Below are 57251 nucleotides of genomic sequence, written 5' to 3'. Positions count from 1 at the left end.
GAAACACTGAACCGGTGCCGTTAAGTTGTAATACATCACCATTAAGCAGCTGGTTAAACAACCCTGCACTGATCCGTGCCGATACTTGTTGATTAAACACAAAAGATCGTGCAGCCGAAAGTGCTAAACCACGCAGTTTACGGTCGCTAATGCCCTGCCCGCTAAACAACTGTCTGGCAAGCACCAGATTGCCGCCATTAATACCAAAACGCTGTTCACCATAATAATTCGGCACACCGCGCATAACCTGTTCAGCTCGGGCAATAACAGCATCACAATCTGACACTTGGCGCAGGCGGATCTGAAATACATTCGCTTTTAATGCCCCGAGGCGTAGCTTGCGATAATGTCGCTGCACATTCAAAATCTTGCAGCCTTCAAGCTGCCAGCTTTGCCAATCTAGCGCTTGTTTAATTGGCCACTTAAAACAAAACCATTGTCGGGTCACCGCGTGACGGTCTTTTAAGCCGGCATAGCTAATATCCCGTGCACGCAAGCCGGTTAGTTCAGCCAACTGCTTCGCGACATACTGAGTGTTCTGACCGCACTTTTCGATATGCAGTAAGATGTGCTCGCCGGCACCACTGGGCTGAAAGTTAAGCAGCTCGTCGACAATAAAATCATCATCTTGCTGGCGCAACAATGCCGTTGCCGTCGGACTGCCATAAAGATAATGTAGTGGACTAGCAACACTCATGCGCTGACCAACAGCACCACGGCTTCAACCGCAATACCCTCTTTGCGACCAACAAAGCCGAGCTTTTCTGTTGTGGTGGCTTTGACATTAACCTGGGTCAGTTCGCAAGCTAAATCGTCAGCAATGCACCTGCGCATCGCGCTAATATGGGGTGCCATTTTGGGTGCTTGCGCCATAATAGTAATATCCAGGTTACCCACTTTAAACCCGGCAGCACTCACGTCAGCAAACACTTTGCGCAACAATATACGGCTATCTATGCCTTTGAAACTGGCATCGGTATCGGGGAAATGATGGCCAATATCACCCGCAGCTATAGCGCCTAATAACGCATCTGCCAACGCATGCAGAACCACATCACCGTCCGAATGTGCCAGCAACCCTTGCTCGTATGCTATTTTCACCCCGCCCAATATCAGCGGATCATCGCCACCAAAGGCATGTACATCAAAACCATGACCAATACGCATGTTCATTACGTTAACTGCTCCAGATAAAATGCCGCCAGCGCCAGGTCAGCCGGCTGCGTAATTTTAATATTGTCGCTGTGCCCCTCTACCAGTAGCACTTTATGCCCCGCCCACTCCATTGCTGAAGCTTCATCGGTAACATGCACCTCTGCTTGTACGGCATCTCGCAGTGCTGCTTTTAATAACGCAGTGGGAAAGAGCTGGGGGGTAAGAGCATGCCACAAATGTTCACGACTAACGGTTTCTGCCACAAAGCTTTCACCGCGCTTCATGGTGTCGCGAACCCGGCATGCAAGAATGCCACCCTCTCCCTCTGTTATACAACGCGTTATCAAATGTTCAATATCGCTTTTACGTACCAGAGGTCTGGCAGCATCGTGCACTAATACCCAGGGGAAATGATGTTCATCAATAAAATGCAGCGCATTTAGCACCGAATGCATGCGTTCAGCACCGCCTTTGACGCGAGTGATATCGCTATGCGCCAGTGGGGTGGTATCGTAATAGGGATCATCAGAAGCCAGAGCTAACCACAATGGCCCTATGGCTAGTACAGACTTTAATTTGGCCACACTGTGTTCCAAAATAGTCTTACCATGTAACTGCAAATATTGCTTAGGTAACGACGCTTGCATACGACTGCCAATGCCGGCGGCAGGCATTATTGCTGCAATAGCAGGAACTAAGGTTTGCCGTTTAACTGCATCAGTCATTGCGGCTGCCATCGGGATTATTTTGGCTAAAAATGCGGAAAAAAACTTCGTCCTCGCGAATAAGGCCCAGCTCATTGCGCGCGCGCTCTTCGATAGCCTCTAACCCTTGTTGTAAATCTTTAACATCGGCGCGCAGCATTCGGTTGCGTTTTTCCAGTTCCATAATACTGGCTTGCTGGCTATGCAGGTCATCCTGCAGGCGAAAGTAATCGGCAATACTGTGCTGCCCGAACCACAGTCGATATTGCAGTAGGCCAAACACAGCAATTAGCAGTAAGGTGAGTATTCGCATATTACAACTTCGTTAACCAAACTTTGACTATTATGAAGCCTTGCCCGTTGAATGCAAAGCATGAAAATGCGCATCACACCGTCAAAGCAGGTAACGGTTTAGCAAAGTTTTGCCAATTCAACCGGCTAGCTAGCAATAATTCACGTAAGCTCAGTAATCTTGGCGGCTTTTTATCGCCATTTAACCACTGGTGGCCACAACAGGCGGCGGCCATAATGGTCTTAATCGGTTTTAGCAAAAATTTATCGCTGTTGTGTTGCTCCAGTGGAGTACCGGAAAAACTAAACCAGCCATGTTCATTACAGTGTAAACGCAACCCTGTGAAGTCAACTTCGTCAATGTTATCCAGCACTATCTGTTCCCGGGTCAACTGAGTAATATACAGTGGTACTATTAAGCCTGGTTTCGCATATTTATGGTAAAAAGCATCAATTGGATCGGCCTGTTGCCGACGCGCAGGGCAACTTGCTGCTTGTTTGTAATACCAGGATGCATTCAGGCTATCCAGCGCTAACGCGCTCTGCTGCTGCAAAATATTACTGGCCGCACGGCGAATATAAAATGGCAAACTGGCCAGCCTGTTGGGCAGCCTAAGTAACTGTTCGGTCGTTAATTGTGACAGGCGTAACAACTCTCTCTCATACAAAGCATTGCAAAGCTCGGTATAAGTTTGGTTGTCTCTGGATACTTGCCAGAAGTGGGGTTGGTTACTGCTTGTATCAATCATGGCAAGATGTTAGCCAATTGGCTGACGTTTGCAAAGCGAAAACCCCTTTGTCAGTGCAGTTTTATTGCTCAGTAACAACAAATTACCCCCTCCTAGTGCGGGTGAGGTATCGCATTTAATGCCAGTATCCTGCTAGAGTATCAGCCACTACATGAAGTCAATGAACACCTTAAACTATGAACCGACGTAAATTCTTAATCTGGACTTTGGCAGCCCCCTTAACCCTAACCTTTGGTGTAAAAACCGTTGCCATGGCACGGCATTATCCGTTAGATGAGTTACTGATGCAGTTAAAACGTCTGCCCGCGGATAAGCTCACCAGCCACGGGGCTTGGAATGTTAGCAGCATTTTGCAGCATTTAGCACAGAGTATCCGTTACTCGCGCCTGGGCTATCCACAGGCAAAGTCGGCACTGTTTCAGCACACGGCAGGCAATGTCGCGCTGAATCTATTCTCTGCTGCAGGCAGCATGACACACCCACTGGATGAACCTATTCCGGGCGCACCGCTGTTAGTAAATCACTTACCAGCCGATGTCGCCATGGCAGAGGTTGTCAGCGAAATTGAACAATTTATTGCCTGGCAAGGCGATTTAGCACCGCACTTCGCCTATGGCAATCTGACAAAAGCGCAATATTACAGTGCGCATTACCTGCATATTCAAAACCATTTAACCGATATTAAGCTGAAGTGATCGCCCTTCTGCCAGAGTTTCAGGTACCCGCCTTTTATTGATAAACACACTGTTACCGGTCTGTTTCTTGGCTTGCTGCTTTGCCGCAGATGCCAAATCAGAAACGTCATGATGGCTGCGACATAATGCGGTATCAGGCATGGCTAAACCAATGGACAGCGTAATTAGGGGATAAAACGACGCGGCGCCCAACCTATCCATGGCGCTGAAACCGCCCTGAGCCGAATGTTCAGGCAAATAATAATATTTAATTCGCTGTTCAAAATGCTGACTAATGCGTTCAGCTGCGGCTTCAGCGTTGTCGCCGCTAAACAGGACAATAAAATCATCACCGCCAATATGACCAACAAAATCACCGCTGCTATTGGTCTCCGCTTGTATAATTTGCGCCAGCAGCTCTATCACCAAATCACCTTTACTGTAACCATACTGGTCGTTGTAAGGTTTAAAGTTATCGATATCAATATAAGCAATGGTAAATGGCTCATTTTGTGCCAACAGTTTATCAATCTGAGTATTTATGGGTACGTTGCCGGGTAATAAGGTTAGCGGGTTAGCATAGCGCGCCAGCTGAATTTTATGCTCACTGATCTGGCGCAGTACTTTACGAACTGAACCCAAGCCATAATACTTGCCGTTATCCGTCACAATAAAGTACAGGCTAGCGTCTTGATTTTCGCCGGTGGTTAAAATCGTACTAACGCTGTCCATCGATAACTTGCGTTCAACCACAACCGGTGATTGCTCCATACAATGCTTAATGGCTTTCTTTTCGTATAGCGCCCGGCCAAATTGATGAGAAAAGCGCTCGTTTATCATGCCTTTGCTAACAAGACCAACCGGCCGCTGCTGTTCATCTACCACAGCGACACAGGCTAAGTTTTTATCTTTGTTAAACATTGCTGCAACCTGCAACGCTGGGGTATGTGCAATAACCGCCGCGACAAGGCTAATAACAGGTTCAAGTGATTCGTTTAACGACAGACCTTTTTCAATTCGGAGCAATTGCGCCGCGTTTGCTGAAACATCACGACACTCCACTTCCGGCCGCCCCAGCAAATATCCCTGGCCGGAATCGGCGCCTAATTCTTTACAGGTTATCAGCTCCTCACTGGTTTCAATGCCTTCGGCAACGATGCTTGAACCAGTATTTTTAGCTATTTCGATAATATTTTTTACGAAGGCTTTTTTGATAGGATCACGATGCAGCTGGTCAATAAAGTAGCGGTCTATTTTAACAATATCTGGTTGCAATTCAGACCAGAGTTTAAGGCCGGAGAAGCCGCTGCCCAAATCGTCTATCGCAATTTTAAAGCCAAACTCCCGGTAATGCTTAACCGCACTGATAAACAGGTCAGTATCCTCTACCTGAAACTGCTCAGATAACTCAATGACAATACGTTCCGGCTGTAAACCCGCTTGTTGAATAAAACGTTTCGTTAGCCCAGACGGATGGTCAGATGTAAGTAACAGTAAGGGGTTAACATTCAAAAAAAGCAACCCATCTACTGCAGCTGCGGCAAACGCATTAATACTAAGTTGTCGGCACAGTAACTCTAGCGGCTCAAGCAGGCCATAGACCTGAGCCGTTTTAAATAGCAATATAGGTGAGTGCAATGCGCTGTCCGACGGTCCTCGTATCAGGGCTTCATAGCCCCAAATTTTGCCATCTGATAGCGTCACCAACGGCTGAAACAGCGGGGTCAGTAGCTTATGCTGGATAATGCGCAGCAATTCATTACGGTGAAAATCACTTAGTCCCACAAGATTAGCCTGATAAATACCATGGATGCCAGCACCGTCCGTGGCATTCGTGTTGTCATCCTAACAACTGGCAATGATAAGGCGTTACCATGACTAAATTATGACAGGATGCAGTAGTAATTCGCCTTAGCGCCGGCTATTAGCTACCCGGGCCTGAGCTTGCTCTAAATTGACCACATTAAAACTACGCGTCGCTGCGTTTACATCTTCCTCCGCCAAATCAATGGCTCCATTTAATGCCGTTAAGCGCTGTTTTACTTGCGCGACTTTATCCGCCTCTGCTGCTGGCGCTAACGCACCTGCCAGACGCTGACGTATAGCTGATATTTTATCCTGGCCCGCGCTCTGGCCTAAACCCAACTTATCTAATGTTAAGCCTTGTTCCGCCATGCGTTGCAATAGCTGTTCAGAAGGTAAGCGCAGCGAACTGCTGGCAAACTCAAGCTGATCTCGAACAGTAACCCGTTGTGTCAGGCTAAGCCCCTGTAAAGCGGTCTCAAGCTTCTGCTGGGACAAAAACAGTGTGCGTAAATGACTACGCAACACTGTCTCAGAGCAATCCAGTGGTGCTGAGCAAATAGTAGCTGGCACGGTATCAAACTCTGTAATATCCAGGCCCTCAGCACGCATCTGCCGCAGGAGTTCCGCACCAGGAATACGCAGAGTTGCCGTTACAGCGCGAATATTATGCTGTACTTTAAGCGCTTCCGCAGCACTGTAATTTGCAAACACCAGCTGTAAGTTGGTTACATCGTTCAGAATACGAAACATAGCATTTCTCTCTTAACGTTTAAGGTTAAATTACCCAGACTTCAACCCGCCGATTACGCTCGCGACCGCTATCGGTGTCATTGTTGGCAACGGGTAGCATCTCGCCGTAGGATTCTACCGCCATCACCGGAATACCTCTGGCGGTTAACTCACGTTCTACTGCCTTGGCTCGCTTTAACGCCAGCTCAGCATTTTTAGCTACTGCCCCCACGGCGTCAGAGAAGCCCATCAGCACCAAGCGCCGACCGGCATTACTTTCCATAAAATGCACTAAACGCTGTAAGTCACGCTTGCCTTTGTTATCCAGCTCATTGTCGCCATAACTAAAGCGAAAATTCAGCGACAAGCGCTGGCCTTTTTGGGCGTATTGGTTGTAGCTAGCAGGGGCGTCGTTAATAGGATAAACCTGTTCTACCCGAATATTTTGTGAAATTAGCCCGGCTTGATCTACCAACTGCTGGCCTTCATCAGAGATGGCAAAACGGGCAAAATCTTTAACCGTTTGTGATGCTGCCGTTGGCGTATACAGATATAACCGCCGCGACAGCGCATAGTCTTCAGTGCTAATAGTAAAGCGGGTTGGATATATCGGTGTGCTATCAGCACCTGCCGATATCGCCAGCGCTTTATTAAACGAAATGTAATTTAAGCCAATAAAGCCGATACCATTTTCATCCTCTGATACTCTTGCAGACAACGCCGAACTGGATTCAAACCGCTGAGCTTGGGGGCTTAGCGTTTTGCCATGCTTTGCCAATACCAATGCCTTAAAGGTGTCAAACGTACCGGATTGATCATCCCGGGCATATAACGTAATAGGCTGCTCTGCGCCGCCTAACTGCGACCAACGGCTTACTTCGCCAGAGAAGATTTTGGCAAGCATTTCAGTAGATATCGCTTTTAAGGTATTGTTCTGATTAACAATCACTGCAAGCCCATCCAGCGCGACAATGTGTTCATTGCCAATTTTGCTTAAATCACCATGCTGTGGTTTTAACTTTTCCACCTCTGCAGGGGTAATGCGTCTGGATGACATACCTATGTCAGCCTTACCTACCGCTAAATCTTTAAATGCCGTACTGGAACCATGAGCATGTAATTGCACAGCCCCCGGACGATTAGCTAAGGTGAAATCTAAGCGACGCTCTACCGCAGCCTGCCCCTGTTGCCAATTAAGTGCCTGTGCATCTTGCTGTTGCAAAAATGCCTGCAACAGCGCCGGTGCCAGTTTTTCCCCGACGGTATTCGAGCCATGAAGTCGAAACAGCGGTTCCGCTTCAGTTTGCTTCGGTTCATCTGCCTCGACACTCGCTGTGGCAGGCATCGCCGTATTTTGCACAGCCGCTTGTGGCATAGGTGCAGCAGAGGGTTGGGTGCTGTTAAACCACCAAACGCCGCCCATTATCGTCAGTATTGCCAGAGCAACAACACCCGCCAGCAGCGGCTGACGCCAGTTAGCCTGTCGGCTGATAGGTTCATCTATTGGTGTCGAACGTTGAAATTCTTGCTGTAACTGCTGTAGTACAGCATCCAGATCAGGTTGCTGCAGCTGTGATAATTCTTGCAACACCAAGTTGCGATAAGCAACATCTGCCTGCATCTTGCTGGCAGAAATAGTGATATCAAACTGCGTTTTACACAATTGGGCTAATTGCTGTAGCAGCGCCTTGGTTGGATCCTGCAAATCGTTAGTCACGGTTACTATCTGCTAAAAGTTCAGGTGGGTAGAGTGTAAAAACGAAAGATTTCAGCAGCATGACAAATTGGCTAAAAGATGAGGCTTTGTATAACGCAAAGTAAGCACAAAAGTATCGCAAAAACCTGTAGCGATATGACGGCTTCGATGTGCTTAAAACAACAACGCCACCTGAAGGTGGCGTTGTTTGAGCAAACGTCAGTGATTACTGACCTTTAATCTCACTACGGCCATTGTATGGCACCTTACCGGCCAATTCCTGCTCGATGCGCAGCAACTGGTTGTACTTAGATACACGGTCAGAGCGGCACAGAGAACCAGTTTTAATCTGGCCAGCTGCTGTACCTACTGCCAAATCGGCAATAAAGGCATCTTCGGTTTCACCACTGCGGTGTGAGATAACCGCAGTAAAGCCAGCGTCTTTTGCCATTTTAATCGCCGCCAGCGTTTCGGTCAGAGAACCAATTTGGTTAAACTTGATCAGGATAGAGTTACCAATGCCCTGTTCAATGCCGCGGGTTAAAATCTTGGTGTTAGTCACAAATAAATCATCACCAACCAGCTGCACTTTGTCGCCAATTTTATTGGTTAAGTCTTTCCAACCGTCCCAATCACTTTCGTCCAGGCCATCTTCAATCGACACAATAGGGTAACGCTGGGTTAAACCGGCTAAATAGTCATTAAAGCCGAAAGAATCAAAGCTCTTGTTTTCACCGCTTAATACGTATTTACCGTCTTTGTAAAATTCAGACGCCGCACAGTCAAGGGCTAAGGTAATGTCTTTGTTCATCTCGTAACCAGCAGCTTTTACTGCTTCAACAATCACCGACAGTGCTTCTTCGTTTGATTTTAAGTCTGGTGCAAAACCGCCCTCATCGCCAACAGCCGTATTTAAGCCACGCTTTTGCAGCTCTTTTTTCAAGCTATGGAAAATTTCAGCGCCCATGCGCAGCGCTTCAGCAAAGTTTTTTGCGCCGACTGGCTGCACCATAAACTCTTGAATATCAACGTTGTTGTCAGCGTGCTCGCCACCGTTAATGATATTCATCATCGGCACTGGCATGCTATACACACCTGGCGTGCCGTTTAAATCGGCAATATGTTGATACAATGGAATTTTTTTATCTACAGCTGCCGCGCGAGCAACAGCAAGTGACACGGCCAGTATGGCATTGGCACCCAGTTTACTTTTCGTTTCAGTGCCATCTAAGTCGATCATCACCTGATCAACGTTCGCTTGGTTATATGCGTTTTTGCCCAACAACGCGGCCTGAATAGGGCCTGCGATGTTTGCAACAGCATTTAATACGCCCTTTCCTAAATAACGGCTTTTGTCGCCGTCGCGCAGCTCTAACGCTTCGCGAGAACCGGTTGACGCACCAGATGGCGCACAACCACGACCCATAGCACCACTGGCTAAGTACACATCAGCTTCTACTGTTGGATTGCCACGGGAATCCATGATTTCACGGGCGATAATTTTTACAATTTCAGACATGCTTAAATTTCCCTGTTAAAACGAAAAAAGCCGTGCAAGGTAGCACGGCTTAGCAAAGTTAAACGCGTTGCTGTTTCTGCGCTTTGTACGCTGCAGCGACAAAGCCCTGAAACAGCGGGTGACCATCACGTGGGGTAGAGTTAAATTCCGGATGAAATTGCCCTGCGACATAAAACGGGTGAGACGGTATTTCTATCATCTCAACCAATTGATTGTCGGCCGACAAACCGGATACTACGAGTCCAGCCTCTTCTAATTGTGGCCGCAAGTTGTTATTCACTTCATAGCGATGACGATGCCGCTCCTGAATAACTGCTTTGCCATAAATTTCGCGGGCTTTAGTATTATCAACAAGGTTACAGTTTTGGCTACCTAAGCGCATCGTCCCGCCAAGGTCTGATTTATCAGTACGGGTTTCGACTGAACCATCAGCATCACGCCATTCGGTAATTAAACCCACTACCGGGTAAGGTGTATCTTTATTAAACTCTGTTGAGTGCGCATGTGTCATACCCACTACGTTGCGGGCAAACTCGATTAATGCGACTTGCATGCCTAAGCAAATGCCTAAATAAGGCACGTTATTCTCACGAGCATACTGGGCCGCTAAAATCTTACCTTCAATACCACGCTCGCCAAAGCCACCGGGCACTAAAATACCATCTACCCCAGCCAACACTCCCACGCCTTTGCTTTCAACGTCTTGTGAGTCAATGTATTTAATGTTTACCGTTACGCGGTTTTTAAGGCCAGCATGACCTAATGCTTCGTTTACTGATTTATAGGCATCAGGTAACTCGACGTATTTTCCTACCATGCCAATGGTAATTTCACCGGTGGGGTTCGACTCTTGGTACAGTACCTGTTCCCATTCAACTAAATCGGCTTCTGGCGCCTCAATATAAAACCGGCGACAGACTAAATCATCCAGCCCCTGAGATTTAAGCAGGGCAGGAATTTGGTATATGCTGGAGACATCTTTTAACGAGATCACCGCTTTTTCTTCAACATTAGTAAACAGTGCAATTTTCGCGCGCTCATTCGATGGAATAGCACGGTCTGACCGGCACACTAAAATATCTGGCTGAATGCCAATAGAGCGCAATTCTTTTACCGAGTGCTGTGTTGGTTTGGTTTTAATTTCACCCGCAGTGCCCAGGTATGGCACTAACGTTAAGTGCATGTACAAGGTACGCTCACGACCAACTTCGGTGCCCAGTTGGCGTATCGCTTCTAAAAATGGCAATGACTCGATATCGCCAACCGTGCCGCCAATTTCAACAATGGCAATATCGTAGCCTTCAGCGCCAGCAACAACACGGGTTTTAATTTCATTAGTAATGTGCGGAATAACCTGAATGGTCGCGCCTAAATAATCACCGCGACGTTCACGGCGCAGCACATCAGCGTATATACGGCCTTGCGTAAAGTTATTCAGCTTGCTCATCTTGGTACGAATAAAACGCTCATAGTGGCCAAGATCAAGATCGGTTTCCGCGCCGTCTTCGGTAACGAATACTTCACCATGCTGAATAGGGCTCATGGTGCCCGGATCAACGTTAATGTAGGGGTCAAGTTTGAGGATGGTTACTTTCAGGCCCCGCGCTTCTAAAATAGCAGCCAGTGAAGCAGCAGCAATGCCTTTACCGAGCGATGAAACCACGCCACCCGTCACAAAGATATATCTTGTAGTCATGAGACCCCTGAGACAATGTTAATCAATAGATGAATACCAAACACTAAAAACAGCAATCACCCAGTGCAGTACACAGGGAAGAAAAGACTGTTGTAGAATTGGTATCAGGACGGGAGAAAATTATAGCAAAGCCTGCGCAGCCACTCAATGTAAAGCTGAGCAGCAATGAAATTTAATCCAAGAAAGCTGTTTTACCGCGTTCTATAACTACCCGATCATCGACTAACAGATATATGTCAGCCAATGTTCAAAGATAGGTAAGAGATTGTTAGCAGCCAGGTTGCTTCAGTTCTTACGCCGTTTAACCTGCTGCCACAGTGCTTCCATTTCATCCAGGTTGCTTTGCTCTGGGCTTTTCCCTTGCGCTGCCAGCGCTTGCTCTACACCACGAAAACGCATTTCAAACTTGGTATTTGCCGCGCGCAGTACGGCTTCTGGATCAAGTTTGTGCTTTCGTAACACGTTAACCAAGGCAAACATCAAATCCCCCAACTCCTCGGTCAGCTCAGGACTGCCTGGTTGGGTTTGTTCTACTTCGATGATTTCTTCTTTTACTTTGTCCCAACAGCCTTCCACATTGGGCCAATCAAAGCCTACGTTGGCGCAGCGCTTTTGTAACTTATACGCCCGACTTAATGCGGGCATAGCCTGGGGGATATTATCCAGCACACTGTGCTGCCCCACATCTTTACGCTCGACACTTTTAAGCGCTTCCCAATTCATTAAAACGGTCTCAGCGTCATCGGCGCTAACATCACCAAACACATGGGGATGACGCCGCTCTAATTTATCGCAAATCGCCGCAGCGCAATCATCAAACTCAAACCGCCCTTCTTCTTTTGCAATTTGCGCATAAAACACCACCTGAAACAGCAAGTCACCCAACTCGTCTTTTAACTCGTCAAAGTTCTCACGTGCAATAGCGTCCGCAACTTCATACGCTTCTTCCAGCGTGTACGGTACTATGCTGGCGTAGCTTTGTTTTAAATCCCACGGACAGCCGGTTTGCGGGTCGCGCAGGCGGCTCATAATGCCTAACAGTCGGGTAATATTATCTGGCACCTTAATCTCTTTTATGCTTAATGATGAAAGCGTTTCGCTTCAGCAACATCATCTATCTGGCTAATTTTACTCAATAATTTATTTAATGAGTCCAGGTTATATAGCTCCAAGGTCATATTAATGACTGCGGTTTGCGCTTTGATATCTGAACTACTGCTCATTTTCGTTACATTGGCCTTTTCATTGGCCAAAATGCTGGTGATGTCTCGCAGTAAGCCGTTTCGGTCATGCGCAACAATACGAATATCTACCTCGTAACCCGACGCATACTTATCACCCCAGGTGGCATCAACCACACGTTCCGGATGGCTATCCTGCAGCGTTTTAAATTGATCACAATCATCGCGATGAATAGCAATACCACGGCCTTGCGTAATATAACCAATAATGGCATCGCCCGGCAGCGGGTGGCAACAACCGGCCATATGCGTTAATAAGTTACCAACGCCCTGTACCACAACATCGCTTTTAGCCCGCGTTGGCGCCAGCGGTTTGGTAATTAAGCGCGGGTCAATTTCTGGCTCTTCGGCTTTAACAAACTGGCTTTGAATAAAATGCACTACCTGAGTCACTTTAATCTCGCCACCACCAATGCCAACTAACAGTTCATCCATGCTGTTGACATTAAATCGTGCCAGCACTTTAGCCGGATATTCCATCAGTAAGTTAAGCCGGCTTAGTTCGGTATCAAGCAACTCTTTGCCTGCTGCCAGGTTTTTATCGCGGTCTTGTAAGCGGAACCAGTACTGTACCTTGGAGCGGGCGCGACTGGATTTTAAATACCCCAGATGGGGGTTTAACCAATCACGGCTGGGATTGGGTTCGCGACCAGTGAGGATTTCAACCTGATCCCCGGTTTTCATTTGGTAAGTAAATGGCACAATTCGGCCTGATACTTTGGCACCAATACAGCGATGCCCTACGTTACTATGTACATAGTAAGCAAAATCCAGCGGCGTTGAGCCCATAGGTAAATCAACAATATCGCCTTTGGGCGTAAACACATACACCCGATCTTCAATTACCTGATTACGCAGCTCTTCAGCCAAATCGGTACTGTCAACCACGTCTTCCTGCCACTGTAGTAACTTACGCAGCCAACCAATTTTTTCATCGTTAGCGCCATCTTTACTGGCTACCGCACCTTCTTTGTAGCGCCAGTGCGCCGCAACGCCGAGCTCTGAGTCTTCATGCATTTGCCGGGTTCTAATTTGGATTTCTACCGCCCTACCTAGTGGCCCAAGCACCACGGTATGAATGGACTGATAACCGTTTTGTTTAGGCGTGGCAATATAGTCATCAAACTCTTTAGGCAAATGTCGCCAACTGGTGTGCACTAAACCCAGGGCGGCATAACAGTCTTGTACCCGGTCGGTAACAATGCGCACGGCACGCAAATCAAACAACTGATCAAACGCCAGTTGTTTCTTCTGCATTTTTTTCCAGATACTAAAAATATGTTTGGGTCGGCCATACACGTCAGCAATCACGTTGGCTTCCGCCATTTTTTGCCGCACCGAGGCGACAAAATCTTGCATGTACTGCTCACGGTCTAAGCGTTTCTCTTCCAGCAGACTGGCAATTTGTTTATACAGTTGCGGATGCAGATAACGAAAGGCTAAATCTTCCAGCTCCCATTTTAGTTGCCCTATGCCTAACCGGTTTGCCAGCGGGGCAAAAATGGCATTGGTTTCTTTGGCAGCCAGTACACGGGTTTCTTCATCTGCATTTTTCACTTCACGCAGATAACAAATTTGGGCGGCGAGTTTTATCACTACAGCGCGCACATCTTCTACCATCGCCAGCAACATGCGCCGCAAATTATCGGCCTGCTGCGGATTAACACTTTGATTAGGCCCGGTAGGAATAGTACGAATAGCTTCCATCTGCTTCACCGCACGCAGCATGCCGATAACATTGGCAGGAAATTCAGGCTCCAATTGCTCTATATTAACCTGCTGAGCTTCCAGCAAAGGAAACAGCAACGCTGCAAGCAATGAGTCACTGTCCATCCGCAGTTCTGCCAGTATTTCGACCATCTCCCAACCGGTTCGTACCGCAGGATCAGGTTCTACTAACTGATGCTGCTTCAACCACTCGGCGGCACTCATCAGACTGCTGATTTTCTTTTCATTCAATCCCAGCGAGCACAACCATTCCAGTGTTTCACCACTGTTGTAATCTGTGCTGTGTGACTGACGCACCCTTACCATGTGCTGTTCCCTCTATATTACGACCGGCTGAACAACGCCATTAATTCCAGATGACTGGTGTGCGTAAACATATCTACGCCACAGACTTTCGCTAACGTATAGCCATTTTGTAGCAACATTTTCGCATCGCGGGCAAATGTCGCGGCGTTGCACGACACGTACAATATCTGTGCCGGTTTTAACCGAACAATTTGTTCGATGGCACCCGCGGCACCTGCGCGCGCCGGATCAAGTAACACCTTGTTATAATCAGGCTTGTTCCAACTGGTTTTTGGCCATGCCAAATGCAAATCAGCTTGATATGCTTCTACATTGCTAAGACCGTTTACCTTAGCATTGGTTTCCAGTTGTTGCACCATTTCAGCAACACCTTCCAAAGCACGCACCGTTTTAGCGCGTTGTGCCAGTGCCAATGTAAAGTTACCTATACCCGCATACAAGTCCAGAATAACATCGTTGCTGTTAACGTCCAGCCAACTAAGCGCTTGGCTTACCATCTGTTGGTTAAGAACAGCATTAACCTGAATAAAGTCATTTGGTGAAAACTGTAGTGTCAACGCCTGCTCGCTTAACTGGTACTGCGGTGTCACCGTGTTATGCCAGTAACAAAATTTTCCAGGTTCGGCTTCACCTAACCAAACCGCTTCTGGCCACGCATCTACAAATAACGTCTGATCGTGCGCACTTATCGGTTTAATATGACGCAAAATAACATAAGCGGTATCGCCTGCCTGCAATACTTCGGCATGGGTTACTGCCATTGGATCCTGTAGCTGTGGCAACACGGCATTTAACACGTTAAACACCGGCGCTAACTGGGGTGACAACACCATACAATGGTTGACGGCAACGATGTGTTTATCCGCGTGTTGACGGAAGCCAACGCTAAATTGGCGCTGTTTTTTGTCGTACCAAATACTTATACGTGCACGCCGCCGGTAACCGCTGTCGTCAGCTATCAACATGGGTTGCCACGGCAAAACCGTTAAGCCCGTTTGATGGCAAATTAACTTATCTATGCCTTGCTGTTTTAGCTCTCGTTGCGACGTCACACCAAGGTGTTGCAACTGACAACCACCACAGGCCCGGGCATACTCGCAGGGCGGCGTAATACGCAATGGCGACGCTTGTAGCACTTTCACCGTTGACGCTTTTATGAAAGCAGCTTTGTCTTCTGTTACCTTTGCCTGTACACGCTCACCCGGTAACGCAGCACTGACAAAGACAATTTTTTTTTCGTGCTGACTTATGCCATGTACTTCGTAATCGTTACTGTCAATACTAAAGGTTATTGTCTTGCCCAACAGGCTGGCTTTAGGTTTGGCTTTGTATATGTTTAACATGGCTTCTCTATCGGGTTATAGGCAAGTGCAGTGTCTTATGTCATTATCAATACACTAGTTATTTTTTAATAGCCTGCAACAATGACTAAAATAGGATTGCGTTCGTGGTTACTGCTTTGCACTGTGCTACCAGCTTTGCTGGTTAGTGTATTCTGTGCCAGCTATTTTAGCTATGTTCGCTATCAGGAGATAACACTTTCTTTTACCCAGCAAGCTCGTCAGATTGCCTTACCATTAGCAATCAGTAGCCAGGATTTACTCAGCAGGCAGAATCTAGTTACCTTGCAACAATTGTTTGATAGCACGCACCGTTTAAATTCACCACTGTTAAGCAACATTAGCCTTTTTGATGCTAATCGTCAGCCGTTACTGCACACTAATCCGCAACAGGCCGATGCTGAGCTGCAGCTTAGTCAGATACAGCAGTTACCGGCTAACGGTTTTACTCTGGAGACAGATAAATATCTGGCTGTTTACCAACCGCTGCCGGCGAAAACGGTCGATGACAACAGTAACAACGGCTATATCTTATTACAGTTACCCAAAGCGCAACTGCAGTTAGCATTACAAAATATGCTGTTACACATTAGCATGCTGACATTAAGCTTTTTGCTCGCAGTAACCATACCGACACTGTTTTTACTCCGGCGGTTATATCAGCCGGTAAGACGACTACAGCAACAACTACAGCAGCTAATTAACGGCCAAACACCAAACGTCGTGGCCGATGGCATGGTCCGTGAGTTATCTGCACTGCAAAATAGCCTGATCCAGCTTAGTGACCGTTTAAGTGCACAAGAGCAAGAAACGCAGCAGCAAATAGAGCAAGTTACCAGCGATTTGCAGCAGAGTATGGAACAGTTGGAAGTACAAAACATTGAGCTAGATTTCTCCCGGCGCAAAGCGCAGGAAGAAAACCGGCAAAAATCAGATTTTCTGGCAAAAATGAGTCACGAACTGCGTACCCCGCTAAACGGGGTTATTGGCTTTACCCGTCAATTGCTCAAAACGCAATTGTCCAGCAATCAGTATGATTACCTAACCACCATCCAAAAGTCCGCTAACAGTTTGCTGCGTTTGGTTAATGATGTGCTTGATTTTTCTAAATTGGAGGAAGGCCGTTTATCAATTAACCCTGAGCCATTTTCACTGCGCGATTTGCTAAATGATGCTACCGAGCTGCTTGCCGCAAATGCCTTTGAAAAACATCTGGAACTGGTGTTAATGGTTGAGCCTTCCTGCCCGGATGATCTGGTCGCCGACCCTACCCGCTTTGTGCAAGTTTTGATGAATATCGCTGGCAATGCAATTAAATTTACAGATCATGGCAGCATTGTTATTCGGGTATCAGCAACTTTACTAAATGAAGACCAACTGTTTCTTCATTGCTCCGTACAAGACACCGGCCGAGGCATTAATGAAGTGCAACAAGCACAACTATTTCAAGGCTTTACACAAAGTGAATCGCGCAGTCATCAATCAGGTTCTGGGCTTGGTCTAATGATTTCACAGCGACTGACAAAGGCCATGGGCGGCAATATTGGTTTTGAAAGTAAAACGGCTGAGGGGTCTACTTTTTGGTTTACTCTTAAATGCCTGAGACACCAATTATCTGTTGCAGACAGCCTGCCGCTGGACGTGTTAGAAAATAAATCGCTATTGTATTTTGAACCCCAGCAACATTCACGCGAAGCGACGCTTAGTGTGTTGCACAGTTGGGGATTGCAGGTAACAGCATGTGCGACGAAAGGCCAGCTACAACAAGCATTGGCTCAGCGTAAGCGATACGATATAAGTCTAATTGGCCGAACCATTGCACTGAATCAAGTTAATCAGGTACTTGCCCTTATTCAGCAAGTAAAACCTCAAAGCGGTCATACCTGTTTGTTAGTCAATACCCTGTCACCGCATTTAAGAGAATCCATCCTTAGCGTGGGAGCCGATGCTTGTTTATCAAAACCGCCTCACTTACGCAAGTTGGCAGCGGCGTTAGCGCAACCGTACCTAAGTGAAAAAACCATCATTGATGAGCAGTCTGACCAAAGCCTAAGTAACTTAAAAGTGCTTACTGTGGATGACAACGATGCCAATTTAAAACTTATCAATACGCTTTTGGCAGAGCAAGTAGAACATATTGATTCAGCTCAAGACGGCGCAGAAGCGTGGCACAAGGCTACGCAGCATGTCTATGATATTATATTTATGGATATCAATATGCCGGTAATGGATGGCATTACCGCGTGTCAGCGCATTCGTCAAAGCTCCTTAAACGAACACACTCCCATCGTTGCGGTCACGGCTCACGCTGTTGATGGTGAACGTGCGCGCTTGCTTACGCTGGGTTTTAATGAGTTTTTAAGCAAGCCGCTGGATGAAAATATGTTGCACTGTACGCTGCGCGAGTTTTGTCCTGTAGGCCGTACTCAGCCCCCTGCACCAAACTGGCCCGTTAGCAAATTAATTGACTGGCCGTTGGCGCTGGAACGCGCTAGTGGCAAGTGCAGCTTAGTAAAAGAAATGCTACAAATGCTCGTAAGCAGTATTCCAGCAAGCCGCGCTGCCATGCAACATGCTCAGGCTACACATAATACTGCTGAATTACTCCAACAAGTACATAAACTGCATGGTGCCTGTTGTTACACCGGCGTACCCCGGTTGAAGCAACTGGCAGAATTGCTTGAGACTCAGCTAAAACAAGATGAAAAACTTGCACAGCTGGAGCCTGAACTGCTTGAACTGGATGATATTATGCAAGCGTTGTGGCAAGAGAGCCAGCAATGGAGCGACTGGTAAAGCTTGTTTATTGTCGCTCCAGAATGACCGTTGCAGCTGCATACGCTTGCTCATCGGTGATCGATAACCAGATATGGCTAACCGCCATGGTCGCAGCAAGTTCAGCCGCATAGTCACTTAAGCTTAACAACGGTGCACCGTCAGCATTATTACTAATATGGATATGCTGAAATGAAACACCGCGGCCAATACCTGTGCCCAGCGCTTTTGCTGCCGCCTCTTTTGCCGCAAAGCGTTTGGCGAAATAGCGTGCCGCATTAGCAGGATGCTTATCAGCCATCGTAGCGAAGATAACTTGCTCACTTTCTGTTAATACTCGCTTCAGTAAAGCTGGGCTGCGCGTTAAGCTTTGCTCAATGCGTGCTATCTCGACAATATCGGTTCCCAACCCCACTATCGCCATGTTATCGACGCGCCTCAACCATCAGTCGCTTCATCTCACGTACAGCCGCGTCTAAACCGCTAAACACGGCGCGTGCTATAATGGCATGCCCAATGTTTAACTCGTACATTTGCGGAATGGCAGCGATAGGCTGCACATTATGATAATGCAAACCGTGGCCAGCATTAACAATAAGCCCCAAACTGGATGCAAACTCTGCCGCCTTGGCTATACGCGCTAACTCAGCTGCCTGCGCCACGGCATCGGTGCATTCTGCGTATTTACCAGTATGAATTTCAATGTAAGGTGCACCCGCTTTCGCCGCAGCCTCGATTTGTGCATGGTCGGCATCGATAAATAACGACACCAGAATATTCTGCTCACGCATCTGAGTTACCGCATCGGTGATGCGGTCTAACTGACCGGCCACCTCTAAACCGCCTTCTGTCGTCAACTCCTGACGTTTCTCGGGCACAAAGCAAGCAAAATGAGGGGCAAGTTTGCCAGCAATCGCAAGCATTTCGTCCGTTACCGCCATTTCAAAATTAAGTCGGGTTGCAATGGTTTGACGCAGTACAAACACATCACGGTCAATAATATGCCGCCTGTCTTCACGCAAATGTACGGTGATCCCATCTGCACCTGCTTGTTCAGCCATCAACGCAGCGTGAACCGGCTCTGGGTAATAAGTACCACGTGCTTGGCGCAACGTGGCAACGTGATCGATGTTTACACCAAGAAAAATAGGATTCAGCATGTCTTACTCCGGACATTGTCGAAAAAAATATTATTGCCCCGCAAATAACGCCCGGCTGGCAAGGGGTTTAGCCCCAAGCAGTGGGGTGAGTATTTGCCGGCTAAGCTGTTTAGCACAGCGACGTGTTTCTGCATCTTGCCACTGACCCGTGCCAATATTTAGCAAGTGATCACCCCGAAAGCCGCTGACAGCAGCAACAAACCCTAACTCGCTGTGCCATTGATAACTGGCGCTGGCTTGCAATGCTTCACCACAATTATCGTACTGCCAGTCAATAGGCAACCCTAGCTCTGCTAACAGCGCAAACTCAAACTCTCGCAGGCAAGGCTCCAACTCCAACCCCTGCTGCTGTACCATCCATAGCTGGTGTAAGCTTTGCTGGTAAACATTAAACAGCTGCTCTGCTGCTAAATTATCCGGCCATAACCGACACACCAGTTCATTGAGATAGATTGCGCTATAAAGTACCTTACCGCTGAACAAAAATGCAGGTTGAGCTTCGTCTATCGTTTTTACCGTTTTTAGCTCACTGCGCCCGATTAACTGCAACATAAACAATTGATAAGGTTGCAAGGCTAATCGTTGCTTACCTTGTTTCTTTCGCACCACTGCCGATAATCTGCCTTGTTCTGGCAGCAACAATTGCAAAATCAGCTTATCTTCGCCAAACGGGCGGCTATGTAAGATGTAAGCAGGCCAAAGTTCAGCGTGCATGCAATGCTAGTCTTCGCCGTAGCCCAAGCTGCGAAGTGCCCTTTCATCGTCTGCCCAGCCCGACTTCACCTTAACCCATACTTGAAGGAACACCGGTTGTTCCAGCATGGCGGCCATATCAATACGTGCTTCAGTGGCAATGGTTTTAATACGCTCACCTTTATTACCAATAACCATACGTTTTTGGCTTTCACGCTCAACTAATACCAGAGCGGCGATATGGTAGTGTTTCTCTTCCCACTTAAAACGTTCAATCTCTACGGTCACCGAATACGGTAGTTCGTCGCCTAAAAAGCGCATTAACTTTTCCCGTACGATTTCTGCAGCCATAAAGCGCATTGACCGGTCTGTTACATAGTCATCCGGAAAGAAAAACTCGCATGGCGGCAAGTGTTTTTGCACTACCGCCCGCAGGGCATTGATATTGTCGCCTGTTTCAGCAGACAACGGCACTACATCGACAAAACTTAGCTGACTACCCAACCATTGCAAATGCGGTAGCAGGGTGTCTTTATCGCGATAAAGATCAACTTTGTTTACCACCAACACCACCGGTTTTTTCGACGCGATTAGTCGGTTTAGCACCATTTGGTCATCATCAGTCCAGCGCGTACCCTCAACCACAAACAGCACAAATTCAACATCCAAAATAGAGCTGGCAGCGGCTTTATTCATTAAGCGGTTAATGGCGCGTTTTTCTTCAATGTGTAAGCCCGGCGTATCAACATAAACGGTTTGATAATTTTCCCGAGTATCTATACCAACAATACGGTGACGCGTGGTTTGCGGTTTTTTTGACGTAATACTCACCTTCTGCCCAACCAACTGGTTTAGCAGTGTCGACTTACCCACGTTAGGCCGGCCAACTATAGCCACTAGCGCAGCATAAGTTGGAGTTGCAGTGCTATCTGTCATGCTTAATTTTTTCCAGCGCCATATGAGCGGCGTCCTGCTCTGCCTTGCGGCGTGAACTGCCGGTAGCGATAAAAGGATCCATACCTGCAACCGAGCAGCGTACAGTAAAGGTTTGCTGATGCGCCTCACCAACAGTGGCAATAACATCATACAACGGCAATGCTAAGCGTAGCCCTTGCAGGTATTCCTGCAACAGGGTTTTCGAGTCTTTCTGCTCACCGGGAGTAATGGTTTCCAGCCTGGAACCGAACCAAAACAGGATGCGCTCTTTACAAGCTTCCATTCCGGTATCAAGGTAAATAGCGCCTAAAATGGCTTCAACGGCATCAGCTAAAATAGACTCACGACGAAAGCCACCACTTTTAAGTTCGCCTGGGCCTAAACGTAAATATTCAGATAGTCGCAGCTCTTGAGCTATTTCCGCTAACGTGACCCCTTTTACCAAGGTTGCACGCATACGGGTTAAATCACCCTCGCGGGCTTTAGGGAAATTAGCGTAAAGGGTTTCAGCAATCACCAGGCTTAATACCGCATCACCAAGATACTCCAGTCGCTCATTATGCTGACCTTTGCAACTGCGGTGTGTCAGGGCCTGCTCCAGTAATGCAGGTTGTTGAAACTGATAGCCCAGCCGGGCTATCAGGGGATTTAACGATTTTTGCATGTTTGTCTCTTAACGGCGTGGTACCAAACCTCAGCCAATAGGGCCAAGACGCTCAAAACGCACACCTGTTGGTACCCAACCCGGTATCCAGCTATTCGGGTCAGTATTAAATTCAAAACTCATCCAAATAAACACTGCTTTGCCAACCATGTTATCTTCTGGCACAAAACCCCAGAACCGGCCATCCCGGCTATTGTCCCGGTTGTCACCCAATACAAAATAATGGCCATCGGGCACAATAAATTCATCAATGGCTGTGCCGCGCTGTTTAAAGAAAAACTCGGTATGCTCTCGCCGTGCCGGGGTTTGCAATATATCGTGTGACACGTCGCCAAGCTGCTCGGTATAACGGCGTTGTGGGTACTGCTCTTGATAAAACTCGCCTTCGTTTTGTAATGCCAACTCAACCATTTCCAGCTTTTTGCACGCTGCGCTTAGTTCTGAAGCACAGGCCTTTTCAATAAACAATTGTTTATTACGGTAGATCACCCTGTCGCCAGGTAAGCCGATAACACGTTTAATATAATCTACCGTCGGCTGCTCAGGGTACTTAAATACAGCAACGTCACCGCGCTGTGGTTTGGCATTGCTGTAAAGCGTACTGCGCCAGACCGGATCTTTTACATCGTAGGAGAATTTTTCCACCAAAATAAAATCACCGACTAACAGCGTTGGCATCATAGAACCAGATGGAATTTGAAATGGCTCATAAATAAAAGAGCGGAATATGGTAATCAGCGCAATGACCGGGAAAATCGACTTTGCCGTTTCAACAATCTGCGGCTCTTTTACCAGTTCTGTACCGGCAGCTTCTGGCAAACTACCACCAGCAGCCGCTTGCGCTGTGGCAAGTTTTTGCTGGCGTTTTGGCGCCAGCACGAATGCATCAAGTAACCAGATAAGTCCGCTGGCGAGCGTTAGCAACACCAGAAAAATTGCAAAGTAACCTGCCATGTAAAACCCTTAATTATTTACCAACTTTTAAAATGGCTAAGAAGGCTTCTTGTGGAACTTCCACATTACCCACCTGCTTCATACGTTTTTTACCGTCTTTTTGCTTTTGTAATAATTTTTTCTTCCGACTGATGTCGCCACCGTAACATTTAGCCAATACGTTTTTACGCATTTGCTTAACGGTGGTACGTGCAATTACGTGATTACCAATCGCCGCCTGTATGGCGATATCAAACATCTGCCGTGGGATCAGCTCTTTTAATTTTTCAGCTAATTCACGGCCACGACTTTGGGCAAAATCGACATGGCTGATAATGGCCAGCGCATCAACCCGCTCACCGTTGATCAAAATATCTACCCGCTGCATATTTGACGTTTGGAAGCGTTTAAACGCGTAATCTAACGATGCATATCCACGACTGGTTGATTTTAACCGGTCAAAGAAATCCATCACCACTTCAGCCATTGGCAGCTCATACGTTACGGCAACCTGGCGGCCGTGATACAACATATTGGTTTGCACGCCACGTTTTTCGATACATAGCGTAATAACATTGCCTAAATATTCTTGCGGCACCAGTATATGGGCTTCAACGATAGGCTCACGAATTTCGTCAATGTCGTTTACCGCGGGCAAACTACTGGGGTTATCTACCAGTAAAACTGTACCGTCTTTCTTGACCACTTCATAAACTACCGTAGGAGCGGTTGTAATCAGGTCCAGATCGTATTCACGCTCCAAACGTTCCTGAATGATTTCCATATGCAGCATGCCAAGGAAACCAATACGGAAACCAAAACCCAGTGATGCAGAGTTTTCTGGTTCATAAAACAGCGATGAATCGTTCAGGCTTAACTTAGCCAATGCATCACGGAAGTCTTCATAATCGTCTGACGATACAGGAAACACACCAGCATAAACCTGAGGTTTTATGCGTTTAAACCCTGGCAGTGGCTTCTCGGCACTGTTCTTTGACAATGTGAGCGTATCACCAACGGGTGCACCTTTAATTTCTTTAATACCGGCAATAATAAAACCGACTTCACCGGTATTCAGCGCACCAGTATTGGTGGCTTTAGGGCTAAAAATACCTACCTTATCAACTTCGTACACTTGACCGGTTGACATGATTTTAATCTTATCTTTAGCTTTAATACTGCCGTGTTTAATTCTTACCAGCGACACAACGCCCTGATAGGCATCAAACCAGGAGTCAATGATCAGTGCTTGCGTTGGCTGCTCTGGCTCGCCTTCCGGTGGCGGGATTTTTTTAACGATTGTTTCGAGAACATCTTTAATACCAAGGCCGGTTTTTGCTGAACATTGCACCGCACCCATCGCTTCAATACCGATAATATCTTCAACTTCCTGCGCCACCCGCTCCGGTTCAGCTTGTGGTAAGTCAATTTTATTCAGTACCGGAATAACTTCTAAATTCATGTCCAGCGCAGTATAACAATTGGCTACGGTCTGCGCTTCAACACCTTGTCCGGCATCAACAACCAACAATGCGCCTTCACAAGCAGCCAACGAGCGGCTTACTTCATAGGTAAAGTCGACATGGCCCGGTGTATCGATAAAATTCAGTTGGTAGGTTTCACCATCGTCTGCTTTATAGTACAGCGTAACGCTTTGTGCCTTAATGGTAATACCGCGCTCTCGCTCCAGATCCATTGAATCCAACACTTGCTGTTGCATTTCGCGATCAGATAATCCGCCACAGAACTGTATTAACCGATCTGACAATGTCGATTTACCGTGGTCGATATGGGCGATAATAGAAAAGTTTCTGATGTGATTTAGTTTAGGCATGTTGTCCGCAAAACAGTGAGCGTTGCACCTGGTTGCAAAGATGGCCAAGCCATAAAGCACCGTCAGCGTCAACGCGGGTTATTCCGATAAATTAGCGCGAATTGTACTCTATCCCGCGTCTGCTTGCTATGTGTTATTAACTGCAGCGTGTCATTGCGTGGTGCTGATGGTTTTAGCGTATCTGCTGTTGAATACCCAGCGAAGGCAGGACGTCAATAATATGGATGTGTGTATGTTTTTCCTGATACTGTCCATAGCGACGTGCAATGATAAAGCCTGCAAATCCGCCACTGAATCCAAACAGCATCACACCGCCTTCATTTAAGCCCAGAGAATTAGCAAGCAACGCCAATGTCAACAATAGCAGTAGTGGCAGCATATAAACCATGAGAGCAGCCATTAGCAGGCTTTGCTCAGCCAAGCCAATTTTAACCTGCTCACCAGGCAACAATTTAAGTGTGCATGGCACGAAAAAGTGGTGTTTACGTGCCGTCAGCGTCTTTGCCACTATGCCAGTACCGCAATCATCATTAACCTGGCAGGTATTGCAAGTGGCAACGGGTGTTGTGGTAAGCCAAACCCCTTCATCGCTGCAAGAGACGACGGTTGCAATTTCCTCAACCATTACTGTACCGATGCCGCTAACTGGCGGGCAGTATCAATGCTAACAGGACCGATAACGGTAACCTCCATTTTGTTACCAGCCTGAACAAAGATGGTTGTTGCGCCATCACGATACGCCTGAGTGGGCAACCGCTGCGAATTCTGCACAAACACTGACACCTGATGCAAACCATCGGTTAATAACCAATAGCTCAGTAAACTGTTTTCCAATTGTGGAATAGTGGCAGGCTCAGTCACTTGCTGATACCCATCTGGCAACCACGTAAGTTGATGGCTGGTTTGAGGTAAAGCCTTATCAATACTGTCGGCAGGGGCAGGCAGATCCGCATCCATCAAGGCGCGCAAATTTTCCGGCAACTCAGGACTAATTTGCATATGCGTCACTAACCAGCGTTCCAACGGAGTTTGCTGTTCAGATAAGGTATCGATACGCAGAGGAAAGCCGGTTTCAGCATCCAGCCAAAGCCAATAATTATATCTGCTACTCTGCTTTGCAGTTAAGCGCAATAACTGTGCATTACGCCCAGACATCACCGCACTACTTCCTGCAATCGCATTGTAAAGCTCACTCACCTTGCTTTTCGGTTCAAACAGCAGTGATGGTAGTTCAGGAATACTGCTACTGCGGGTAACAAATGCTGGCCGGTCTGTAAGCAAATAATAAACCACACTATCACGACGCAATATATCAACGCCGCTGGTATCCAGAGGAATAAGGTGTTCTATTTCTTGCGTATCTGTGCGGCCATGTAACCATCGATAGGTGTCAACCTTAGTGCCTTTAAGCACGACAAAGGAGGTATCGAAATTATATTGTTGAACGGCGTGCTGCACTTTGTCGAACAATGCCCAGGCTTCTTGTTCAGCATGGGCAAATCCCGACAATACGACTAACACTATGGCACTACATACGCCAGAGAATCGCATCATTATTGCTCGTTCTGTCCAGTTCCAGTATCTGGTGTGTTATGGCTAGCCTGTTGGGCCTGCTCCATAACCCTAACCTGCTGGCGATGAGCATTTAACAACGCCTGCAAGCGTTTTTGCTGCTCTAGCATAGCCTGCTGTTCTTGCTCGGCAAAACGATCAGACACGGTGGTTTGGCTTAAGCTGACCGGCGTTGCAAATCCAGCAATAGGCTGCGTTTGCAATAACGGCTGCGGGCTTAAAGCTGCTTCAGGTGACTGTTGATATTGCTGCACACCAAACACCGCCATTAAAGCAACACCTGCGGCAATCGCTCCTTGTGCTACTGGCTGTAACCAAGTGCCATTAGCCGCTACGGCTACCGCAGATTTGATACGCTGTAACATGCTGCGATTCGACTGCAAATTATATACAGGCTCATCCGCTAATTGCAGCATAACATCATCGCTAAAATTAGCTTGCAGCGGGCTGTGCGTCTCACGGCGCAAAGTAGCGCCAATCAGATTGTAACGCGCAAGCGTGTTTTGCAGTTCGGCGTCGCTTAGCAAGCGGTCAAGCTGTGCTTTGGTCAGTGCGTTGTTATCACTGGCAGCAGAGAGCCAATCCTGATGTTCTGATGACATAATGTTTCCTGTCTTAGTTACTGATTTTGCCCTGATGGCTAGCTTATCAACGGTTTAAGCTGTATATCAATGGCTTCTCTCGCCCGAAAAATACGGCTTCTGACGGTGCCGATAGGGCACCCCATAACATCCGCAATTTCTTCATAACTTAACCCTTCCAGCTCACGTAATGTAATTGCAGTACGCAGCTCGTCCGGCAGTTTTTCAATGGTGCTAAACACCACATGTCGGATCTCATCAGACAACAATAGCTGCTCTGGTGAGTCCTGTTCTTTTAACGCATCACTGCCCTCAAAATATTCAGCATCTTCAGCGTCAACATCTGTTGCCGGAGGCTTACGCCCATTGGCAACCAGATAATTTTTAGCACTGTTAACCGCAATACGATACAGCCAGGTATAAAACGCACTTTCACCGCGAAAGCCTGGAATAGCCCGATACGCTTTAATAAAAGCTTCCTGGGCTACATCTGCTACGTCTCCGTGGTTAGAGACATAACGCGAAATTAAGTTCGCAATACGATGCTGATATTTTTTCACTAGTACATTAAACGCGGCTTTATCGCCTTGCTGTACACGCTGGACAATCTGCCAGTCCAATTCTTGCTCGCTCATGTTCGAGCTAATCCCCTGTAATACTAATTATTAAGCTAACTGGCGCTGGTCTAGCATGAAGATAAGACCGTATACCGCAGAAATAGTTCTGTTAAATATGGCAAAAAAGCTACAATAGGCTCAATTTCACTGATGACAAGTGTATCGCATGACGCAAGCAAAAGAATATCTCTGTGACGTTTTAATTATTGGTAGTGGCGCCGCAGGCTTGTCACTCGCGCTGCAACTGGCTGATAACGCCAATGTACTGGTGTTAAGTAAAGGCCCATTACGCGAAGGATCTACGCTGTACGCGCAAGGTGGCATTGCTGCAGTATTTGATGAAAACGACAGTATTGCGTCACACGTAAACGACACCCTTGTCGCCGGCGCTGGCTTGTGTAATGAAGCAGCAGTACAATTTACCGCAGGCAATGCCAAAAGTGCGATGGAATGGCTTATAGCCCAAGGCGTTCCGTTTGATCAATATCAAGGTGAAGATGGCAGCCTGAAGTACCACCTAACGCGGGAAGGCGGCCATAGTCATCGCCGCATTTTACATGCAGCCGATGCTACCGGTCAGGCCGTACAAATTACCTTAGTTGATAAAGTAAAAGCGCATCCGAATATTCACCTGCTGGAAAACTACAACGCAATAGATTTAATTAATGGCCGCAAAATTAACCAGGATCCTAAACGCTGTTACGGTGCTTACGTTTGGAATAAAACGGCCGCCAAAGTTGAGCTGGTAAAAGCCCGATTTATTGCATTAGCTACCGGCGGTGCCAGTAAAGTGTATTTGTACACCAGCAACCCAGACGTCGCCAGTGGCGACGGTATTGCCATGGCGTGGCGTGCTGGTTGCCAGGTAGCGAATATGGAGTTTAACCAGTTTCACCCAACCAGCTTGTATCACCCGGACGCGCCTAACTTTTTAATTACAGAAGCAATGCGAGGAGAAGGCGCTTACTTAAAGCGGCCGGATGGCAGCCGCTTTATGCCAGATTTCGATGAACGCGCTGAGCTGGCACCACGTGATATTGTTGCGCGGGCAATTGATTTTGAAATGAAACGACTGGGCACGCATTGCGTGTATTTAGATATTAGCCATAAGCCGAAAAATTTTATTATTGAGCATTTCCCTACTATTTACGCTAAATGCTTAAGTGTGGGTATTGATATAACACGGCAACCTATTCCCGTTGTACCTGCCGCCCATTACACCTGTGGGGGCGTTATGACTAATCTTAATGGCCAAACCGACATTACTAATCTGTATGCTATCGGTGAAGTTGCGTACACCGGACTTCACGGTGCCAATCGTATGGCGAGTAATTCATTGCTCGAATGTGTAGTATTTGCTCAAGCGGCTGCCAAGCATATTTTGGCGCAGTTAGATGTTACCAGCACATTGCCATTATTACCGCAGTGGGACGACAGCAGGGTAAGCGACTCAGATGAAGAAGTGGTTATTACACACAATTGGCATGAACTGCGCTTATTTATGTGGGACTACGTTGGCATCGTACGTACCAATAAACGACTAGAGCGTGCACTGCATAGGGTAGAGCTATTACAACGTGAAATACATGAGTACTACAGCCACTTTCGCATAAGTCACAACTTGTTAGAACTACGTAACCTGGTGCAGGTAGCCGAACTCATTATTCGTTGTGCAATGCAACGCCAAGAAAGCCGTGGACTGCACTATAATCTTGACTACCCAGATTTACTGACAAATAGCGAGCCGACGATACTAACGCCGTTGACAAACTAATCTCCAAAATACGTTAAACCTGATACACCAATATTGGGGCAAGCCATCGCATCAGACGTTGGCCTGCCTCGGTTGCCAATGAGTTTGATTCACCAAGCGAGCTAAAGCCCTATATTCCGTATCTGTGCACTGATCGGCAAATATCCAGCGTTGATGCACCACATCACCGTCATCACACCGCCAGCACAGCTTTAGAACATATTGGCTAACAAGCCCCCCGGCGATTAACTGTCCTGAGGGCAGGTTTGAATTAGCGCTTTGTAATCGTCCTTGTGCCGTAAGGGTAAATATTGTGCTCTGCTCAAGCTGGATAAACTGGCTATAGCATTGCCAGTAATACCCAAATGACAACATTAGCAGGGCATAGCGCCACCCCCCTTCAAGCGGATGGGTTGCTAACACCAAAACAGGCAACAACGCCAGCAGCAGTAACCCAAGACGGGCATAGCGTGATGGCGTTAGTACAACGTTAAACGCGGACACGATCCAGAATCAACTTGATTAAAGCTTGTATTGCCGGATCGGGTGACGTTGCATGGCCCATAAACCAGGAAAATAAGTCTGGATCATCGCAAGCGAGTAATCGTTCAAAATCTCTTTTTTGATCTAACGTTAACGCGTCATATCCAGCTTCAACAAAGGGGGCTAATAACACATCAAGTTCCAACATACCGCGCCGGCAGGCCCAACGTAGTCGAGGCTTAATCATTAACTCTGGCATAAATTTCCTTGATAAAAGTTGTCTGATCGAGTGGATCAACAATGATTGTAGTCAATTCTAACAAAATTCATTAAACGGGGTTGAGCTTTTCCTGCTTTCCCCCAATCATAGCCTTATATGTTGTCCGGCTGAAATTGAGTACCCAATTTATATGCATACTTCCTGGCTAACCGCAGATCAATACGCTTCTTTATCCACTCAGGTTCAGGGCGCTTTTATTGCCCCACTCCCCGCCTTTGAGAGTTTACTCGTTGGCGGCATTGATAATCGTAAATATTTACAAGGTCAAATCACCTGTGATGTGGATCAGTTAACCGATAGCAATTTTTTACATGGTGCGCACTGCGATGCCAAAGGTAAAATGTGGTCACAATTTTATCTTGCTACCTATGGCGATCAGCTAATTACAGTAGCGTTTCGCGACGAACTGACCGCATCGACCGCACAATGGAAAAAGTTTGGTGTATTTTCCAAAGTGAGTTTTGACGCCGGTCAGTCACAATTCGCCTGTTTTGGTTTAGGTGGTGATAATGTGGCCAGTTTGATACAACAATTTGGCTTCGACGTGCCTAAACGTGGTGGCCTAAGTCGCAATAACGGTGCGTTGCTTCTGGCATTAACCGACGACCACTTTTTACTATTAATGCCATTGGATGATGCCCGCACGCTGATGCAACAACCATTACCCTTCGCCGCACCTACAGTTTGGCTGGTACAGCATATTAAGCACGGCTTTAGCTATCTTGAGCAGGGTTTAATTGGCGAGTTTGTGCCGCAAATGCTTAACTTACAAGCACTCGATGCTATTAGCTTTAGTAAGGGCTGCTATATTGGGCAGGAAACGGTTGCCAGGCTTAAATACCGTGGTGGCAATAAAAGAGCCGCGTTTATATTACAAGCCGACAGTGCAGAGCTACCTGCAGCAGGCACCGACATCGACATACAATTAGGCGAAAACTGGCGCCGGAGCGGCCAGGTTGTTAATGCGGCAAATATTCATAATCAATTATGGATAATTGCGGTTTTGCCCAACGACATAACACCGGCAGACTCATTACGGCTAAGCAGTGACAGTGCCCCGGCACTGCACATTACGCCGTTACCTTACTCGTTAAATTAAAGAGGTTTTCATGACCATTTCTCAGGACAAAGTTGTCGCCATGCATTACACCGTTACCGACCCTCAAGGTAACGAATTAGATACGTCTGTCGGCGGCGAACCTTTAGTCTTCTTATTTGGCCACGGCTCACTGATCCCAGGGCTAGAGCAAGCGCTGGCCGGAAAAGCTGCCGGTGCTAAGTTCAAAGCTGATATTAAAGCCGCAGAAGCCTATGGTGAGCGCCACGATGCGTTAACACAGGCTGTGCCTAAATCTATGTTTGATGGCATGGATGTGTCTGTTGGCAAGCGTTTTCGTGCAGCAGGGCCAGATGGCCGCGAGCAGTCAGTTATTGTGCTGGAAGTTACCGAGGACGAAGTCGTCGTCGATGGGAATCACCCACTTTCAGGCATTGATTTAAGCTTTGATGTTGAAGTAATGCTGGTACGTGATGCCACTGAAGAAGAGTTAGACCATGGCCATGTGCATGGTTTAGATGGCCACGCCGATCATTAAGTACGCAGGTAAGCCGGTTGGGATAAACGTCTCAGCCGGCTAATCTCATCAAATTTTTTGTCCCTTTAGCCCATGTTTACTTGCTAACAATGCATTAGCATTAGAACTAAATTCTTGACACCGACAGCAAAGGCCCCTATTTTTACCCCCCTGAGCAACCACTAGCCATTGAGCGAGATCTGACCCAAATGAAAGATCGTATTATCATTTCTGTTTCGACCATCAATGGTACCCGCCATTTTAATATCAGCAAGCTATTCAAACGCAACGCAATTATTGCAACCTGGCTGTTATTGTTTGGCCTAATTATTACTGCAGCGGTAATAGAGTATCTACTACGTACGGTTGACAAAAGTCAGGCACAGCATCAGCAGTTAGCGGTTCAAGCCAGCACCTTACGCAATGAAATTGCCACATTACAAGGCAGCAAACAGCAACTTGAACAAGAATTAGCATTAAAGCAAGACGAAATGCTGCAGGTGGTAAATCGCGTAGGTGAAATAGAGCTGGCATTGGGTTTAGAACAACATTATCCGCAAAACTTAGAAGACAGGCTGGATACCGCTAGCATTAACTCCGTCGCCAGACACGCCATGCTGCAACTGGTTCCTAATGGTTCCCCACTAGAATTTAGACGGCGCTCATCACGTTTTGGCCTGCGCGACCATCCCATTATTGGTAAGCAAACGCATCACAAAGGTGTCGATTTATCTGCCAGTAAAGGTACGCCTATCTATGCCCCTGCGGATGGCGTAGTTGAAGTTGTGCGTAACAGTAAAGAAGGTTTTGGTAATCTACTAAAAATTCGCCATGCCTATGGTTTTTCAACGCTATATGCACATCTTAATGATTTTAAAGTAAAAAGTGGGCATTTTGTGCACAAGGGCGAACTTATTGCTACTTCCGGCAATACGGGGCTGTCTACGGCACCACATTTGCATTATGAAGTACATTTCCTTGATCGGGCACTGAATCCACAGAGCTTTATGGACTGGGACTCTGCCAATTTTGATCTGGTTTTTGAAAAGGAAAGGAGCATTAAATGGGACTCTTTGGTAAGCATGCTGGAAACAAAGGCAAGCACTCAGTTACAACTGTCATCGCACAAGGATGCTCAGCTAACGGCAGTATCCGATTAAACGGTGATATTCAGGTAGATGGTTACGTTGAAGGGAAAATAGTCAGCGACCATACCCTGGTTATTAGCGTATCCGGCCGCATTAAAGGCGAGGTTACGGCAGACAAAGTCATCATTAATGGCCTGTTCGATGGTGAGTGTTATGCCAATAGCGTTGAAATTTTGCCACAGGGTAAAGCACATGGCGTAATTCACTGTGACGACTTAAGTATAGAGCGCGGTGGAAGCTTCTTGGGTAAAACTCTGCCAACGTCTGCAGATCAAGTTGTTAGTTTACCAAAAGGTGAAACAGAACCAAGCCCGAAGCAACCTTTGGAAAACAAAGCCAATAAAGGATAGTAACGCAACAGGATAGCAACGCAACCTAGTTGTCGTTGGTCGCAAAGGCTAGCGTTTTTGTTAATTCAGCGTTAGGTTACATGCAGTTCTTACTCCTGCAGGCATGATAACAATGAAAAAAACGCTTCTGGCCACTTTACTCTGCTTTGGCAGCCTTAGCGCTGCAACGGCAAGCACCTTATCTGAACATATTCAACAAGACTACCAAACCCATTTAGGTGCGCTGTTTAAGCACTTTCATCAACACCCCGAACTGTCGCACATGGAAACTCAAACCGCTAAGCGACTAGCCCAAGAGCTGCGCGCAGCGGGTTTTGAGGTAACCGAAGGGGTGGGTAAAACCGGCATAGTTGCCATGATGAAAAATGGCCCGGGCCCACTGGTAATGATGCGCGCAGATATGGATGGTCTGCCGGTAGAGGAAAAGTCTGGCCTGCCCTATGCATCCAAAGCCACACAAACAGATTGGGACGGTAACAAGGTTAATGTGATGCACGCCTGCGGGCACGATGTGCATATTACCAGCCTGGTAGGCACCGCAAGACGCATGGCCGCAATGAAAGACGCCTGGTCTGGCACTTTAATGCTGGTAGGGCAGCCCGCTGAAGAGCGTGTTGGCGGCGCTAAAGGCATGATGCAAGACAATATTTGGGGCCGCTTTGGCCAACCTGATTACGCCCTGGCGTTTCATGTTTCTTCTGAAATTGAGACGGGTAAAATTGTCGCTGTAGAAGGATCGCCATACTCAGGTGTCGACAGTGTCGATATTATTGTTCACGGCGTGGGCGCGCATGGTGCCAGCCCGCACAGAGGCAAAGACCCTATCGTACTGGGGGCACAAATTGTACTCGCCCTACAAACTATTGTTAGCCGCGAGATTGCCCCCAAAGAGCCTGCACTTATTACCGTGGGCGCCTTTCACAGTGGCACCAAGCACAATATCATCTCCGACAAAGCGCATTTACAACTCACCGTACGTAACGATAGCTGGGAAACGCGAGAGTATTTAATGGCTGCCATTAAACGCGTTGCTGAAAATCTGGGCCGAGCTGCTGGTTTACCAGAAGATAAACTGCCAGAAGTGATTATCGATGATGAACCCACACCACCCACCGTAAATGATATTCCACTGACACAGCGGCTGAAAAAAGCCTGGGCCGCCAACATGGGCGAACCGGTGTTTGACGAAAATTACCGCCGGCTGGGCATGGGTGCAGAAGACTTTCCGTTTTTTACCACCAAGCCCTATATTCCTAGCACGTATTTTGCTGTAGGCGGCACACCACCAGAGGCGTTTGCCGCCGAGAAAGCCGGTGGCCCGGCCGTGCCCAGCCACCACAGCCCGTTGTTTAAAATTAGCCCTGAACCTGCAGTAACTAAAGGCGTTGAAGCCACGGTAATTGCGCTACTGGATTTAATGCCAAAAGCGTAAGCAAAGCGTTCATCATCATGGTTTTTGTTGTACCGCGAAATCGGTTTATCAACGCTAACACGCCGTAAACCCATCCCTGGGGGCTCGTTTTCGCCCATCCAGGGCTGCAACGGTTAGCTTATGTTAAGCCGATTGCGCTTACATGGTTTGGTAGCAGTCCGTGTGCTCTTAATGCAGCGTTCAATCCCATAGTTCAAAGTAGCTGATTACCAGCGCCCTACTCTGCTGCTTTTTTCAGCAGCAGACAGATGCAAAGCCTGCGCATTCTGCTACAATGCCGCCCCTTTTGCTGGCCCAGGCCCGCAGTGTTACTTTTGGCGGAGCACCTACATGACCGATACTTCCTTTTCCAGCCTAGCCTTACCCGTTGCTTTAGTTAGTAATTTGAATGATTTAGGCTACACCAGCATGACCGCTATACAGGCGCAGGCACTGCCCGCCATATTAGCGGGGCAAGATATCATTGCTCAGGCTAAAACCGGCTCAGGCAAAACAGCGGCCTTTGGTTTGGGCTTGCTGGCCAAGCTGGATGTAAAATATTTTCGTGTACAAACATTAGTACTGTGCCCCACCCGCGAGCTGGCCGATCAGGTTGCGGCAGAACTGCGCAAACTGGCACGTAGCATTCACAATATTAAAATTCTTACCCTTTGTGGTGGTGTGCCATTGGGCCCGCAAATTGGCTCACTTGAGCACGGCGCGCATATTATTGTCGGCACACCGGGCCGGGTTATTGATCACTTAGAGCAAAATCGCTTAAAGCTGGATGATTTAACCACACTGGTGCTGGATGAAGCCGACCGCATGCTGGAAATGGGCTTTCAGGCTGATTTAGACGCCGTTATTGCCAAAGCCCCTGCTGCACGCCAAACACTGCTGTTTAGCGCAACTTACCCCAATGCTATTGCCAAGCTTAGTGAGCGTTTACTCAATAACCCCTTGCGTGTCACGGTTGAAGAACAGCATAACACCAGTAGTATTGAGCAGTTGTTTTTTCAGGTTAGCGACAACCACCACCGTTTAACGGCTTTACGCAGCTTATTGCTAACGTATCAGGGCCAAAGCAGTATGGTGTTTTGTAATACCAAACGCGAAACGCAAGATGTTGCCGATGCACTGCACGACTATGGCTTTAGTGTGCTGGCCCTGCATGGTGATATGGAGCAAAAAGACCGCGACCAAACTCTGGTGCAATTTGCCAACGGCAGTGCCTGCATTTTAGTGGCCACCGACGTAGCCGCCCGCGGTTTAGATATTAGCAGTGTAGATGCGGTATTTAACTACCAATTAGCACACGACGCCGACACTCACACCCACCGTATTGGTCGCACCGGCCGCGCGGGTCAAAGTGGCATGGCAATTAGCCTGTTTACCGCCAGCGATGCCGGCAAGCTTATCCCATTGGAAGATGGCTTAGGCATTAAAATTGAAGGTGCTGAACTGCCTGCAATAGCTATGTCAACGCAGGCACCAGCCAAACCGCTAATGGCTACCTTGCAACTGGATGGCGGCAAAAAACATAAAATCCGTGCCGGTGACATTGTTGGTGCCCTCACCGCCAGTAAGCAGCTGACGAATGATGATTTAGGCAAAATTCAATTGCACGACATCTGGAGTTTTGTCGCGGTTAAGCGTTCTGCTGTCAGGCTGGCGCTTCAACTTATTGCCGAAGGCAAGATTAAAGGTAAATCGATTCGCGCCCGGGCGTTGTAAAAATAACGAGAACCTGATTACCCTAAGCTAACCGTTGAAGCCCTGGACGGGCGGAAACGAGCCGCCATGGACGGGTTCAGGGCGTGTTAGCGTGGGTAAACAGGTTCGTAGCTTACCCGCTAAACTCCCTACAGCTAGCTAAACCTGCGGCTTGCCCTGGCGCAGTGCTTTCGTCGCGCCACGTTGTTTTTTGTGTTCCAGCCGCCGCTGCTGGCTGCCGTAAGTCGCTTTGGTGGCAATACGTTTTTTTGCCACCCGTGCGGCGGATTGCACCAACTCTATAAACTGCGCCAACGCTTGCTCGCGGTTCATTTCCTGGCTGCGGCTTTGCTGGCATTTAATAATGATTTTGCCACTTTGAGTAATACGATGGTCTGACTTGCCCAACAATTTATCTTTATAAAATTGCGGCAAGCTGGACGCGCTAATATCAAAAATCAGCTGGGCGGCCGTGGAAACCTTGTTCACGTGTTGGCCACCTGCGCCGCTGGAACGAATAAACTGCCATTCCAACTCATTGTCGGCCAGCTGTACGCTGTTTGATATCTGAATTGCCATAAATTATGCCTGTTTACATCAACTTTGCTGTGATCAGACCATATACGCCTCAACCATACAAGGTTTAGTACTTACTGCGCTTCGCCTAAAGTCTATTCTCCTAAAGTCTATGCACCTTAAGTCTAAGTTCTTAAAGTGCAATTATTCGCTACAGTAGAGGCATTATCGTTGCCACTTTATGCACGCTCCGAGGGCGCTATTATGGTTACCAATTCCCAAAGCCAATATTATCAACAACATAAACAATCTATTACCGCACCAGAGCTATTCTGGCGTCATCAGGCTGAACAGCTTAACTGGTACAAAACACCAAACAGCATTGTGCAACAGCAGGATGCGAACCATTATCAATGGTTTACTGATGGCGTACTCAATACCGCTTACCTCGCGCTTGATTACCATATAGAACAAGGCCGCGGTGAACAAACCGCACTTATTTACGACTCGCCGGTGACCAACACCAAACAGCAATTTAGCTATTTGCAGCTGCGGGACGATGTCGCGCGTTTTGCCGGTGTGTTAAAAGCGCTAGGCGTTAGTAAAGGCGATCGGGCTGTTATCTATATGCCCATGATCCCACAAGCAGCCATAGCCATGTTGGCAGTGGCCCGCTTAGGCGCGGTGCACTCGGTAGTGTTTGGTGGTTTCTCCGCCCATGAGCTGGCGCTGCGTATTGATGATGCCAAACCTAAAGTGGTGGTAAGTGCCTCTTGTGGTATCGAAATAAGCAAACTAATTGCCTATAAACCGCTACTGGATGACGCCATTGTTAAAGCAGAGCACAAACCCGAACGCTGCGTCATTTTTCAGCGCCCGCAGTTGCCCGCGCCAATGCAAAACGGCCGCGACTTAGATTGGCAATTAGCCATGGCCAAAGCCGAGCCTGCTGCCTGCGAGCCGGTAAAAGCCACCGATCCGCTATACGTGTTGTACACCTCTGGCACCACAGGCAAACCCAAAGGGGTTGTACGCGACAATGGCGGCCATGCCGTAGCACTGAATTACAGTATGCAAGCGGTGTATAACGCCAAAGCGGGCGATGTGTTTTGGGCCGCATCAGATGTTGGCTGGGTGGTAGGTCACTCTTATATTGTATATGGCCCACTCATAGCGGGCTGCACCACTATTTTATATGAAGGTAAGCCGGTATTTACCCCAGACGCGGGGGCATTCTGGCGGGTGTGTGCCGAGCATAAAGTTAATATTTTATTTGCGGCACCCACCGCCTTTAGAGCCATTCGTAAAGAAGACCCGGACGCCGCATTGCAGCAATATGACTTATCGGCCCTGCGCAGCATTTTTATGGCCGGAGAGCGGCTAGACCCGGCCACTTATCATTGGGTTAGCGACAAACTAGCCAAGCCGGTAATAGACCACTGGTGGCAAACCGAAACCGGCTGGCCAATCGCGGCTAATCCGGCAGGCATTGAATTAATGCCAGCCAAACCGGGGTCATCCACGGTAGCGGTACCCGGTTTTAACATACACATTCTTAATGACAACGGCCAGGCAGTAAAAGCCAATGAGCAAGGCTATATTGCGCTGCAACTACCACTCCCCCCGGGCTGCCTAACCACCATTTGGGGTAATGACGAACGCTATGTTGACGGCTATTTGTCTACCTTCCCTGGCTACTATGCCAGTGGCGACGGCGGCTATATTGACGAAGACGGTTATTTGTTTGTTATGGGCCGTACCGACGATGTTATTAACGTTGCAGGCCATCGCTTATCTACCGGTGAGATGGAGCAAATCGTGTCTAGCCATCCGGCCATAGCCGAGTGTTGTGTTATTGGTATTAACGAGCCGATCAAAGGTCAGCAACCTTTAGCCCTGGTGCTGATTAAAAATGGTATCGACGTTGACGAAACCATTCTGGAAGCCGAGCTGGTTGCTATGGTACGGCAGGAAATTGGTGCCCTAGCCTGTTTTAAAAAAGCGGTTATTGTTAAACGCTTACCTAAAACCCGCTCCGGTAAAATTTTGCGTAAGCTACTGCGGCAAATAGCCGATGGCAGCCAATATACCGTGCCGTCAACTATCGACGACCCAGCCAGCTTGCCAGAAATTGCACAGTTAATGACAGATAGAGGCGTAATTTCACAAACTTAATCATTCTCACGAGGTGAGACAGCCACGGTTAAGCTATACTCCGCTATCTTCTGTTGCTTATAACAGAGCAACACAAGGCGGAGTTTCCCCCTAAAGATGTACTGGCCCAAAAATCTGCTGCTGCAAATACTTACGCCCTTACAGCGCTACCCGGGTTTAATGGCCGTATTGGCATTCGCCTCTGGCATCGCCAGCTATATATTGGTAGACCGCAAAGAGTCGCTGGCACAACTTATTGCACTGTGTTTACTACTCAGCTGGCTATGGTTGTTATTGGATAACTGGCTGCGTGAACGCGTAGAAAAGCGCTTTGGCATTGCGCTGTCTCCTAATATCGTGCGCTTTGTGTTGCAAATGGTGCATCAGGAAAGCTTATTTTTTGCCCTGCCCTTTTTCCTGGCTGTCACTCACTGGGATCATGCTCAAGCCATCTTTACCGTGCTTATTATGTTGTGTGCGCTGGTATCATTAATTGACCCAATTTATTACAAAAAACTGGCGCCGCATCGCACCTTATTTGTGGTATTTCATGCCTTTGCCTTGTTTGTAGTGTTGTTAGTGGTACTGCCCTTATTGTTGCAACTTACCACCAGCCAAAGCCTGGCCGCCGCACTAGCCATCGCCGGTGTGCTCAGCCTCCCAAGCTTGGGGGCGCTAATACCTAACGGCCACTGGTGGCGTTTTCCACTTACCGTACTGTTACTGGCAGCCTTAAGCGCGGGTTTGTGGCAACTACGCAGTTTTGTGCCACCGGCTGCGCTGCGTTTAAGTACCATTACCTTGTCACACAACGTCGACCAGCAACAGCGAAAACCCGGCCGCAGTATTCAGCACCTCGACGCTACCCGCTTACACCAACAGGGGTTGTACAGTTTTACCGCGGTTACAGTGCCTCGTGGTTTACGTGAAAAGGTGTTTCATGTTTGGCTGCACAATGGCAAAGAGGTCGATCGAATTATGCTGGATATTAGCGGAGGCCGAGAGCAGGGCTACCGCGCCTGGAGCCATAAACAGAATTTCCCAACCAACGCCCAAGGCCAGTGGCAGGTAAAAGTTATTACCGAGTCAGAACAACTTATTGGCTTAGCCCGCTTTACGGTAACCGCGGCAACACACTAACTGGCGGCACCTTTACCGGCTTTTTACAATGATGTTTAAGCAACTGCAGTAGTTTTTTTTGTCGCGCCTGCAACTGCTCGCCCTGTTCAGCGGTATAAGGCTGGCGCAGCTGCTTACGAATATCCAGCCGCTCAGTGTTTAACGCCTGGCATTCCGCTTGACTAAATTGCACGGCACCCAAGGCGGGAACAGACAGCAAAAATAATAGGCTTAGCCCTAAACGCATAGCAGCTCTCAGTTAAACACCGGGCGTAACTGCTCGCGCATTGCGCGGTAGTTAGCCGGGCCCATATTCCAACGTTTGGGGTTATCAAACTCAAAGTCGATATGAATTTTACCGGCCGAGTTCATTTGAATAAGCAGTTGCACAAATTTATGGCCGCAGGCTTCAAATATGGCTTCGCGAAACTCCAGAATTTTATTGTCTAACGCCATAAGGTCTTCTTCAATGCCTGCGGATGCAGGCACAATTTTATCGGCGACATATAAAAAACCTGAATTGGCCATATGGCCGTCAGCAATATCAAATACAAAAGCCAGTGCGTCCCAGCTCTCTGTTTCGATTACGCGCTTACAGCGCAACACCTGTTCTGCTAATTCCTGGATATATTTTGGATCAATATTCATCGTTAACCTCTGTAGTCCTGCATATCTTTGCGGGCGACCCGTTCAAATGCTTCGCCTTTGCGATTGTTGAAGCCATGGCGACGCTCAAATACCATATCACCGCTTGTTTTCTCAAAAACCTGATATTCGGCAATGATGTTATCTGGCCGGTCTGAACCTGGCGGGTCTAAACGGACGGTAAGTTTTACTTCATAACCTTCTTCAGTCCAGTCTTCCCATTCATTTTCCATGGATTTATAAGCACCACGGTTTAAGTTAGCATCCTGCGGGAACAAGTTTTTTAAGCCTTGGTCACTCATAAAGCGGTGGCCGATTATATGCCCGCCATCGTCGGTATCTAACCGGGCATCGCCCCCTACCGTTCGCTGATGTTTCTTTTCCTGCGACGAACGCGCATCACTATAAGTGCTACCCAAGCTAGCGGTAACCGATACCGGCCTACCTTGTTCATCAATTACCCAAACCGCTTCATTGTCACCATACCGCTCGGTAACGCTCTGATTTGTCGATGCCGTATTGGTTGGCTTAACTGCACTGCTATGAGTGGCCGTTGTCGACGAAACAGCGTTAGTGACTTTTACACCGCCGCCGGGTTTATTGGTTTTTTTCGATATCGGTAAAGGGGTTGTGCTACTGCTGCCCGCAACTAAACCGCCATCGCCAATGCCGTTACCTTTAGGTGGCTGCCCCCAACCTTCGGTTAACTGCCATAACCATATTTCCTGCTGGGCAAACATCTGTATTAGTGTATCGCGCAGCTGAAAATCAGAGTAGCCCGACAAGTCATATTCCCACGGCCGGGCATGACGGTAAACGTCTGTCCAGATTTGTCGTAGATCCCAATAAGGTTCTAAATCGTGCAGAAAATAGCTACAGAAAATGGCGTCTTTTACTTCCCAAATCTGGCTCTCGCCAAGCGAAGCAAAGGCTAACAGGCAGTTGCTGCAGAGGTAAGTTTTACCCCACTTATCTTCCAAGATAACACCATCGAACTGCTGATTGTGCATGCTGCAACTACCCCAGTAAAAACAAGACTATGAATAAAAAACCTAACTCATAAGGTCGCGCATTCTCACAACAGGGGTTAATTTTGTCAAATTAATATTAAATTAAAGGTTAAAAATTGATTTTTAGTGTAATTAATTTGCGCATAAAGCGCAGCATTAAATGTTTCGCAAATACTAAGCACCTCATCTCCTTGAAGTTTGGCTTAGCACTTACATTAGCGTAACAGGTACAAAGAAAAAAGTATTTTATCTGGTTGACGGCTGAAGCAGCATTCCATTACTGTGGTTGCCTGTTCTGCGGGTGTAGTTCAATGGTAGAACGAAAGCTTCCCAAGCTTTAGACACGGGTTCGATTCCCGCCACCCGCTCCAGTTTTAAGGTAAGTTTTCTCGATACACCGTCAAAATTTCAATTTGCTCTACCGTCACGCGATAAACAAAACTGTATTTTTTATAGCAGATTTTTCTTATATCAGCGCCAAATTGCGGCATAGGCACACCTGAATCCGGAAACTCCAGCAGTACTTTATTCAGCCACAACTCAAATTGATTCAGATAATCGATAACAAATGCATTTGATAAACCTTGCTCAGACAAGTGTGCTGCTATTTGCCCTAAGCGCTCGCTAGCTCTGGGTGAAAAAGCGAGTGTGAGTTTACTCATACCTAGCGCGAATGCTGTTAAATACGTCGGCAGAGTTAAGTGCTTGCCCTTGCTCTAACTGACTTAGTGACACCTTAATGTCATCGCCAATACGTTTTGCCTGCACAAACTCAGCAAAAGCGTGCGCGACCGATTGCGGATTGTCGCCAAAAGCTTGTTTTAAATCCGCTTCCAATGCTGGGTTGTCTATTTGGATATTTATCACCGATATACTCCACTTACTGTTGCTTGGTCAGCATACTGTGTAACTGAGTGTAGCTCAACTACCCCGCAAAGCTTGCCAAGCTTTAGACACGGGTTCGATTCCCGCCACCCGCTCCAGTTTTGTTACCGTTAAAATATTTTTCAGTTTTTTTGTCACAGCCCGTTTTGCTGGCGGTACTTGGTAATGTTACTCATAACTTATTAAGGACCTAAAATGAAACCTTCAAACGAAAACAACCATAAAAAGCAACCCGGCTTTTGGACCCACTTCGCCATTAGCCTAACCATCGTTGGCGGTATGCTGGCGGCCAATTTTAGTAGTAAAGCGGCTGAAAGCTTTAGTGTTGAGGTTATTGGCAAAGGCAAACCGGTGATTATGATACCAGGGCTAATGTCGGACGCCAGCGTATGGCGGCCAACAGCCGAAGCGCTCTCGGGTCAATATCAGCTGCATTTAATCAGTATTGCCGGTTTTGCTGGTAAACCAGCCATTGATGGTGAGTTGCTACCCACCGTTACACAAGAACTGCTGCAATATATTAATCAACACCACCTAAAACAGCCTGCAATTGTTGGCCACAGTTTAGGGGCTTTTATGGCATTTAACCTCGCCAGCCGCGCGCCGGAAATGATTGGCACTGTGATTGCTGTAGACGGCCTGCCCTATCTGGCGCCGGTGTTCAGTCGCACTAACGATACCACGGTTGCGATGATGCAGGGACAGGCCGATTACCTGCGCCAGCAGTATCAACAAATGAGCCCACAGCAGTTGTCCGCCATGACGGCACAAGGGCTGTTTATTCAGGCCACATCACAACAGCATCAGCAGCAGGTGCTGGATATGGCGACACGCTCTGATCCTAAAGCTGCTGGTCAGGCGGTATATGAGCTACTGACAACGGATTTGCGCCCGGTAGTACATCAAATTAAAAGCAAAGTGCTGTTACTTGGTGCCGGTGGGGCTTTAACATCAAACGCTGACAGGGAACGAGCCAAAGCCTTGTATCAAGAACAAATTGCCAGCATTGCCCATGCCACGCTTGAGTTTAATGAGCAATCGCGGCATTTTATTATGCTGGATCAGCCAGCGTGGTTAGCAAACCAGATTATCAGCGCACTGCAGGAGTAAGCATTATGGCTATCACATTTACAGAGCAGCAGCTTATTCCTGACGTTACTGCCGCGCAGCAAGGTAATATTAACGCCTTTGAACGTTTAGTGGCGCGCTGTCAGCGCAGTGTCAACAGCATTGCACTGGCTATTGTTAAAGATTTAGACGCCAGTGAAGATATTACCCAGCAGGTGTTTATTCATATCTGGCAGCAACTGAATACCTTACAAAACCCGGCTAGCTTTTTGCCCTGGGTACGCCAGATAACGCGCTACCGTGCCTTTAACTACCTGCGCGATAACAAAGTTGGCAGTACTCTCACCGGTGATGATGCTGATGCAGCACTGGCAGAGTTTGCCAGCGAACTTGAGCTGGATGACGACTTAGCCAAAGCACAGCAAAACCATATAATGGCGGATTTTATCAGCCAGTTACCTGAAGACAGCCGTGAAATCGTGCTGCTGTTTTACCGCGAAGAGCAAAACAGCCAACAGGTAGCTGAACTGCTGGGTTTAAGCGAGAGCAATGTACGTAAAAAACTACAGCGGGTGCGCGAACTGTTAAAAGGTCAGTTACTGGCCAAATACGGCAAGCTGATATTAACCACCGCACCCGGCCTTGGGCTAACCACAGCCATTTGCAGCGCCTTAACACTGGCCAGCCCGCCGATAGCAGCGGCCACGGCAAGTACGGCAGCAGCCAGCCAAAGCTCATGGCTGGGAAAAGCTGCCTTACTGCTGGGCGGTGCCATGCTGGGTGCACTTGCTGGCGTGGTCGGTGTTATTGCCGGTATGCGCCAGCCGATAAAACGCGCCAACAGCACTAAGCAAAAACAGCAGCTAATTACACTACGTAACCTTACTATTGCTTGGGTGCTAGGCTGTGGTGTGCTGTTAACCGTCAGCTACGAGTTTACTGCCGGTGCCTGGGGGCCAATTAGCGCCTTTACGCTGTTTGTTAGCGGCCTGTTGTGGGCCAACTATCGCGGCTGGCAGTTAATGGTGCCACAGTTAAAACAACAAGGCGCGGCGGCATACCGTAAAAAGCAGCTGTGGTGTACGTTTGGTTTAGTGTTGGGTTATGGTGCAGGCTTTGCCGGTTTAATTATTGGCCTAATCAACAGCGGCCGCCTGTAACAGGCAGCCGACTGGTGACAAAAAACTATTTAAATTTACGCAGCCGCACGCTATCACGCAGCGCTTCCCAGGCGGGAAACAGCGCAATAATTACCAAGGTTATCATAGCGCTGCGCTCCAGTTGCTGCAGGTTAAACACGCCGTACCAACGTTCTGTATTAAGCTGCAGCAGTGGAGAAGTGCTGGCCAGATACAGTGCAATGGCAGCAATAACCACATTTAACACTACATGACTGGCCAACATGTTTCGGCTCCACAGCCGCTGCTGCAATTGCCATAAAGAATGCATAATTCCCAACACAATCACAGGTGTACTGTATTGCAGTATCAACCTGACATTACTGCTTAACAGCAAACTGCTCTGCGCCAATTGTTCAGCTGACATCGACAGCGGGTACCAGATCACAACCAGTAAAAAAATGTAGCTGGCTAAATCGGTAAAAATATCCTGCAGCTTTATATGCTGCCAACCAGGCCCGGCTGGTGGCAGTTTCTCCGGTTGCCAATTATTGCCACAGCCAGCATTCGCGACAGGCTGCTGACGTGACATAAGCCAATATGCCAGCGTAATAGAGGTGAAACCAAAGCACGCTTCGTCGATAAACCCGCCAAACAGGGCAAAACCATAGCTTATCAGGCCCATATTGGCGCTGCTTAGCCAATGTGTCGTCACTTCAACCAGATGCAGCACAAATAAAATACCTAACACCATAAACAAGGTATTTTTATACAGCGCCATATAGCTTGCATTGATGAATGGCTGTGGCGGCACAAACTGCTGTGCTACAGTGCGCGGATGGCCCATTTGCTTTAGTAGCGCTGCCACTTCAGCATCGCTTATTTCACCCTGTTGCTCTGTCAGTGCGTCGAGCTGATCCATAATATTGGCATTAAGCTCGCGGCCTATTTCATCACGTTTTGTTTCAGGTAATTCGCGCTGCACAGCAGCAATATAACGTTGGACTAATTCCATTATGCCTTCTCCTCATCACTTGCCAATAAGTTACCCAGCGCACCATTTAACAAACGCCATTCAGTAGTAAGCTGCTGCAGCATTTCCTGGCCCATTGTAGATAACTGGTAATAACGCCTTTCACGGCCTTCAGCGTGTTTCCACTCACTGTCCAGCAACCCTTGCTCTGCTAAACGACGAATTAGCGGGTATAGCGTGCCTTCGTCGATATCAATACCACTATCTTGCAACTGTTTGCGTAATGAGTAGCCATAATGCGGCTGCTTTAACAACGCCAGGGCAGCTAACACCAGTACCCCACGGCGTAACTCCAGTCGCATTTTATCCAACTGTGCTGTTGTCATGCGTTTCTCCTTTTACTGTGCAACACATACTGTGTATCGCACACCATGCAACACATACTATGCGACGCACAGCAATTTAGCAAGAACCTTGCTGAAAAAATATTCAAAAATAAATTTTACTGAGAAGGCTAAACAGGATTTAGTCAAAGGGAATGGTAATACAAGGACTGGCACTATGTTGAACCCGAGCTAGCGCAACACTGCAGCATGCGCCAGGGTTATGGGTTATGGGTTATGGGTTATGGGTTTAAGCATAAAGGTTTTTTGCTATTTTGCTGCGTTCGGCGTACCGGGTTATAAAATAAACCACTTAGTAAGCCGGCGTAGGCCAACAACACGATGCAGGGTTTTCACGGCATTGTTGTGCCGTAATTGAAATAAACAGCCTACGCTAAAGCTGAGCAGTAAGCCCGGTGCAGATACGATAAATGCGCTGGCGCGCTGTTTTAACAGCCATTGCTGTGCTTGTAAGGTTTGCTGAAGTTGTGCGCCTTGCTCGGCGAAATGTTGTACACGCTGTCTGCGGCGGCGCAAAAGTTTATCTATCAGCATGAGTGTCCTCCTTTATCAGCATGCGCATCTTACTTTTCAGTTGCCTTGGCCATAAACACGTTACATAGCTGCTGCCAGGTATGACGAAACCCTACTTGCGATAAAACGTAACGTAAACTACGCCAACACAATAGCAGCATGATGCATTGCATCAGTAATAAGGTAGCGGCCATGATTAATAGCGAACCGGTTAACTGAAATGTCAGGTAGCCAATGGCAACTAGCATACTGCCCCAGAGTAAAATAAGCCCGGCAGCAAAACACACCACCAGGCCTGCAGCCACGGTAAGGCTGCGCGCAGACAGCGATAACTCTGCTTTAGCTGTCTTAGCGGTGAGCTTTACTTGCTCAGTATAGTTGGCCGTTACCGACCAACTTATTGCCGCTAGCTCTGTTAGCTGATCCAGCGCTTGCTCGCCTATATTCGCTGTCTTGCTAGTCACCGGCTTCTGTGGCGGCGCCTGGGCAAATTCACGACTTTGCATAGCCATATCCTACCGGCGACGTAACAATGTGGTAAGCAGCATGCCTGCAGCAAAAGCAATACCTGCTGTAGCTAACGGGTTTTCGGCTGCCAGCTCCCGGGTTTTACTGTAAGAGCTTTGTAGTTGCTGTTTAATTTCTTCTTGCTTGTGCGCAATAGTGTCGCGCGACGATGCCGCGGTTTTGCGTAAACTATCTTCGGCAACTGAGGCTTTTTCTGCCATGGCATCCACGGCATGGTGCGCCGCCGCAGTGGCTTTGTCAGTAACGGGCGTATTTGCTGCATTATTTGCTGAGTTATTTGCTGAGCTACTAGACGAACTATTGGTTTGAGTTGATGAGCTGGCCATATATGCCTCCTTAGTTAACAGGATGAAAAGCAGTGAAGTACTGCTGTTGTACAACGTTAACTATGCAATGGTTATTCCAGTTTAAATATAATGATACAAAACAATAGGATAAGGTTAATAAAAAAATAAATGACACGACTATCCACTGCCAAAGCTGTAGAAGTTACCTGCGGCTAGTAATCTTTACAGGGTACCAAAAGAAAAAAGCCAGACGAGAGTCTGGCTTTTTTCTTAGCGCGGTAACTTAGCACGTTAGTTGGGTGCTATCGCATAACCCTGTGTTAGAACCCGGTGTTAGAGCCATGCCTTAGCGACGTTGGCGTCGGCAGCACAGCAACGCTAATAACAGCAAGGCAAAAGGAGAACCACTGCCGCCACCGGTGCTTTCGCTAGTATTGGCATTGTTCTGCGGCACAGCCACAACAGTAACGGTAACGTCATCACTACTGCTGGCTCCGCGGTTGTCTGTCGCGGTTACCTGTAACACCAGCGTGGCACTGTTTGACGGTGCAACAAACGACAGCGTTTCACTAGCCGCATTTTGCAAGCTAACCGTGCTGCCACTGAGTTGCTGCCACTGATAACTTATGCTGTCGTTCTCTGCATCCTGCCCTGTGGCAGTTAAGCTAACCATTTGACCGGCATTTACCTGAACATTTTCTCCGGCGTTAACTTGCGGTGGAGTATTCAGATCGTTGTCCAGGATGGTTATTTGCAAAGCACTTCTTGCCCCCAGCACACTGCCGTTAACGCTAACTAACTGCACGGTAAAGGTTTCGTCACCTTCATCCAAGGTGTCATCAATAAGCTCCAGGGTAAACGTTTTATCGCTAATGTCGCCATCGGCCCAATTTAACTGGCCATTTTGTGCAACAACATCCTCGCCTACTGTTGCACTAGCACTTTGCAGCACATAATCAATAGCAACGTCGCCGTCTTGGCCGCCCAGGCGTTGCACGCTAAGCTGCACCGTTTTGTTTTCTAATACCCGCTTATTTTGTTGCACAAAACTAAGGCTACCCGGGCGGGGTGGCTCAATGCCAAACGCCACCGTTGTCATGGCCGGTGCTTGCAGCGTGGCACCACCTTGTGGGTCGAACAGCCTGACAAACACAGTGCGCCGCCCGGCTTCACCGCTATCAAGGGTATTAAGTGTAATGGTTTTGTCACTGTTATCATCGGCCGCCCAGCTTAATCGCCCGCTTAGCGCTTCAAAGTCGATATCTTGCACTGCACTGCCGGCAAAACTTTGATACGCCACGCTAACAGCTCCCGTTCCCGCTGGCCGTTGTACGCTAAGCTGCGCAGCAGCACCTGGCACCACCTCGATACTGGCCTGATTAAACGACAGCGAACCGGCAGCAGAGGTAAGGCTATTGTCTTGCAAGATATACAAGCCAGAATTAATATCACTGCCTAAAATTAGGCCAGAAGGTAAGTAGGGATAAGTGCCCCACATTCCATTAAACGCCGCACCGTCAGAGGGTAAAAAGGTATCAAAGAAAGCCACTTCGGTAGGCGCAGCAGGATCTGTGATGTCCAGAATGGTTAAACCGCGCTGATAATTAGACATGTAGTAGCGGTTGCCACGAACAAAACCATTATGGTCAATAGCGGCACTGGGGCCTTTCCAGGTATGTTGCAGCACCGGGTTACGTAAATCATCAAGCTGGTACACTCTTAGGGTAGTGTTTATACCAAAACTGGTTTCATCCAATTCATCATGAACAAACAGAAAGCGGTTGTCCTCACTGCTCCAGCCTGAATGAATATAGCTGGCCCGGTCATACGTGAACTGCGACAACTTAACCGGTGAAGAAGCAACAGACGCATCCCACAACTGCACCTCCTGCTCATTAAAATCAAACAACACCTGACAAGGGCTAAACCGACAGTCGCTTGTCGCACGGCTGTCTTCTATTTGCATCATGGCCACATCATGGCTGTAATCTTCAGCCAGTGCGGTACCTCGTTGCCATAAAGACGACAATTGGGTGGGATTAGCCAATGACAACGTAGACACGGCGCCACGCTGCGTGTTCTGCCCGGCTAAATACAGCGCCGGTGCTGCTGGGCTATTTTGGCTATTGGTGCTGTAATCTACACCACCGATAAACACATTATGACTGGATACCACAGTGCGGTAGCTTGCCGCCAGCGATACCGCATCAGGTAGCCGGTTTAAATCAATAATTTGAATACCATCACTGCCCTCAGACGAGACATAGGCATACGCCTGCCAGCGCCGTAAGGTGTTATCGAAATATTGGTATACTTTAATGTCACGCCAGGAGGTTAAAGTACCTGAAATAGTGCCTACTTCCAATGGTGCATCCGGTGTTGCCAGGCTTACCACCGCGGTACCGTTGGTCAGGCCAATTAAGGCATACTCGGTACCGGTATTTAAATCAACATGGCCCCAAATATCATTTGCTGCACTGGGTCGCGAGCTAAAATCGTTTAAGCCTACATGGCCAACCAAATCGATATTATGGCAGCTAAAATTACCAGCTTTACCGTCCACACATTGCTGCGCTGGCTGCGAATAACTCAGGCTTTGATGCTGCGCCAAGCGCGCTTGCAAACCGGCAGACAGGCTGGCTTTGCCGTCACGCAATGTATGTAAACCACGACGTAAAAGCCTATCTTGCCACTCGGCCGGCACGCCGCTGAGTGTGGTGCGGTTAATTTGCGGTGCCTGCAATTGATAATGGTCTATCCGGCTGTACCCACCCAATACCGGCACTAACTCGCTGCTTAAGTAAAACAGCTGCTCTTCATCATTAAGTTGATAATGGCCTGCAGCCACCAACACCTTATCACCCTTGTTGGCCTGTTTAACGGCATAGCCAATAGTCTGGCAGGGACGTAAAGGTTTATCACAGCGACCAATGTCCTTACCATCGGTTGCAACAAAGCGCGCTTTATCATGTTCAGCATGCGCCAGCACCTGGAGCGGCAGCATTGCCAATACCAGCAAGCCCAATACCAGGCTAATACGGTTGAAACCTAAACTTGCTTGCACAGGCCACTCCTTCAGTATTATTGCTATATCGACCAACTTTGTTATTTCAGGTATTGTTAGCCTCATACATATGTTATGCAAGTGTTTATTAATGTTGAGACTGAGTATTTCTTTGCTAGCCGTTTTGCTGCCAGCGTTGCTAACCGGCTGTGAGCCTGGCACTACTGCTTCGGGGTCAACATCGGAGTCAGGCTCAGCGGGACTATCACTACAATTGCAGTATAACGGTGCAGCCCTTACCTGTGATAGCACGCTAAACATTGCCGGCAAACCCTGGGCGCTGCAGCAATTTCAGCTGTATTTAAGTGAGTTTAGCGTAAACAATACGCCTTTATTGCTCGACCCAACGCTGCCCTATCAGCAAGCCAACATTGCATTATTGGGTGCCGTGTGTGACGGTAACGCATTAAATAGCCGTGGCAACTGGCAGTTAAAATTTGCCAGCGTCCTGCCCAGTGGCAGCTTAAGTTTTACTGTAGGCGTGCCACAACTGCGTAACCACCAAGACCCACTGTTAGCTAAGACGCCATTGAATCAAAGTGATATGTTTTGGAGCTGGCAGCAAGGCTATAAATACCTGCGTTTAGAACTGGCAGGCAAGGCTAGCGACAAGGTTAACTCACCACAGGCAAACGCATGGGCATTGCATTTGGGTGCTACGGGCTGCCAGTCTGCCAGCGTACTACGTGCACCAAGCAAAGCCTGTGCACAGCCTAATTTAGCCCGCATTAACCTGCCCTTTCAGCGTGGCCAAACGCTGCAATTAGACCTGGCGCCACTGCTACATGGCATTAATATGTCGGCCGATAATCACTGCATGTCAGACATCAACCGGCTAAGCTGCCAAACCTTATTGCCAAGGTTAGGCATTAATGGCAAGGCACTAGGCTGGAGCATGCAATGAGATATGCCTTGGCACTGCTGCTTACCGTGTTGCTAAGTAGCTGTAGCAAGCCTGAACCCGCTTATCAATGGGCACTGCCCGAAGGCTTTCCTCAGCCGGTAGTACCGGCAGATAACCCCATGTCGGCGGCAAAGGCAGAGCTTGGCCGCTATTTATTTTACGACACGGCGTTGTCAGCCAATCAGCAGCAAAGCTGTGCCAGTTGTCACCAGCAAGCACATGCTTTTGCTGAACCTCGTACGGTGTCTGTTGGCAGTACCGGACAACTGCACCGGCGCAATGCGCTAGCACTGGTTAATGTGGCTTATAACAACAGCCTTACCTGGGCACACGATGGCTTGCAGCATATTGAAGCACAACTGCTGATCCCGCTATTTGGCGACACACCAACAGAACTGGGCGCGGCTGGCCACGAACAACAGATTTTAGCGCGGCTAACACGCCAGCCTTACCCTGGCTTATTTAATGCCGCCTTTGGCGACAGCAAGCCAGAGTTTCGTCAGGTCGTTGATGCGCTTAGCAGCTTTACCCGGCAGTTACTGTCGTTTAATTCGCGCTTTGACCGCTACGCCTATCAACAGGATGACAATGCGCTAAATGAGCAAGAGTTACTGGGGTTAAACCTGTTTTTCTCTGAGCGGTTAGAATGCCACCACTGCCACGGCGGCTTTAACTTTACTCAAGCCACCAGTCACGAACGCCAGCCACTGGATCGCCGACCATTTCACAATACCGGCCTGTACTATACCAGCCGGCCAGATTTGGCAGATAGCGGCTATTTACAGCACGACAGAGGATTAGCAGAAGTAACTCTTAACCCGGCAGACGATGGCCGCTTTCGGGCACCAACACTAAGAAACATCGCCCTAACGGCGCCTTACATGCATGACGGCAGTCTGGCGACATTAGCGCAGGTAGTCGATTTTTATGCCGCAGGCGGTCTGGTAACCGAGATCAATGGCGAGCTTAGCGATGGCAGATTACACCCGGCTAAAAGCGGTTTTGTGCGCGGTTTTGAGTTAACCCCAGAAGAAAAACAAGCGCTGCTGGCGTTTTTACACAGCCTGAGCGACGAGCAATTTGTCAGCAACCCGGCTTACAGCAACCCGTGGCCACAAGCGGACGCACGCTAATACCGGGTTATTCGCCGCTTACGCCTGGTGTGTTCGGTTACCGGCCAGGATGCTGACCAGAGCGGTGGGCGCGACCAGAATATGGAAACCCAGCAGGCTGAGTGCCAGCGTAGCGCCACAGCTGATAACAAATTTTACCCATAGTGCCATCTGCACATCAATCAACAGAAACTGCACAAAAAGCAGTAGCGGCAAATGCACGATATACAGCCAAAAGCTAACCTTTGACAAATACGCCAGAGCGCGGCTATCCCAGTCTAGCCAGCGCCTGGCATACAGCAGGGCACATAGTGTCCATAGCACCGCACTGCAACTTTCCAGCACAGTGATCGCCAGTTTCAGCCAACCTTCTGGCTGGCTCTGTGGTGTCAGGGTTATCGGCAATAACGCGTAGTACAGCGCATAGCTGGCAGCGCCCAGTAGCAAATAATAATGCCGAAACGGACTAAAGCCGGCTAACAAGGCCGGCATGCTGAAACAGGCATACCCCAAGCCAAAAAACACACCATAAAACCACAGTGCCCATAAGGCTGGGAAAATCCATTCCGGTGCCGGAAATGGCACTGACACACTATACAAGGCAGGCACACAGGCCATTATTGACAACAGCACTAGTGCATTTGGCTTAAGTTCGCTAAACCAGCGCAACATCTTGCGGTTAAGCAAAATGCGGCCGCACCAGGTCAGCAGATACAAAAACAGTAAATGGTATAAAAACCACAGATGCATGGTGCTAAGCGGCATGGCGGCTGGCTCGGCCTGGCTTAGCATCGACTGGACAAAGGCTAAAAACGGTGGCTTGTGCTGCACATGGAACAAGCCAAACTGTATTACCGCCCCCATAGCCAGCGTTAGCAACGGCAAAAATAACAACAAGGGCAAGCCGATGCGGCGCAGCCTGTTGCGCCAAAACACAGCCTCACCATATTTATGTAGCAGCATAGCGGCGAAAAAGCCGGCCAGCAGAAAAAACACCGGCATACGAAACAGATGGCTGGCCCAGGCGAAGACATCAAACAGCGGATGGTTCAGTACATCGGCGCTGGGCCAAAATGGCTGCGCCATAGGGCTGTAAGCCAGGGCGGCATGAAAAAGCACGCCGGCCAGCATCGCAAGCGCACGCAGATTATCCAGGTAAAACAGGCGTGTAGAACCGCTACCCTGCGACATAATGCTGGCTCCTTCTGGCAACCGTTACCAGGCTGGCTGTATAAAAAGCTGGGGTTATAAAAAGCTGGTTTTACGCTTTTGTAAGTAGGCGGTCAGCATCAGTACAACCACCACTAACACGCTACCTGCCGCAAGTAGACCAAGCGTTGTGCTATTCCAACTGGCCGTGGGCGCTTCCAGAGTTAGATGCACAGCCGGCATGCGGATGATCCAGAAAATAAAGCCGTTCAGTAACAAGTTAGTGATTATCATCACCGTCACGGTGTAGCCTTCTGAATAAGTCAGTAGTGCGGTGGCCAGATAACAGCAGTACGACAACAAAATAAACACGCTTACCAGCACCACCAGCGGGATCACGCCGTTGGTCACCGGTGTGCTAACTATTACCAGCAGCATCCCCAATACCAGCAGCAACCAGGGCACCAAATACAGCGCCAGATTCGCGCCAAGCTTGGCCAGGGCATAATCCTGCGCCGTAACCGGCAAACTCATCATAAAGGCTAAGGTTTGATCTTTCTTTTCGTTCACCACCAGCTCAATGGCCGAGCGGGCGCCAATGACAATCATCAGCGTGATCATCATGATGGCGCCGCTATTAAACATCAACGGTGTGGCCATCCCCATCATGCCAATGACCACTACGCCACCGAGCATATAAGCGGCCAGGGACTTTTTCACCAGTTGCCAGTCTTTTACTATCAAACGTTTTATCATTACGGTGTTATCCAGCGCATTTAGCATCTTGTCTGCTCCTATCTGTTACGCTTGACGTTGGCGACAAAAATTTCTTCAAGCGACATCCGATGCTGCTCGATCACTTTAAAACCTGCCTGGTGCAGCACGACGGCAAAGTCACTGCTGCATTGATCGGTGATAACCTCTGCCAGCTGGCCGCTACGACGGATACTGACCGCGCCGAGCACACTCTCCTGCGCCTGCGGCAGCAGTTGACAACGAAAACGCGCCCAACTTTGCACAAAGCTTTCTTTATCCTGCAGCGCCAGTAATTTGCCTCTGTCTAAAAAGGCAATCTGGTCCGACAGTTTTTCGATGTCATGGGTGTTGTGCGACGAGAACAACACACTGCGTTCATCATCGCGCAATATATCGGCCAGCTCGGTAATCACTTCGTCACGGGCCACTGGATCCAACCCGGTGGTGGGTTCATCTAACACCAGCAATTTGGGTCGTCTGGCCAGCACCAGTAACAAACAGGCTTTTACCCGTTGACCATGCGACAAGCCTTTCATTTTCTGGTCTGCAATCAGCTCAAAACGCTGCAATAAATCTTTAGCATAGCCGTGGTCAAAGTTCGGAAAAATACTGTGAATAAAATCCATATGCCACTGTAATGTCTGGTTTTTATATAGCCGCATATCATCTGAGGCAAAACCTATATCGTATTTCGCCTGAACCTGCTGCGCCGGCAATTGATAGCCCAGTACGTCCACCTGACCAGCATCCGCTTTTACCAGCCCCATTAAAATACGGATAGTGGTAGATTTTCCGGCGCCATTTACGCCAACCAGCCCCAATACCTGACCTTTGGCCAGGGAAAGATTCAGATTTTCCATGGCAAAATGCGGGTAGCGGATACTGATATTGCGCATGTCAAAAGCATATTGCTGCATTGCGTTTGTCCTCGTTGTCGCAGCAGGTTAACGCTGCGATTCCAGTTTTTGTTGCAACTGTGCTAACAGTTGTTGGTCCGTCAACTGCAGTTGCCGGGCTAATTCCACCAGCTGCTGCAGTTGCTGTGTCAGTTGCTGCTGCTTTAGCTGTTGCTGTAAATCCGGCTGCGCCGACACAAAAGAGCCACGACCAGGCTGCGTGACAATCACACCCGACAGCTCCAGCTCGGCGTAAGCACGTTTAACTGTGATCACACTGACCTGAGTTTGTGCCGCCAGCTCACGAATAGATGGCAAAGGCATATTGGCCGGCCAATTTCCCAGTGATACTTTGCTGGTGATTTGCTCGACAATTTGTTCATACATTGGCTTTTTGTCTGTTGCCGACAGAAATAGGCCATCACTCATAAAGCATCCCGCATGCACACCAACCGTGTATATTCGATATGCACAGTATATACACAGATATGCACAGTGCAAGTTAAAAATTAGAAAGATCGCACAGCGGCGTTATCTAAGCGCAAATAAGCCGCATGCCTATTGCAGGCAATTGGCCTGGCGGCCACTATAACAGCTGTTATGTTCGCCAACCGGAGCTTACTGTGCGTTTTACTTTCCCGCTACTACTGGCGCTATTGGCGCTGCCGCTGGCGGCGCAAAACTACTACCCGCCGCGTGGCGACTGGGCTGAGGCCAGCCCGCAGGCGCTACAAGTCGATGCTGAAAAGCTGGCTATTGCGATAGATTACGCCATTGCCAGTGAAAACCCGGCGGCAAAAGATCAGGCCATAGTGCAGGCCACCACCTTTGGTGCCCGCGAGCCTTATGATCAGATCATTGGCCCAATGGGTGTGCGCGCTGCGGCCAATGGCTTAATTGTCTATAAAGGCAAACTGATTGCGCGCTGGGGTGATGTCGACAGCGTGGACATGACACACAGCATCGCCAAAAGCTTTTTAACCACCGTAACCGGTTTAGCCTGGCAGCAAGGGTTAATTCGCGATCTTAACGACAAAGTTGGCCCTTACATGCCGCATGGCACAGCGCTTTATGACGGCAAGCACAACAGCCAAATTCGCTGGGATCACCTGCTACGCCAAACCAGTGACTGGCAAGGCACGCTCTGGGGTAAACCCGACTGGGCAGACCGGCCCGAGGGTAAAACCCCGGCCGACTGGCCAAACCGGCCGCTTCGCACACCGGGTACATATTATAAATACAATGATGTGCGGATAAACCTGCTGGCGTTATCAACGCTATATGTATGGCGTAAGCCACTGCCCGAAGTGCTAAACGAGCAAATTATGCAGCCGATTGGCGCTTCATCAACCTGGCGCTGGTATGGCTATGACAACAGCTGGGTTGAACTGGATGGCAAAAAAGTCCAATCAGTATCCGGCGGCGGCCACTGGGGCGGCGGCATTTTTATTAACGCCTGGGATTTAGCCCGTTTTGGTTATTTGTTTTTACGTGATGGCAAATGGCAGGATCAGCAGTTAATCAGTAAAGACTGGATAGCCATGGCCCGCACCGGCGGTAGCGCCAATGCCGAATACGGCTTTGCCAATTGGTTTTTAAACCCGGGCCGCAAAGCTCTACCCAATGCGCCACAAACCGCTGTCACGTTTCAGGGTGCGGGCCGTAATGTTATATATATTGACCAGGAAAATGACTTATTAATCGTCACGCGTTGGATTGCCAATGGCGACGAGCTAAACCAACTGGTGGGCAAAGTGCTGGCAGCACTGCCAGATTAGGGCGATAAGCGGATACTCATTAAAAAGCCAAAAACCGCAAACGCGATGCGTTAATCCGTTTTCGCAACGCTGTTGGCGTCTAGCTCATTTTCTATCCTTTTAAAGCCGAAGACAACGTAATGCAATCGTGGTAGAACGACCCATTACTGAGCCGCCCCCACACAGATCCGGACGTGCGGAATTACCGCATCCGGCTCTTCAGTTATATATTCACTCGTGTAAAACACGCCCTTAATACCAGTCAACATGGATAATTCGCTT

General features: G+C 48.2%; 58 protein-coding genes and 1 tRNA gene (1 of these 59 running past the window's edge). 17 read left to right on the top strand and 42 right to left on the bottom strand.

Going from position 1 to position 57251, the window contains the following annotated elements:
* The 5 genes from truD to H595_RS0106475 form a co-directional block, all read right to left on the bottom strand.
* Positions 1 to 697, bottom strand: the 5' portion of a protein-coding gene (gene truD, locus H595_RS0106495) for a tRNA pseudouridine(13) synthase TruD (protein WP_027670483.1). It extends 347 nt beyond the left edge of the window; only the first 697 of its 1044 coding nucleotides appear in the window; the start codon lies at positions 695 to 697; its stop codon lies beyond the left edge, outside the window.
* The gene (ispF, locus tag H595_RS0106490; protein ID WP_027670482.1) at positions 694 to 1173 is read right to left on the bottom strand and encodes a 2-C-methyl-D-erythritol 2,4-cyclodiphosphate synthase; all 480 of its coding nucleotides are present in this window, start codon (positions 1171 to 1173) and stop codon (positions 694 to 696) included. The genes truD and ispF overlap by 4 nt, the downstream gene beginning before the upstream one ends.
* Positions 1173 to 1880: a 2-C-methyl-D-erythritol 4-phosphate cytidylyltransferase gene (gene ispD, locus H595_RS0106485; protein WP_037053853.1), complete on the bottom strand. Its 708-nt coding sequence runs from the start codon at positions 1878 to 1880 to the stop codon at positions 1173 to 1175. Before ispD ends, ispF begins: the two co-directional genes overlap by 1 nt.
* Complete coding sequence (gene ftsB, locus H595_RS0106480; RefSeq protein ID WP_027670480.1) at positions 1873 to 2172, bottom strand: cell division protein FtsB; 300 nt, start codon at positions 2170 to 2172, stop codon at positions 1873 to 1875. The genes ispD and ftsB overlap by 8 nt, the downstream gene beginning before the upstream one ends.
* Before the next feature lie 73 nt (positions 2173 to 2245).
* Positions 2246 to 2899, bottom strand: a complete 654-nt coding sequence (locus H595_RS0106475) for a hypothetical protein (RefSeq protein ID WP_027670479.1) — start codon at positions 2897 to 2899, stop codon at positions 2246 to 2248.
* A 176-nt stretch (positions 2900 to 3075) separates the two neighbouring features.
* On the opposite strand from H595_RS0106475, the gene H595_RS0106470 reads away from it, so the two are divergent.
* Positions 3076 to 3594 (top strand): DUF1569 domain-containing protein, encoded by a 519-nt coding sequence (locus tag H595_RS0106470; protein ID WP_027670478.1) that lies wholly within the window; start codon positions 3076 to 3078, stop codon positions 3592 to 3594.
* Here H595_RS0106470 and H595_RS21735 read toward each other — a convergent pair.
* The 8 genes from H595_RS21735 to rlmD form a co-directional block, all read right to left on the bottom strand.
* On the bottom strand, positions 3571 to 5358 hold the full coding sequence (locus H595_RS21735) for a GGDEF domain-containing protein (RefSeq protein WP_037053852.1): 1788 nt from the start codon (positions 5356 to 5358) through the stop codon (positions 3571 to 3573). The two genes, H595_RS0106470 and H595_RS21735, sit on opposite strands and share 24 nt — an antisense overlap.
* A gap of 126 nt (positions 5359 to 5484) precedes the next feature.
* Entirely contained in the window at positions 5485 to 6129 is a 645-nt protein-coding gene (locus H595_RS0106460) for a hypothetical protein (protein ID WP_027670477.1), read from the bottom strand.
* A gap of 25 nt (positions 6130 to 6154) precedes the next feature.
* Positions 6155 to 7825, bottom strand: a complete 1671-nt coding sequence (locus tag H595_RS0106455; protein ID WP_205623183.1) for a phosphate ABC transporter substrate-binding/OmpA family protein — start codon at positions 7823 to 7825, stop codon at positions 6155 to 6157.
* 205 nt (positions 7826 to 8030) lie between these two features.
* Complete coding sequence (gene eno, locus H595_RS0106450; protein ID WP_027670475.1) at positions 8031 to 9323, bottom strand: phosphopyruvate hydratase; 1293 nt, start codon at positions 9321 to 9323, stop codon at positions 8031 to 8033.
* Between the two features lie 58 nt (positions 9324 to 9381).
* Complete coding sequence (locus tag H595_RS0106445; protein ID WP_027670474.1) at positions 9382 to 11019, bottom strand: CTP synthase; 1638 nt, start codon at positions 11017 to 11019, stop codon at positions 9382 to 9384.
* Between the two features lie 285 nt (positions 11020 to 11304).
* Positions 11305 to 12081, bottom strand: a complete 777-nt coding sequence (mazG, locus tag H595_RS0106440; protein ID WP_027670473.1) for a nucleoside triphosphate pyrophosphohydrolase — start codon at positions 12079 to 12081, stop codon at positions 11305 to 11307.
* Positions 12082 to 12098: 17 nt separating this feature from the next.
* On the bottom strand, positions 12099 to 14294 hold the full coding sequence (gene relA / locus H595_RS0106435; protein WP_027670472.1) for a GTP diphosphokinase: 2196 nt from the start codon (positions 14292 to 14294) through the stop codon (positions 12099 to 12101).
* A gap of 17 nt (positions 14295 to 14311) precedes the next feature.
* A complete protein-coding gene (gene rlmD, locus H595_RS0106430; RefSeq protein WP_027670471.1) occupies positions 14312 to 15637 on the bottom strand; it encodes a 23S rRNA (uracil(1939)-C(5))-methyltransferase RlmD in 1326 nt (441 codons plus the stop codon).
* Between the two features lie 81 nt (positions 15638 to 15718).
* Between rlmD and H595_RS0106425 the strand changes: the two genes are divergently transcribed.
* Entirely contained in the window at positions 15719 to 18430 is a 2712-nt protein-coding gene (locus tag H595_RS0106425; RefSeq protein ID WP_027670470.1) for a response regulator, read from the top strand.
* Between the two features lie 7 nt (positions 18431 to 18437).
* Here the strand turns inward: H595_RS0106425 and acpS are convergent, their stop codons facing one another.
* The 11 genes from acpS to rpoE form a co-directional block, all read right to left on the bottom strand.
* Positions 18438 to 18833 (bottom strand): holo-ACP synthase, encoded by a 396-nt coding sequence (gene acpS, locus H595_RS0106420; protein ID WP_027670469.1) that lies wholly within the window; start codon positions 18831 to 18833, stop codon positions 18438 to 18440.
* Position 18834: 1 nt separating this feature from the next.
* A complete protein-coding gene (pdxJ, locus tag H595_RS0106415) occupies positions 18835 to 19569 on the bottom strand; it encodes a pyridoxine 5'-phosphate synthase (protein WP_037053851.1) in 735 nt (244 codons plus the stop codon).
* A 30-nt stretch (positions 19570 to 19599) separates the two neighbouring features.
* On the bottom strand, positions 19600 to 20283 hold the full coding sequence (gene recO, locus H595_RS0106410; RefSeq protein WP_027670467.1) for a DNA repair protein RecO: 684 nt from the start codon (positions 20281 to 20283) through the stop codon (positions 19600 to 19602).
* A gap of 6 nt (positions 20284 to 20289) precedes the next feature.
* Positions 20290 to 21198: a GTPase Era gene (gene era, locus H595_RS0106405; RefSeq protein WP_027670466.1), complete on the bottom strand. Its 909-nt coding sequence runs from the start codon at positions 21196 to 21198 to the stop codon at positions 20290 to 20292.
* Positions 21188 to 21862 (bottom strand): ribonuclease III, encoded by a 675-nt coding sequence (gene rnc, locus H595_RS0106400; protein WP_027670465.1) that lies wholly within the window; start codon positions 21860 to 21862, stop codon positions 21188 to 21190. The genes era and rnc overlap by 11 nt, the downstream gene beginning before the upstream one ends.
* A gap of 30 nt (positions 21863 to 21892) precedes the next feature.
* Positions 21893 to 22816 (bottom strand): signal peptidase I, encoded by a 924-nt coding sequence (gene lepB, locus H595_RS0106395; protein WP_027670464.1) that lies wholly within the window; start codon positions 22814 to 22816, stop codon positions 21893 to 21895.
* A gap of 13 nt (positions 22817 to 22829) precedes the next feature.
* Positions 22830 to 24629: a translation elongation factor 4 gene (lepA, locus tag H595_RS0106390; RefSeq protein ID WP_027670463.1), complete on the bottom strand. Its 1800-nt coding sequence runs from the start codon at positions 24627 to 24629 to the stop codon at positions 22830 to 22832.
* Between the two features lie 172 nt (positions 24630 to 24801).
* On the bottom strand, positions 24802 to 25254 hold the full coding sequence (locus H595_RS0106385) for a SoxR reducing system RseC family protein (protein WP_027670462.1): 453 nt from the start codon (positions 25252 to 25254) through the stop codon (positions 24802 to 24804).
* Positions 25254 to 26183 (bottom strand): MucB/RseB C-terminal domain-containing protein, encoded by a 930-nt coding sequence (locus tag H595_RS0106380; RefSeq protein WP_240474836.1) that lies wholly within the window; start codon positions 26181 to 26183, stop codon positions 25254 to 25256. Before H595_RS0106380 ends, H595_RS0106385 begins: the two co-directional genes overlap by 1 nt.
* A complete protein-coding gene (locus H595_RS21730) occupies positions 26183 to 26803 on the bottom strand; it encodes a sigma-E factor negative regulatory protein (RefSeq protein ID WP_051219757.1) in 621 nt (206 codons plus the stop codon). Before H595_RS21730 ends, H595_RS0106380 begins: the two co-directional genes overlap by 1 nt.
* 38 nt (positions 26804 to 26841) lie before the next feature.
* A complete protein-coding gene (rpoE, locus tag H595_RS0106370; RefSeq protein ID WP_027670460.1) occupies positions 26842 to 27417 on the bottom strand; it encodes an RNA polymerase sigma factor RpoE in 576 nt (191 codons plus the stop codon).
* A 148-nt stretch (positions 27418 to 27565) separates the two neighbouring features.
* Between rpoE and nadB the strand changes: the two genes are divergently transcribed.
* Entirely contained in the window at positions 27566 to 29173 is a 1608-nt protein-coding gene (gene nadB / locus H595_RS0106365) for an L-aspartate oxidase (protein ID WP_027670459.1), read from the top strand.
* A gap of 51 nt (positions 29174 to 29224) precedes the next feature.
* On the opposite strand, the gene H595_RS0106360 is transcribed toward nadB, so the two are convergent.
* Both H595_RS0106360 and H595_RS0106355 read right to left on the bottom strand, forming a co-directional pair.
* Complete coding sequence (locus H595_RS0106360; RefSeq protein ID WP_027670458.1) at positions 29225 to 29656, bottom strand: protein YgfX; 432 nt, start codon at positions 29654 to 29656, stop codon at positions 29225 to 29227.
* Positions 29643 to 29894 carry an FAD assembly factor SdhE gene (locus H595_RS0106355; protein WP_027670457.1) on the bottom strand — a complete coding sequence of 84 codons (252 nt, stop codon included), beginning with the start codon at positions 29892 to 29894 and terminating at the stop codon, positions 29643 to 29645. Before H595_RS0106355 ends, H595_RS0106360 begins: the two co-directional genes overlap by 14 nt.
* A gap of 151 nt (positions 29895 to 30045) precedes the next feature.
* Between H595_RS0106355 and ygfZ the strand changes: the two genes are divergently transcribed.
* The 6 genes from ygfZ to dbpA all read left to right on the top strand — a co-directional run bounded on the left by ygfZ (position 30046) and on the right by dbpA (position 36132).
* Positions 30046 to 31014, top strand: coding sequence for a tRNA-modifying protein YgfZ (gene ygfZ, locus H595_RS0106350; RefSeq protein WP_027670456.1), 969 nt, complete (start codon positions 30046 to 30048; stop codon positions 31012 to 31014).
* A gap of 10 nt (positions 31015 to 31024) precedes the next feature.
* Positions 31025 to 31510 (top strand): FKBP-type peptidyl-prolyl cis-trans isomerase, encoded by a 486-nt coding sequence (locus H595_RS0106345; protein ID WP_027670455.1) that lies wholly within the window; start codon positions 31025 to 31027, stop codon positions 31508 to 31510.
* Between the two features lie 188 nt (positions 31511 to 31698).
* The gene (locus H595_RS0106340) at positions 31699 to 32649 is read left to right on the top strand and encodes a M23 family metallopeptidase (protein ID WP_027670454.1); all 951 of its coding nucleotides are present in this window, start codon (positions 31699 to 31701) and stop codon (positions 32647 to 32649) included.
* Positions 32553 to 32987, top strand: coding sequence for a bactofilin family protein (locus H595_RS21725; protein WP_084153499.1), 435 nt, complete (start codon positions 32553 to 32555; stop codon positions 32985 to 32987). Before H595_RS0106340 ends, H595_RS21725 begins: the two co-directional genes overlap by 97 nt.
* 112 nt (positions 32988 to 33099) lie before the next feature.
* Complete coding sequence (locus H595_RS0106330) at positions 33100 to 34419, top strand: amidohydrolase (RefSeq protein ID WP_037053849.1); 1320 nt, start codon at positions 33100 to 33102, stop codon at positions 34417 to 34419.
* A 330-nt stretch (positions 34420 to 34749) separates the two neighbouring features.
* Positions 34750 to 36132 carry an ATP-dependent RNA helicase DbpA gene (gene dbpA, locus H595_RS0106325; RefSeq protein ID WP_027670452.1) on the top strand — a complete coding sequence of 461 codons (1383 nt, stop codon included), beginning with the start codon at positions 34750 to 34752 and terminating at the stop codon, positions 36130 to 36132.
* A 138-nt stretch (positions 36133 to 36270) separates the two neighbouring features.
* Here dbpA and arfB read toward each other — a convergent pair whose 3' ends face one another.
* A complete protein-coding gene (gene arfB, locus H595_RS0106320; protein ID WP_027670451.1) occupies positions 36271 to 36690 on the bottom strand; it encodes an alternative ribosome rescue aminoacyl-tRNA hydrolase ArfB in 420 nt (139 codons plus the stop codon).
* Positions 36691 to 36891: 201 nt separating this feature from the next.
* Between arfB and H595_RS0106315 the strand changes: the two genes are divergently transcribed.
* Positions 36892 to 38802, top strand: a complete 1911-nt coding sequence (locus tag H595_RS0106315) for a propionyl-CoA synthetase (RefSeq protein ID WP_027670450.1) — start codon at positions 36892 to 36894, stop codon at positions 38800 to 38802.
* 96 nt (positions 38803 to 38898) lie between these two features.
* Positions 38899 to 39921 (top strand): DUF5924 family protein, encoded by a 1023-nt coding sequence (locus H595_RS0106310; protein ID WP_027670449.1) that lies wholly within the window; start codon positions 38899 to 38901, stop codon positions 39919 to 39921.
* Here the strand turns inward: H595_RS0106310 and H595_RS0106305 are convergent.
* From H595_RS0106305 to H595_RS23430, 3 genes are read right to left on the bottom strand one after another with little or no spacing between them, the layout of a single operon-like run.
* Positions 39896 to 40147: a hypothetical protein gene (locus H595_RS0106305; protein WP_027670448.1), complete on the bottom strand. Its 252-nt coding sequence runs from the start codon at positions 40145 to 40147 to the stop codon at positions 39896 to 39898. The two genes, H595_RS0106310 and H595_RS0106305, sit on opposite strands and share 26 nt — an antisense overlap.
* 8 nt (positions 40148 to 40155) lie before the next feature.
* Positions 40156 to 40548: a hypothetical protein gene (locus H595_RS0106300; protein WP_027670447.1), complete on the bottom strand. Its 393-nt coding sequence runs from the start codon at positions 40546 to 40548 to the stop codon at positions 40156 to 40158.
* A gap of 2 nt (positions 40549 to 40550) precedes the next feature.
* Positions 40551 to 41555 carry a DNA/RNA non-specific endonuclease gene (locus H595_RS23430; RefSeq protein WP_051219756.1) on the bottom strand — a complete coding sequence of 335 codons (1005 nt, stop codon included), beginning with the start codon at positions 41553 to 41555 and terminating at the stop codon, positions 40551 to 40553.
* A gap of 297 nt (positions 41556 to 41852) precedes the next feature.
* On the opposite strand from H595_RS23430, the gene H595_RS0106285 reads away from it, so the two are divergent.
* A tRNA-Gly gene (locus tag H595_RS0106285) sits at positions 41853 to 41926 on the top strand.
* 3 nt (positions 41927 to 41929) lie between these two features.
* On the opposite strand, the gene H595_RS0106280 is transcribed toward H595_RS0106285, so the two are convergent.
* Positions 41930 to 42217: a type II toxin-antitoxin system RelE/ParE family toxin gene (locus tag H595_RS0106280; protein WP_027670446.1), complete on the bottom strand. Its 288-nt coding sequence runs from the start codon at positions 42215 to 42217 to the stop codon at positions 41930 to 41932.
* Complete coding sequence (locus tag H595_RS0106275; protein ID WP_027670445.1) at positions 42210 to 42422, bottom strand: hypothetical protein; 213 nt, start codon at positions 42420 to 42422, stop codon at positions 42210 to 42212. Before H595_RS0106275 ends, H595_RS0106280 begins: the two co-directional genes overlap by 8 nt.
* Before the next feature lie 213 nt (positions 42423 to 42635).
* Here H595_RS0106275 and H595_RS0106265 point away from each other — a divergent pair, with 213 nt between their 5' ends.
* Together H595_RS0106265 and H595_RS21715 are read left to right on the top strand one after the other, a co-directional pair.
* The gene (locus H595_RS0106265) at positions 42636 to 43550 is read left to right on the top strand and encodes an alpha/beta fold hydrolase (protein WP_027670444.1); all 915 of its coding nucleotides are present in this window, start codon (positions 42636 to 42638) and stop codon (positions 43548 to 43550) included.
* A 5-nt stretch (positions 43551 to 43555) separates the two neighbouring features.
* Positions 43556 to 44668, top strand: a complete 1113-nt coding sequence (locus tag H595_RS21715) for an RNA polymerase sigma factor (RefSeq protein WP_051219755.1) — start codon at positions 43556 to 43558, stop codon at positions 44666 to 44668.
* 25 nt (positions 44669 to 44693) lie between these two features.
* On the opposite strand, the gene H595_RS0106255 is transcribed toward H595_RS21715, so the two are convergent.
* The 6 genes from H595_RS0106255 to H595_RS0106230 form a co-directional block, all read right to left on the bottom strand.
* Entirely contained in the window at positions 44694 to 45641 is a 948-nt protein-coding gene (locus H595_RS0106255; protein ID WP_027670443.1) for an HAAS signaling domain-containing protein, read from the bottom strand.
* The gene (locus tag H595_RS0106250) at positions 45641 to 45985 is read right to left on the bottom strand and encodes a PadR family transcriptional regulator (RefSeq protein WP_027670442.1); all 345 of its coding nucleotides are present in this window, start codon (positions 45983 to 45985) and stop codon (positions 45641 to 45643) included. The genes H595_RS0106255 and H595_RS0106250 overlap by 1 nt, the downstream gene beginning before the upstream one ends.
* A gap of 294 nt (positions 45986 to 46279) precedes the next feature.
* Positions 46280 to 46537 carry a hypothetical protein gene (locus H595_RS0106245; RefSeq protein WP_027670441.1) on the bottom strand — a complete coding sequence of 86 codons (258 nt, stop codon included), beginning with the start codon at positions 46535 to 46537 and terminating at the stop codon, positions 46280 to 46282.
* A 29-nt stretch (positions 46538 to 46566) separates the two neighbouring features.
* Entirely contained in the window at positions 46567 to 47022 is a 456-nt protein-coding gene (locus H595_RS0106240; RefSeq protein WP_027670440.1) for a hypothetical protein, read from the bottom strand.
* A gap of 9 nt (positions 47023 to 47031) precedes the next feature.
* Positions 47032 to 47370 carry a DUF883 C-terminal domain-containing protein gene (locus H595_RS0106235; RefSeq protein WP_027670439.1) on the bottom strand — a complete coding sequence of 113 codons (339 nt, stop codon included), beginning with the start codon at positions 47368 to 47370 and terminating at the stop codon, positions 47032 to 47034.
* Positions 47371 to 47677: 307 nt separating this feature from the next.
* Complete coding sequence (locus tag H595_RS0106230) at positions 47678 to 50395, bottom strand: choice-of-anchor B family protein (RefSeq protein WP_027670438.1); 2718 nt, start codon at positions 50393 to 50395, stop codon at positions 47678 to 47680.
* Positions 50396 to 50486: 91 nt separating this feature from the next.
* Here H595_RS0106230 and H595_RS23425 point away from each other — a divergent pair, with 91 nt between their 5' ends.
* Together H595_RS23425 and H595_RS0106220 are read left to right on the top strand one after the other, a co-directional pair.
* Positions 50487 to 51299: an MbnP family copper-binding protein gene (locus H595_RS23425; RefSeq protein ID WP_027670437.1), complete on the top strand. Its 813-nt coding sequence runs from the start codon at positions 50487 to 50489 to the stop codon at positions 51297 to 51299.
* Complete coding sequence (locus H595_RS0106220; RefSeq protein ID WP_027670436.1) at positions 51296 to 52432, top strand: MbnH family di-heme enzyme; 1137 nt, start codon at positions 51296 to 51298, stop codon at positions 52430 to 52432. The genes H595_RS23425 and H595_RS0106220 overlap by 4 nt, the downstream gene beginning before the upstream one ends.
* A gap of 18 nt (positions 52433 to 52450) precedes the next feature.
* Here the strand turns inward: H595_RS0106220 and H595_RS0106215 are convergent, their stop codons facing one another.
* Genes H595_RS0106215 through H595_RS0106200 form a run of 4 tightly spaced genes read right to left on the bottom strand, consistent with a single transcriptional unit; the run spans position 52451 to position 55641 of the window.
* Entirely contained in the window at positions 52451 to 53602 is a 1152-nt protein-coding gene (locus H595_RS0106215) for an acyltransferase family protein (protein WP_027670435.1), read from the bottom strand.
* 54 nt (positions 53603 to 53656) lie between these two features.
* Positions 53657 to 54343 carry an ABC-2 transporter permease gene (locus tag H595_RS0106210; protein ID WP_027670434.1) on the bottom strand — a complete coding sequence of 229 codons (687 nt, stop codon included), beginning with the start codon at positions 54341 to 54343 and terminating at the stop codon, positions 53657 to 53659.
* Positions 54344 to 54354: 11 nt separating this feature from the next.
* On the bottom strand, positions 54355 to 55233 hold the full coding sequence (locus tag H595_RS0106205) for an ABC transporter ATP-binding protein (protein ID WP_027670433.1): 879 nt from the start codon (positions 55231 to 55233) through the stop codon (positions 54355 to 54357).
* A gap of 27 nt (positions 55234 to 55260) precedes the next feature.
* Positions 55261 to 55641 (bottom strand): GntR family transcriptional regulator, encoded by a 381-nt coding sequence (locus H595_RS0106200; RefSeq protein ID WP_027670432.1) that lies wholly within the window; start codon positions 55639 to 55641, stop codon positions 55261 to 55263.
* Positions 55642 to 55835: 194 nt separating this feature from the next.
* On the opposite strand from H595_RS0106200, the gene H595_RS0106195 reads away from it, so the two are divergent.
* Positions 55836 to 56990, top strand: a complete 1155-nt coding sequence (locus H595_RS0106195; protein ID WP_027670431.1) for a serine hydrolase domain-containing protein — start codon at positions 55836 to 55838, stop codon at positions 56988 to 56990.
* Positions 56991 to 57251 lie beyond the last annotated feature (261 nt).

This window comes from Rheinheimera baltica DSM 14885, assembly GCF_000425345.1.
Lineage (GTDB): Bacteria > Pseudomonadota > Gammaproteobacteria > Enterobacterales > Alteromonadaceae > Alishewanella > Alishewanella baltica.
The sequence above is the reverse complement of the archived record's forward strand: the minus strand, read 5'-3'. Positions and strand labels throughout refer to the sequence as shown.

What these genes read in the sequence shown, in the direction of transcription:
- H595_RS0106475 (WP_027670479.1), bottom strand. Translation starts at nt 2,899, where the DNA reads ATGATTGATACAAGCAGTAACCAACCCCACTTCTGGCAAGTATCCAGA.
- H595_RS0106380 (WP_240474836.1), bottom strand. Translation starts at nt 26,183, where the DNA reads ATGATGCGATTCTCTGGCGTATGTAGTGCCATAGTGTTAGTCGTATTG.
- H595_RS0106460 (WP_027670477.1), bottom strand. Translation starts at nt 6,129, where the DNA reads ATGTTTCGTATTCTGAACGATGTAACCAACTTACAGCTGGTGTTTGCA.
- arfB (WP_027670451.1), bottom strand. Translation starts at nt 36,690, where the DNA reads ATGGCAATTCAGATATCAAACAGCGTACAGCTGGCCGACAATGAGTTG.
- H595_RS0106205 (WP_027670433.1), bottom strand. Translation starts at nt 55,233, where the DNA reads ATGCAGCAATATGCTTTTGACATGCGCAATATCAGTATCCGCTACCCG.
- eno (WP_027670475.1), bottom strand. Translation starts at nt 9,323, where the DNA reads ATGTCTGAAATTGTAAAAATTATCGCCCGTGAAATCATGGATTCCCGT.
- H595_RS0106265 (WP_027670444.1), top strand. Translation starts at nt 42,636, where the DNA reads ATGAAACCTTCAAACGAAAACAACCATAAAAAGCAACCCGGCTTTTGG.
- dbpA (WP_027670452.1), top strand. Translation starts at nt 34,750, where the DNA reads ATGACCGATACTTCCTTTTCCAGCCTAGCCTTACCCGTTGCTTTAGTT.
- H595_RS0106255 (WP_027670443.1), bottom strand. Translation starts at nt 45,641, where the DNA reads ATGGAATTAGTCCAACGTTATATTGCTGCTGTGCAGCGCGAATTACCT.
- pdxJ (WP_037053851.1), bottom strand. Translation starts at nt 19,569, where the DNA reads ATGCTGAATCCTATTTTTCTTGGTGTAAACATCGATCACGTTGCCACG.
- rlmD (WP_027670471.1), bottom strand. Translation starts at nt 15,637, where the DNA reads ATGTTAAACATATACAAAGCCAAACCTAAAGCCAGCCTGTTGGGCAAG.
- nadB (WP_027670459.1), top strand. Translation starts at nt 27,566, where the DNA reads ATGACGCAAGCAAAAGAATATCTCTGTGACGTTTTAATTATTGGTAGT.
- rpoE (WP_027670460.1), bottom strand. Translation starts at nt 27,417, where the DNA reads ATGAGCGAGCAAGAATTGGACTGGCAGATTGTCCAGCGTGTACAGCAA.
- H595_RS23430 (WP_051219756.1), bottom strand. Translation starts at nt 41,555, where the DNA reads ATGCACAATCAGCAGTTCGATGGTGTTATCTTGGAAGATAAGTGGGGT.
- H595_RS0106330 (WP_037053849.1), top strand. Translation starts at nt 33,100, where the DNA reads ATGAAAAAAACGCTTCTGGCCACTTTACTCTGCTTTGGCAGCCTTAGC.
- lepB (WP_027670464.1), bottom strand. Translation starts at nt 22,816, where the DNA reads ATGGCAGGTTACTTTGCAATTTTTCTGGTGTTGCTAACGCTCGCCAGC.
- lepA (WP_027670463.1), bottom strand. Translation starts at nt 24,629, where the DNA reads ATGCCTAAACTAAATCACATCAGAAACTTTTCTATTATCGCCCATATC.
- H595_RS0106470 (WP_027670478.1), top strand. Translation starts at nt 3,076, where the DNA reads ATGAACCGACGTAAATTCTTAATCTGGACTTTGGCAGCCCCCTTAACC.
- H595_RS21715 (WP_051219755.1), top strand. Translation starts at nt 43,556, where the DNA reads ATGGCTATCACATTTACAGAGCAGCAGCTTATTCCTGACGTTACTGCC.
- H595_RS0106425 (WP_027670470.1), top strand. Translation starts at nt 15,719, where the DNA reads ATGACTAAAATAGGATTGCGTTCGTGGTTACTGCTTTGCACTGTGCTA.
- H595_RS21725 (WP_084153499.1), top strand. Translation starts at nt 32,553, where the DNA reads ATGGGACTCTTTGGTAAGCATGCTGGAAACAAAGGCAAGCACTCAGTT.
- H595_RS0106245 (WP_027670441.1), bottom strand. Translation starts at nt 46,537, where the DNA reads ATGCTGATAGATAAACTTTTGCGCCGCCGCAGACAGCGTGTACAACAT.
- acpS (WP_027670469.1), bottom strand. Translation starts at nt 18,833, where the DNA reads ATGGCGATAGTGGGGTTGGGAACCGATATTGTCGAGATAGCACGCATT.
- H595_RS0106240 (WP_027670440.1), bottom strand. Translation starts at nt 47,022, where the DNA reads ATGCAAAGTCGTGAATTTGCCCAGGCGCCGCCACAGAAGCCGGTGACT.
- H595_RS0106280 (WP_027670446.1), bottom strand. Translation starts at nt 42,217, where the DNA reads ATGAGTAAACTCACACTCGCTTTTTCACCCAGAGCTAGCGAGCGCTTA.
- H595_RS0106355 (WP_027670457.1), bottom strand. Translation starts at nt 29,894, where the DNA reads ATGCCAGAGTTAATGATTAAGCCTCGACTACGTTGGGCCTGCCGGCGC.
- H595_RS0106310 (WP_027670449.1), top strand. Translation starts at nt 38,899, where the DNA reads ATGTACTGGCCCAAAAATCTGCTGCTGCAAATACTTACGCCCTTACAG.
- H595_RS21730 (WP_051219757.1), bottom strand. Translation starts at nt 26,803, where the DNA reads ATGTCATCAGAACATCAGGATTGGCTCTCTGCTGCCAGTGATAACAAC.
- ygfZ (WP_027670456.1), top strand. Translation starts at nt 30,046, where the DNA reads ATGCATACTTCCTGGCTAACCGCAGATCAATACGCTTCTTTATCCACT.
- H595_RS0106300 (WP_027670447.1), bottom strand. Translation starts at nt 40,548, where the DNA reads ATGAATATTGATCCAAAATATATCCAGGAATTAGCAGAACAGGTGTTG.
- ispD (WP_037053853.1), bottom strand. Translation starts at nt 1,880, where the DNA reads ATGACTGATGCAGTTAAACGGCAAACCTTAGTTCCTGCTATTGCAGCA.
- H595_RS0106210 (WP_027670434.1), bottom strand. Translation starts at nt 54,343, where the DNA reads ATGCTAAATGCGCTGGATAACACCGTAATGATAAAACGTTTGATAGTA.
- H595_RS0106445 (WP_027670474.1), bottom strand. Translation starts at nt 11,019, where the DNA reads ATGACTACAAGATATATCTTTGTGACGGGTGGCGTGGTTTCATCGCTC.
- H595_RS0106220 (WP_027670436.1), top strand. Translation starts at nt 51,296, where the DNA reads ATGAGATATGCCTTGGCACTGCTGCTTACCGTGTTGCTAAGTAGCTGT.
- H595_RS0106315 (WP_027670450.1), top strand. Translation starts at nt 36,892, where the DNA reads ATGGTTACCAATTCCCAAAGCCAATATTATCAACAACATAAACAATCT.
- H595_RS23425 (WP_027670437.1), top strand. Translation starts at nt 50,487, where the DNA reads ATGTTGAGACTGAGTATTTCTTTGCTAGCCGTTTTGCTGCCAGCGTTG.
- H595_RS0106345 (WP_027670455.1), top strand. Translation starts at nt 31,025, where the DNA reads ATGACCATTTCTCAGGACAAAGTTGTCGCCATGCATTACACCGTTACC.
- ispF (WP_027670482.1), bottom strand. Translation starts at nt 1,173, where the DNA reads ATGAACATGCGTATTGGTCATGGTTTTGATGTACATGCCTTTGGTGGC.
- H595_RS0106305 (WP_027670448.1), bottom strand. Translation starts at nt 40,147, where the DNA reads ATGCGTTTAGGGCTAAGCCTATTATTTTTGCTGTCTGTTCCCGCCTTG.
- era (WP_027670466.1), bottom strand. Translation starts at nt 21,198, where the DNA reads ATGACAGATAGCACTGCAACTCCAACTTATGCTGCGCTAGTGGCTATA.
- relA (WP_027670472.1), bottom strand. Translation starts at nt 14,294, where the DNA reads ATGGTAAGGGTGCGTCAGTCACACAGCACAGATTACAACAGTGGTGAA.
- ftsB (WP_027670480.1), bottom strand. Translation starts at nt 2,172, where the DNA reads ATGCGAATACTCACCTTACTGCTAATTGCTGTGTTTGGCCTACTGCAA.
- H595_RS0106385 (WP_027670462.1), bottom strand. Translation starts at nt 25,254, where the DNA reads ATGGTTGAGGAAATTGCAACCGTCGTCTCTTGCAGCGATGAAGGGGTT.
- H595_RS0106250 (WP_027670442.1), bottom strand. Translation starts at nt 45,985, where the DNA reads ATGACAACAGCACAGTTGGATAAAATGCGACTGGAGTTACGCCGTGGG.
- recO (WP_027670467.1), bottom strand. Translation starts at nt 20,283, where the DNA reads ATGCACGCTGAACTTTGGCCTGCTTACATCTTACATAGCCGCCCGTTT.
- rnc (WP_027670465.1), bottom strand. Translation starts at nt 21,862, where the DNA reads ATGCAAAAATCGTTAAATCCCCTGATAGCCCGGCTGGGCTATCAGTTT.
- H595_RS0106340 (WP_027670454.1), top strand. Translation starts at nt 31,699, where the DNA reads ATGAAAGATCGTATTATCATTTCTGTTTCGACCATCAATGGTACCCGC.
- H595_RS0106200 (WP_027670432.1), bottom strand. Translation starts at nt 55,641, where the DNA reads ATGAGTGATGGCCTATTTCTGTCGGCAACAGACAAAAAGCCAATGTAT.
- H595_RS0106235 (WP_027670439.1), bottom strand. Translation starts at nt 47,370, where the DNA reads ATGGCCAGCTCATCAACTCAAACCAATAGTTCGTCTAGTAGCTCAGCA.
- H595_RS0106215 (WP_027670435.1), bottom strand. Translation starts at nt 53,602, where the DNA reads ATGTCGCAGGGTAGCGGTTCTACACGCCTGTTTTACCTGGATAATCTG.